We start from the raw sequence: 56,591 nt of genomic DNA, 5'->3' as shown, positions 1-56,591 counted from the left end.
GGCAGCGAGGATTTCTTCCGCGGCCTTGGAGTCGTTGTAGGCGGGACCGCCGACCAGGGAGAAACTGGTCAGAGAGACGACGGCGTCGATCTGCGGGCGGCCCTCGGCAACGAAGTACTTGTCGATGGCCGGGCGCGAATCGAGGCCGCTGGCAAAGGCCGGGACGACCTCCAGGCCGCGCGCCTCCAGGGCCTCGATGACGCCGTCGTAGTGGCGGGTGTCGCCGGCCAGCACATAGGAGCGCATGAGCAGCAGGCCGACCCGGCGCACCGACCGCCCCTTCTTCCGGGGAAGCGCCTCCAGCGACTCGGATACACGGCCGGAAACCCGCGGGTGATAGAGCCCGACCTCCGGATAGGCGACCGGCAGGCTGGCCTTGAAGCGCCCACGCAAGCTCGCACGCGCGCCCGAGACATAGCGGTTCGCCAGGAAGCGCACGAGGTTCACCACGTTGGCCTCGGAGCCGGCGAGCCAGTACTGCATGGTGAGGAAGTAGGCGCGCAGATCCTGAGCGGTCCCGGGAACGAACCGCAGGATCTGAGGGAGGCGGCGTACGATGGCGAGCTGCTGGGCGCCTGCAGAGGCCCCCTTCTTGGCGCGCCCGCGCAGACGCTTCAGCAACGACACCGCCCTGCCGCCGCTGCCGTCCATGGAGAGCTTGCCGAGACGCGTCAACCGGATGATCTCGCCGGCGGACATGCAGCCGATCATGGCATCGCAGGTCTCGCGCCTGGCCTGCAGCCACGGCAGCACGGCCTGAACGTGGTCCTCCATGAACAGCATGGTGCAGACAATGATGTCACCCTGTTCGATGTCGGCGCGGCAGCGCTCCAGCGCCTGCGGGTCACTCCACTCGGTCGCCGCGTGCAGGGTGAGGGTCAGGCCCGGCAGGCTGCGCTTCAGGCGCCGCGCGGCACGCTCCGTCGCGCTGGCCAGGTGATTGTCCAGCGTGACGATGACGACGCGCAGGGGCGCCGTTTCAGCGGCCGTAGTGGGCTTTGGCATCGTAGAGAGTCTCAAGGGTGATCAGTGCTTTGCCGCCGTCGCGGGCAAAGCGCTCGGTATTGCGGCGGACCTTGCCGCGGACGAAGAAAGGAACCTTGCCGAGTTCCCGCTCGGCCTCGTCGGCCCAACGGATCTCGCTGTCATTGGCCGGCACCGCGTTGCCGACCTCGCCGTGGCCATTGACTGCCGGCGTCGCCACGGGCTCGGCGGCGTGCCCGAGATGGGAAGGCCGGGCGTCGGCGCCGAATTCCGCATCCTCCCGGAACATGCCGATCAGGTGCTCCTCCAGGCCCATCATCAAGGGGTGGACCCAGGTGTCGAAGAGCACGTTGGCGCCCTCGAAGCCCATCTGCGGCGAGTAGCGTGCCGGGAAGTCCTGCACATGGACCGGCGCCGAGATCACCGCGCAGCCGATGCCCAGGCGTTTGGCGATGTGCCGCTCCATCTGGGTGCCCAACACCAGTTCGGGCTGCAGCTCGACGATGCGGGCTTCCACCTCCAGGTAGTCGTCGGTGATCAGCGGCTCCACCTCGTAGCGCTCGGCGGCACTGCGCAGATCGCGTGCGAACTCGCGGCTGTAGGTGCCGAGGCCGACCACCTTGAAGCCGAGTTCCTCGGTGGCGACCCGGGCCGCGGCGACGGCATGGGTCGCGTCGCCGAAGATGAAGACCCGCTTGCCGTTCAGATAGGTCGAGTCGATGGAGCGCGCGTGCCAGGGCAGGCGCGATGAAGCGGTGTCGGGATGTGAAGGTTCTCCGCCGAAACAGAGCGCCTCGACTTCCGCTATGAAGTCCTCTGTCGCCCCCACGCCGATGGGCACCGTGGTCACCCGCGGCTGCTTGAAGGTCCGTTCCAGCCAGCGCGCGGCGGTGTCGGCCACCTCCGGATAAAGCACCACGTTGAAGTCCGCTTCGCCGAGGCGCGCCAGATCGGCGGGTCTTGCGCCGAGCGGTGCGACGACCTTCACCGCTACGCCCAGCGAATCGAGCAGGCGCGTGATCTCCTGCACGTCGTCGCGGTGCCGGAACCCGAGCGCCGTCGGTCCCAGGATGTTGCAGCTGGGCTTCTGCCCGTCCGGGCGGTCCCGCCGCGGCGTTCCGGGCGCCGGGGCCTGCGGCCCGGCAAGACCGCGCACCAGCCGGTAGAAGGTCTCCGCCGCGCCCCAGTTCTCCTTGCGCTGGTAGGAGGGCAGCTCCAAGGGGACCACCGGCACCGGCAGGTTCAGGGCCTTGGCGAGGCCGCCGGGGTCGTCCTGGATCAACTCGGCGGTACAGGACGCGCCGACCAGCAGGGCCTCCGGCTTGAAGCGCTCGTAGGCTTCCTGCACGGCGGTCTTGAAGAGGTTCGCCGTGTCGCCGCCCAGATCGCGGGCCTGGAAGGTGGTGTAGGTCACCGGCGGGCGCCGGTCGCGCCGCTCGATCATGGTGAACAGCAGGTCGGCGTAGGTATCGCCCTGCGGCGCGTGGAGCACGTAGTGCAAGCCCTCCATCGCGGTGGCGATCCGCATGGCGCCGACATGCGGCGGGCCCTCGTATGTCCAGACCGTGAGCTGCATGGCCCTAGACCGCCAGTGCCTGGCGGCGCTGCAGGGGCCGCGCAAAGAGTTCGGCAAGATCGCCGGCCTGCTCGTAGCCGTGGACCGGCGTGAACAGCAGCTCGATGGACCACTTGGTGGTCAGGCCCTCAGCTTCCAGCGGATTGGCAAGTCCCAGTCCGCAAACCGTGATGTCGGGACGCGCCGCGAGGCAGCGATCGAGCTGGCGCTCTACGTCCTGGCCTTCGCTCAGCTTTGCCGTTTCCGGCAGAAGCGCGAGTTCGGCGGCCAGGTGTTGCCGATGCAGATAGGGCGTTCCCACCTCCAGCGGCGTCATCGCCAGCTCCCGCGCCAGGAAACGGGCGATGGGGATTTCGAGCTGCGAATCCGGAAAGAAGAAGACGCGCCGGCCGGCAAGGACTTCGCGGTAGCGTGCCACGGCACGGTCGGCCCGCTCGCGGCCCGCCGCCGTGACCCGGCGGAAACGCTCCGGCTCGACGCCCCAGGCATTGGCAGCCGCTTCCAACCAGGCCGTCGTCCCCTCCGCGCCAAGTGGAAAGGGCGCCGGGAGGTGGCGCGCACCGCGTTCCTCCAGCGCCCGGGCCGTGTCGGCGAGAAAGGGCTGGGCCAGCAGAAAGCGGGTGGTCGGGCCGACCGCCGGGAGGGTCTTCGCCATCCTGGGTGGGAAAAAGTCGACCGGCCCGACCCCGAGGTCGTCGAACAGCCGTCGGAGCTGATCTTCGACCACATCGGCCAGGGCACCGACCACGAGCAGTGATGCCTTGCCGTCTTCGGGCATCGCGGGCAGGCAGGGCACCAGCGACGCCAGGCAGGCATCCTCGCCCTGCGTGAAGGTGGTTTCGATCCCGCTGCCGGAGTAGTTCAGCACCCGCACCGCCGGCGCGTGCTTGTGGGACAGCCGCTGAGCCGCCCGGGAAAGATCGAGCTTGATCACCTCCGAGGGGCAGGATCCGACAAGAAAGAGCATGCGGATATCCGGCCGGCGGGACAGCAGGCGCTCGACGACCCGGTCCAGCTCGTCGTTGGCGTCGGCAAGGCCCGCGAGATCGCGTTCGTCGATGATGGCGGTTGCGAATCGGGGTTCGGCGAAGATCATCACACCGGCGGCGGACTGGATCAGATGCGCGCAGGTCCGCGACCCGACCACCAGAAAGAAGGCATCCTGGATCTTGCGGTGCAGCCAGATGATTCCGGTCAGCCCGCAGAAGACTTCCCGCTGGCCCCTTTCGCGCAGGATGGGCCGTTCATCCGCATCGGCCCCAACGCCGCAGCCGTCTGCGGCGACCGGCGAGACGGCTGCGGCGGGACTGTTCATTTTGCGAGGCTTACCAGGCCGAGGGTCTCGTCGCTGCGCTGCCGCTCGAGTCGCGCGGCGCGCAGCTTCAAGACGAACTGGGCGGCGTTGACGACGTAGGTGACATAAGCCGCCAGTGCCAGCAGCATCAGCTCATAGGGAGCCAGCAGCCCGGCCAAGAGGGCGACCAGGTAGGCGGTGTGAAGCCCCAGCACCAGCATGCTGACCACGTCTTCCCAGAAGAACGCCGGCGCGAAGAGATAGCGCCCGAAGACGTCGCGTTCCCACAGCGAGCCGGTGATCATGATCGTGTAGAGCACCAGGGTCTTGACCACGATCGATCCCGTGGCGAGGGCGTAGCCTTCACCGGTCGCCAGGTAGGCCATCACCAGATAGACGCTGACCAGGAAGACCGCGAACTGCAGTGGTGCCAAGATTCCCTGCACCAGAGTCCAGCGAGAGCTGTCCCGGCGCCGGCGCTGCTCGGCGGTGTAGAGGGCCTTGCGAGTCGGCGTCGTCTTCAATCTCTCGAAGGTGCTGGCGCCGGCATGGGCTTGCCAGGGACAGCAGTCGAACGCTCCGATACAGCGATCGAGCACTCCGGACGCAAAGATCATGTTGCCCTCCCACCTGAGCGGTGCTCCTGGGCGCGCCGGCCGTCAGCCGGTCTTGATGCTGCGGAAGGTAAGGTGCTTTGCCTTGTCTGGCCTGGCCGGGTGACTGCCTAGATCCAAGCTGTGGGAGCCGGTCCGTTGTAAGGCCCCCTTGATCCCGTCGAGCCGCTTTCGTGCCAGGGTTGGAAGGTCTGCACCGAACTCCTCCCCACGCGCCCTCTGTTTTGTTGCGAAGACTCTAGGACGGCTTCGTTCCGAGTGTCAAGTTTAATAGACGTAAATTAAAATGGACATTCGACAATTTCGAGGGCTGCGGCGCGGGCCCGGCAGACAGACTCCGGCAAGCCGAGTCGCTCACGGGAAGAGCCGTTGCATTGCCCTCAAGACCGGCGGTACAGCAGTGTTTTTTCCACAGCCTGTGGATGAATGGGGGGCGGCGGTTCTGATCGTGTCCCTGCGGCCAAGGCCAAGAGCCTGCGTGGCTGCGGCTTCGCCGGTCCAACAAAGAGCCAGACAACAAAAAGTGTTATGTCAACTTTTTCTCACGTGAAGATGGGTTGACAGGCGTGCTTGCAAAAAAGTTCAATGGTTCGCGCAGATGCCCAAAGCCAGAGTGCAAAGAAGGCGGACGCGAAGGGGACTATCAACTTCAAGGGGACGTTCTTTTCAGGGGATAAATCGATCAGGTAGGCAGATCTAGCTCCGGACCGGCGCTTGAAGACTGACGATAGCCGCCTTCGCCGAACAAGCAGCCTGCACGCTCGCCTCAAGGGAGGAAGGCAATGGCAAGCTTTAGGGACGAAGGCCAGGAGAAGGACTTTTTCGGGACCGAAGAGCAGGTCCGGAACTATAACCCGCCCCCGGCTGACTTCAGCCACGTCGCAGCGGTGGACGGGTCTGACGTACGCTTTGACCGTCTGGTCAAGACCATCGAGGGAGAGATCATCCCGCGGCTGGTCCTCGCCCACAAGACGACGCCCCCTGAATGCAACGGCGAGCAGGTGGAACAGGCCAAGCCTTGCGTCGACGACATCACCGAGCTGACGAGCCTGGTTCTGAAGAGCGACGCCACAATGGCGCAGCGCTACGTCGACCTCCTGCGCGAGCGCGGGGTCGCGCTCGAGAGCATCTTCCTGGATCTCCTGGCGCCAGCCGCCAAGCATCTGGGAGAGCTTTGGAAGCAGGACCTCTGTACCTTCACGGACGTCACCATCGGGCTGGGCCGCTTGCAGCAGATCCTGCGCAACCTGAGCTTTGCAACGCAGGGCGAGACGATCCCCTGGCAGCAGGGACGCCGTGCCCTCATTGCCCCCGCGCCCGGCGAACAGCATAACTTCGGCGCCCTGATGGTCGCAGAGTTCCTGCGCCGCGCGGGTTGGGACGTAATGGCCGAACCGGTCACCGAGAAGCGCCACGTCGCCGACCTGGTCCGCCAGGAGTGGTATGCGGTGCTCGGTCTTTCCTTGAGCTGCGATGACGGCCTCGAGGCGCTCGCAGCGGAGATTAACGAGGTGAGAAGGGTCTCGCGCAACGAGAGCCTTTCGGTCATCGTTGGCGGACGGGTGTTCGTCGAGCATCCCAAGTGCGTTACACAAGTCGGCGCGGATGCGATGGCCGTCGACGGCCATCATGCCGCCCTGCAGGCCGACAGTTTACACACTTTGGTGATGGCACATTGCTGATCCTGCCTTCACAGGTATCATCAGGCGATCGTGTCAAGTTTGATGGTGTAGGCAGTGAAGCAATTCGAAGCGCCACTCAAGAATCTGGGCAAGCTTGATCCCAAGGCCGCCGTCGGTCTGCTCGCGGCTTCGTCCGATGTGGCGCTGATTCTCGACGAAAAGGGCGTGGTGCGGGACATGGCCCTCGGCAGCGACGAGATCTCGGTCGACGACTGCGGCGCTTGGCTCGGCCAGCCCTGGGAGGAGACGGTGACCGTCGAGAGTCGGGAGAAGATCGAAGATCTTCTGCGCGACGCCGCGAAGGAAAAGTCGCCGCGGTCGCGCCAGGTCAACCATCCCTCGCCCAGCGGCAGCGACCTGCCGATTCTCTATTCGGCTTTGCGGGTCGGAGACAAGGGCAAGATCATTGCTCTCGGCCGCAATCTGCGCGAGTTCGCGGTGCTGCAGCAACGTCTCGTCGAGGCACAGCAGTCCGTGGAGCGGGAGTACGCCCGCCAGCGCAGCGCCGAGACGCGCTATCGGCTGCTGTTTCAGGTTTCCTCCGAACCTGTGCTGATCATCGAGGCCGCCAGCCAGCAGATCATCGAGGCCAACCCGGCCGCCGAGCGCTTTCTCAAGGCCTATGCCAACAAGGGCCGGCGCGCAAAGAAGACGGTGGGCTCGACCTTTCCGGATATTCTCAAGGGGCTTCAGAGCGAAGGCCGCCAGGCCATCGACAGCCTCTTGGCGACTCTTCGCTCTGCGGGGCGCAGTGACGACATCCAGGTCGGCACCGACGACGGCGAGCGCTTTCGCGTCAACGCATCCCTTTACCGCCATGAAAACACCTCCTACGTCCTGGTGCGCTTCGCGCCGCTGAGCAATGGCGGCAGCGGCGAGTCGGCGGCCCATTCGAGGCTCATGGAGGTGGTGGAGGCTTCGCCGGACGGTTTCGTCGTCACCTCCCTGGACGGCCGCGTCCTCACGGCAAACCGCGCCTTTCTGGAGCTCGCCCAGCTTGCTTCGGAAGAGCAGGCACGCGGTCAGCCCCTGGAACGCTGGCTCGGCCGCCCGGGCGTGGATTGGAGCGTCCTCAGGGCGAACCTGCGGGAGAACCAGTCGATTCGCCTCTTTGCTTCCTCGGTTCAGGGCGAGCAGGGCCTGGTGGCGCAGGTCGAGATCTCGGCTGTCGCTGTCACCGAGGGAGAGCTGCCCTGCTACGGCTTTATGATCCGCAATGTGGGCCAGCGTCTGAAAGCGAATAATCCAGGCGGAAAGCCGTTGCCGCGCTCGGTGGAGCAGCTCACGGGACTGGTCGGCCGCGTCTCCCTCAAGGAGATCGTGCGCGAGACGACGGACGTGATCGAGGAACTCTGCATCGAGGCCGCGCTGGAGCTGACCGGCGACAACCGGGCCTCCGCCGCCGAGATGCTGGGGGTCAGCCGCCAGTCGCTCTATGTCAAGCTGCGCCGCTTCGGGCTGGCGGACATCGCCCCGGAAGAGGAAACCTGACGGCCGCGGCGACCCTGCGGCCTCTGCGCCGCAGCGGCGCTTTATCGCTTCGAATTGCCCCCGCCAAACACGCCGAAAATTGTAAATCAAAATTGACAATCTGAAGTGTCAAGCATACCGTAACGGTATGTCGCGATTGGCTCTTTCCGAGACGGCGGCAGGCCGCCCGCAGCCAGCGGCCATGATCGAGCTGCTCAAGCCGATCACCTGGTTCGCGCCCATGTGGGCTTTCGGTTGCGGGGTGATCTCATCGGGCGTGCCACTGGAGGGAAAGTGGCCGGTGATCCTTGCCGGTGTCGTTCTCGCGGGCCCGCTGGTCTGCGGCACCAGCCAGATCGCCAACGACTGGTTCGACCGCCATGTCGACGCCATCAACGAGCCTGACCGCCCCATACCCTCGGGCCGCGTCCCCGGACGCATCCCTCTTTACTATGCGCTTGTCTGGACGGCCCTGTCCCTCGCGGTCGCCTCCCTGCTCGGTCCCTGGGTCTTGGGAGCCGCCGTCTTCGGGCTCGCCCTGGCCTGGGCCTATAGCGCGCCGCCGCTGCGCCTGAAGGAAGAAGGCTGGCGCGGCTGCGCCGCCGTTGCCCTCTGCTACGAGGGCCTTGCCTGGTTCACCGGCGCGGCGGTGATGGCGGCGGCCCTGCCGGACTGGCGCATCCTGGTGGTCGCCGCCCTCTACAGCCTCGGGGCTCACGGGATCATGACCCTTAACGACTTCAAGGCGGTCGAGGGGGATCGCCGCATGGGCATTCGCTCGCTGCCGGTCAGCCTCGGCGTGGCAACCGCAGCCAAGGTCGCCTGTCTGGTGATGGCCCTGCCGCAAGTCATGGTGATCGCCCTTCTCGCGGCATGGGGCCGGCCGGTCTTCGCCGCTGCCGTCTTCCTGCTGCTCGCCGCGCAGGCGCTGCTGATGGTCCGGCTGCTGAAGGACCCCAAGGCCCATGCCCCCTGGTACAACGCCACCGGCACGACGCTCTACGTCATCGGCATGATGGTGTCGGCCTTCGCGCTTGTGCCCCTGGTCGCGGTGCCGTCATGAGCGCAAGGCGACTCGGCTGGTTCGGCATCCTGCGCCTCGGTCTGGTGCAGACCGCGCTCGGCGCCATCGTCGTGCTCACCACCTCCACGCTCAACCGCGTGATGGTGGTCGAACTGATGCTGCCGGCAACGCTCCCCGGGATTCTCGTCGCTCTGCACTATGCCGTCCAGGTGCTGCGCCCGCGGCTGGGCTACGGCTCCGACGTCGGCGGGCGGCGCACGCCCTGGATCATCGGCGGCATGCTGGCCCTGGCCCTCGGTGCCGTGACGGCCGCCGCCGCGACGGCGCTGATGTCCACCCATGCGGGCCTGGGAATCGCCCTGGCGGTCGTCGCCTTCATGGTGATCGGCGGTGGCGTCGGGGCTGCCGGAACCTCTCTCCTGGTCCTGCTGGCCAAGCAGGTCGACAGCGACCGCCGCGGCCCTGCGGCCACCATCGTCTGGATGATGATGATCGCCGGCTTCGTGGTCACCGCGACCATCGCTGGCCACCTGCTGGAGCCTTTCTCCCTGCTGCGCCTGGTGGCGGTCAGCGCCGGCGTCGCGGGCGCGGCCTTCCTGCTGTCCCTGGTCGCGGTTGTCGGCATCGAAGGCCCGGCGCAGCCGCAAGCAGGCGAAGCGGAAACGCCGGCGGCCGAGATGCCGCCCTTTCGTGAGGCGATCCGCCAGGTCTGGGCGGAGTCCTCGGCGCGCCGCTTTGCGGTCTTCGTCTTTGTCTCGATGCTGGCCTACAGCGGCCAGGACCTGATCCTCGAACCCTTCGCCGGCACGGTCTTCGGCCTGACGCCCGGCGAATCCACCCGCCTCTCCGGCGTGCAGCACGCCGGCGTCTTCATCGGCATGCTGCTCGTCGCCGCGGCCTGCGGCCGGGCGGCGCGCGGACGCTTCGGTTCGCTAATGGGCTGGACGGTCGGCGGCTGCATCGCCTCCGGCGCAGTGCTCCTCGCCTTGTCCCTGGCCGGCCTTGTCGGCCATGGCTGGCCGCTGCGCGCGACGGTGTTCACCCTCGGGGTCGCCAACGGCGCCTTCGCGGTCGCGGCCATCGGATCGATGATGGCCCTCGTCAACAACGGCCGTGCCGCGCGGGAGGGCGTGCGCATGGGCCTCTGGGGGGCGGCGCAGGCGATCGCCTTCGGCCTTGGCGGTCTGCTCGGCACCCTTGCCGTGGACCTCATGCGCTGGGCATTCGCCGCGCCGACATCCGCCTACGCCGTGGTCTTCGCGGGCGAGGCAATGCTGTTCTTCCTTGCCGCCGTGCTGGCCTTGCGCGTTAAGGGGAAAGCGGTCACAGGACAACCGCTGGCGCCGGCCCGCGGCTACTCACCGGTTGGAGGAGACTAGGCCCATGCAGCCCAAGGAGACTTTCGATGCGGTCGTGATCGGCGGCGGTCCCGCAGGCGCCACCGCCGCGGCGGACCTGGCTCAACAGGGCCGGCAGGTGCTGCTGCTCGACAAGGCCGGGCGCATCAAACCCTGCGGCGGCGCAATACCGCCCCGTTTGATCCGCGACTTCGGCATTCCCGAATCGCTGATCGTGGCGCGGGCCCGCTCGGCGCGGATCGTCGCGCCCTCGGAACGCCAGGTCGACATGCCCATCGAGAGCGAAGGCTATGTCGGCATGGTGGACCGCTGCGACTTCGATCCCTGGCTGCGGCATCGCGCCGGCGCCCAGGGCGCCGACTGCCGCGAGGGAACCTTCCAGACGCTCACCCGCGACGGCGACGGCACGGCCGTCGTGCACTACACGCCCAAGGGCGCAGCAGAACCGGTCGCGGTCCGCACCCGCTGCGTCATCGGTGCCGACGGGGCCAACTCCGCGGTGGTGCGCGAGGCCTTTTCCGAAGCCGAGCGGATTCCCTTCGTTTTCGCCTACCATGAAATCGTCCGCTCGCCGCAGCCCGGAGAGTCGAACGGCGACAAGCCTGCCTTCGATGGGGAGCGCTGCGACGTCTACTACCAGGGGCGCTTCTCGCCGGACTTCTATAGCTGGGTGTTCCCCCACGGCGAGACCGCCAGCATCGGCACCGGCACGGCGGTGAAGGGCTTGTCCCTGCGCGGCGCCATCGGCGAGCTGCGCCGCGATACCGGCCTGGAGGGCCTGGAAACCCTGCGCTGCGAGGGCGCGCCGATCCCCTTGCGGCCGCGCAAGCGCTGGGACAACGGACGCGACACGCTGCTGGTCGGCGACGCCGCCGGCGTTGTGGCGCCTGCTTCCGGCGAAGGCATCTACTACGCCATGCTGAGCGGCCGCCTGGCGGCCGAAGCCGTCGGCGCTTTCCTGACCAGCGCCGATCCGCGTGCCCTGGCCCAGGCCCGGCGCCGCTTCATGCGCATCCACGGCCGGGTGTTCTGGATTCTCGGCATCATGCAGCGCTTCTGGTACGTGAACGATCAGCGCCGCGAGCGTTTCGTCAGCATTTGCGCCGACCGCGACGTACAGCGCCTGACCTGGGAATCCTATATGAACAAGGAGCTGGTGCGCCGCGATCCGCTGGCCCACCTGCGCATCTTCTTCAAGGATCTGGCCCATCTCTTCCGGCTGGTCTCACCATGATGCCGGCCCTCTGACGGCGGCGCCGAGATGACCGAGTTCTTCACCAGCGGACGTGTGGTCGACCTGGTGTTGGCCTTTGTCCTGATGGAAGCGGCCTTGCTCTATGTGCTCTATCGGCGGACCGGCCGGGGGCTCGCACCGGCCGTGCTGCTGCGCCTGCTGGTTCCCGGCGCCTGCCTGCTGCTGGCCTTGCGCGCGGCACTGACCGATGCCTCCTGGATGCTGGTGGCGCTCTGGCTGCTGCTGTCCCTGGTTGCGCACCTGGCCGATTTGAGGCAGCGCTGGTTCGGCTGAAGCGGCCGCCAAGAGCCGGCGCCGGCAAGCAGGAAACGCTCTACGCTCTCTGGTCCGCTTTAGGGGTTTGATCCTCGGCGCCTCTGTTCGCGCGCTCTTCGATCCAGTGGGTGAGAGCGTACACCAGTCCGAGAGCGAGGATCGCCGCGCCGAGCCCCATCAGCAGAATGCCCGAAGCCGTCTCGATCTCCAGGAGAATGAACTTTCTGACAACGGCGAGGATGCCGATGATCACCACCGTCCGGACCTGGAAGAGGCCATGGCGGCCCTTGGCCATCTGATGGACGGAGTTGGCCAGTTCAAGGGTGATGAGGGCGGCAATGACCCGGTCGAAGAGGGTCTGAAAGGTCGCAAAGTCGAGCTGCTGGTCGATGTTGATCGTGACCTGAAGGACCGACCAGATAAAGCTCCAGCTCGCCAGAACGATCACCGCGATCATCCCGACGAGCAGCACCGCGGCAATGACCCGTTCGAAGGTGCGGTATTGAATGGCCTTCATTCTGCCCCCGCGAGCGATCGATCACCCTTTGGGCACTGGCATCGTTCCGGAGCCCGGTCGCGGTGTCACCCAAGCAAACCGGTAAGCCGCCGGATCCCGCGGCGGGCCGGTGCGATCTCGAAGCGGCAGGACGGCGCGCCCGCGTGACAGCACTGCGGATGGTGGACCTCCACATCGGGCGTTACCAGCGCGCCGAACAGCGTCTTGAAGACGGCCACGTGCCAGACGCAGCCGGGTATGGCGATGGGGTTGTCCGCAATCTCGATGAGACTGGGCGAGCCGGCGCGGGTCTGGAGGGTCCCGGAGCCTGCGAAGGTCCAGGCATTGCTGGCGATGGCGCTGAGCAACAGCGGGGCCGCCAGCCGGCCCGGCAACGACCTCAGGGTCGCCCGGGCCAGGCCGGGAATCCGGTTCGCCAGCAGGTAGTCGGCGGTGCGGCGGCCGGCCTCCGCGGCAATCGCGGCAGCCGTTGCCGAAGGCAACAGGTGGTAGAGGCTCCTGAAGAGGCCTCTCACGGCATCCTCGTCCACCATTTCCGAGGGCGGGTTGGCCAGGAAATGCCCAAGCCCGGCATGGGCGAAGACGTCGCGCGCGGCGCGGTCCCCCAAGCGGTCTCGCAGCGCTTCGCCGAGCTGGATGACGGCGTTGGGGCCCACGGCCGGCGCGGATTCCGCGTGGATCGGCTCCATCGTCGAAGCGTTGTGCGCGAGAACCTCTGCCATGGCTGCCTCCTGTCAGGCGACCGATGCCGGCCGGGTCTCGGCCTCATCGGGCAACTGCTGATCGCCACCGCCGCAGGCCTTGGCGGCGATCACGGGATCGGCGGCGAGAGGATCGGCGCCCCGGGCCGCCCGCATTCTGGCCGCGCGTTCGGCCGCCGCCTCCCAGTCCGCGGTCTGTGCCGGCGCGATCCGGCGCGTCTTGTCGAAGTGGAAGTCGACGGACTTCTTCGACTGCGGCCCCCAGTAGTTGACCTTGCCGAGGTCGTAGAAGGTCCGCTGGAAGCCCGCCTTCAGGAAGGCCTTGAGGCAGCCCAGCAGGTAGCGCCGGCGAAAGCCGGTGCCGCGCCAGGGATAGTGGAAGAAGGCCTTGCGCATGTAGAAGCGGCGATAGTTGTTCATCACGCGGTCGAGCAGCTCGGCGCGGTCCATCGCCTCGGGCTTCATGATCGGCGTCACGAAGTTATATTTGGAGAAATCGAAGACCTCGACCTTGCCGCCCAGTTCCTGGAACAGGGAGGAGAAGGGCCAGGGCGTGTACATCGCCCAGTTGGCGAGGTCCGGGTCCCAATCCCGGGCCATCTGATAGGTTTCTTCCAGCGTCTCGGCGGTCTCGTTCTCCAGTCCGACGATGAACTGCGCTTCGATGAAGATGTCCGCCTGGCGCAGCAGTTCGATGGCGCGGCGGTTGTCCTCGATCTTGGTTTCCTTGTTGAAACGGTCGAGCCGCAATTGCGCGGCCGCCTCAGTGCCGAGGCTGACGTGCACCAGCCCGGCGCGGCGGTAGAGCGGCAGCAGCTCGGCATCGCGCAGAATGTCGGTGACACGGGTGTTGATGCCCCACTTCACCTTGTCCGGCAGGCCGCGGGCGATCAGCTCCTCGCAGAAGGCGATGAACTTCTTGCGGTTTATGGTCGGCTCCTCGTCGGCCAGGATGAAGAAGCCGACTTGGTGATCGCGCACCAGGGTTTCGATCTCGTCGACCACCTTCTTCGGATCGCGCACCCGGTAGTCGCGCCAGAACTTCCACTGGGAGCAGAACGAACAGGTGAAGGGGCAGCCGCGTGCCATGTTGGGGATGGCGACCCGCACGCCCAGGGGAACGTAGGTGTACTTGCTCCACTCCAGCAGCGACCAGTCCGGGTCGATGGCGTCCAGGTTCTTCACCGTCGGCGCCGCCTGGGTTGCGACGATGCGCTCGCCGTCGCGGAAGGCGAGCCCGGCAATCGACTGGCGTTCGGCCGGCCAGCGCCCCTCGTCGATGGCCGCGATCAGCGCGACGATAATCTCCTCGCCCTCGCCGCGCACGATGACGTCGATCCAGGGGGCTTCCGACAGCACCTGCTTGTACATGAAGGTGGCATGGATGCCGCCCAGCACGCGAACCGCACCCGGGCAGGCCTCCTTGGCGATCTCCAGCACCCGCTCGGCCTTGTAGATCGACGGGGTGATGGCGGTACAGCCGACCACGTCCGGCGCGAGATCGCGCAACCGCCGGCCGACCTCTTCATCGCTCAGATCGTTGGTCATCGCGTCGATGAAGTGGATGTCATCGTAACCGGCGGCCCGCAGGGAGCCGGCCAGATAGGCCGCCCAGGCCGGCGGCCAACTCCCGGCGATCTCGGCACCGCCGGAGTGGTAGTTCGGGTGAACGAGAACGACGCGCATCAAAGAGATCTCCGTCTATTGTCGTCCCTACCTTACAATTCATATTGTCAATGTAACTTGACGCAGGTCAAGGCCCTTTGTGAGGGCGAACCTGCAATGTCTGGGCTTTCTCAATGGCAAAAGCATCAAAGACGCCACAGCTGGACTTGGATCTCAGCAATGGCGCAAGGCCTCGATTGTCCACCGAGCCTTGGGCATGGAGAGGCGAAGCTTCCAAGAAAACGCACGATTTCTGCGCGCAGAGTCTTGTTGTTGTGGCGCCGGTTTGGAGCCACGGAGCTATAGACCTCTGATACCCCCTCCCCCCAATCACAAGTCGCTGGTAGGCCAGCGCTCTATCCAGGCGCCTAGTCGTGTGGCTGTCGGGTTCGATTTGATCGATCGATCTCGAAAAGAACGGAATCGAGGATATCTTTGCCAGCAACTGCCGTCGTGCGTAGTCCCGGATGAAGGGCCATGGTGTCCCAAGGACGAGGGTCTGGCCCGCGTAGCGGAGGGGCGTCAGCGGCTTTGTCATGGCTTCGAAGCGAGCGCGTCCGAGAGTCTGGACCAGCTTTCCTTCGCAGGCACGCCATCTGGTATCGACCGAGCGCTCGGTCATAGTTGTTATCACGTCGCTCGCGTCTTCGTCGCAGACCGTTCAGCTCCACAGCAGCATCGTTCCGCACCGCATTCCTTGGAAATCTCTCTCGGTAGCGGCCTTCCTACCATGGCCACTCTTCGATCTCGTGCCAATCGATGTCGGTGCTTGATTGCGAGCCCTGATTGGTTCCCTCCGAGCTTTACCCACTCGCGAGCAGCCTGACGGCCGCTATGTGGCCGGAGACTCGCGGAACCTCACAGCCCGCCGGATGCGGCGCTCTTCGGATTGAACGCCGGCCTCAGCGCGCCCGTCTTCTGCATTGCAAGGGCAGCCGATGGAGACCTAAAGATCTTGTGGGTTGCCATCCAGCAGCAGCAGGGCGTTTTCGTTCCATTCGTAGCCGGCGTCCTCGCCGACGAAGGTCAGCGCATCGCAAAGGGAAAGCGCGCCGTCCGGCGTTTCCCAGGTCGCGCAGAGCTGCCCGTCCTCGTTGACGCGCCACTGCCCGCGGGTTGCGCCGCTGGGCACGTTCAGGCCGCGCAGGCTCCCATCCTCGGCAACGAAGGCGTAGGCCTCCTGATCGGTCAGCTTGAAGGTGTTGCCGGAGATCGTCGCCGTGATCTGCTCGGCGCTCAGATTGCCCGGTTCGACGTCAGGTGTCGACGCACAGCCGCCGCCTTCGCTGATCGCGTAGATCGCGACCGGCGCCAGAACGATGACGTGAAGCCTGTCTCTTCTGAACAGCCGCATCGTCCCTCCTCTTTCCTACCACCGTAACGTGAATTTAGGTCGGCCCGGACAGCCTAGCAAGCAATGCTCTGCCGGACAATTCACGCCCTGGCTATCCCGTGAGCAGCCTCCGTCTGGTGAGATTGGTCCGAGGGCCTTCGGGCACGGAGCGCCAAGCCGGCCCCCGTGCCCTTGTCAGAGCGGATTGCGTCCGCCGGACCTAGCGCTCGAGAACGATCTCGACGCGGCGGTTGCGAGCTTCGGGGGTATCCACGGGAACCACGGGGTCGGCCTTGCCGTAGCCCTTGCCGAAGATCTTCTCCTTCTCGATGCCGCTCTCCACCAGGAAGTCGATCACCCGGTTGGCGCGCTGCTCGGAGAGCACGTCGTTGTAGGCGTCGGTTCCGGTCAGATCGGTGTAGCCGCTGACGTTGATCATCTGATAGTCGGTCTTCTGTGCCGCTGCGATCATGTCGGCCAGTGCGGTGCGCGCGTCGACGGTCAGGTCCGCCTTGTCGAAGTCAAACAGCACGGTGTAGGGCCCCGGCAAGGGCTCCGGGGCCGGCTCAGGCGCGGGCGGCGGTGGCGCGGCGGCCACCTTCGGCTGCTCCTCGAGGCTGGCGAGCGCCGTCATGAACTGGCTGCGGCAGGCAGCGATATCGTCCGGCTGACGGTTTTCCTCCTGCTCCTGCATCCAACAGTCGAACGCGATCTGGGCGGCCACCGCGTCCTGCGGCTTGCGCGCGCTCGCCCCGGAGGCCTGCGCCGCGACAAGGCGCTGACGGGCCGCCGTCAGCTCGCCCACCTTGTCGGCCGGCAGTTCGCGGCTGTCGATGGGCTCGGGGGCCACGCCGTCGCCCCGGGCGGCCTCCATGGCGCGCATCGCGAAGGTGTCGGAGTCGCTGTAGTCGCCCTCGTTGTACTCGTTCTCTGCGAGCGCCAGGTAGCCATCGTAGAGATCGCGGTCATAGGCGCTCCCCTGCGGCGCGGTCATTTGCGCCTGCTCCAGGCCCGTGCCGCTGCAAGCGCTCAATGCGAGCGCCCCAAGCAGCGCAACGGCGATTCGAATCTGTCCGGTCATCGTCCTATGCTCCCTTGCGATTGAAGGTTCGGGCGGGGCCACCGCGGGCCCTGCGCCGGCAATTCGCGCCCTGCGGAGGGCGCGGCAAAAAACCACAGCGAGATCACTAATCGAAATGATGAGCTCTAGGGTTGGATTTGATCCTGCCCAACGCCCGCCCCGGCGCCGGCAGACCATCGCGCCACCCCGATTTTCTCTTTAAGTTTCAGGTTACTTGTCTCTCAACCGTGGAGCCATTATTCGCTCAGGGCTGCACTCGGCAAGGGACAAAAAGGGCAACTGACGAAGTCATGGCTGTAGGCCTTTCATCTCATCATAGGGCGCGGAGGCCTCCGTTCCGGGCGAACGCCGGTCACCGGACTGTGTGCCGCCGCGCCACGGCAGAGGCCGTCCGGGATCGGCGGAGCACAGGTCAGATCCTTTCCGCCCTGCGCCGCAAAGGCCGCAAAGCCCTGCGCCAGGGTCCTGGCTGACCGGAGCAATCAGCATTCCTCCGCCGCGGTGGGGATGCTATGGGAGGGTCCTGCGCGGCCTCGGGCCGTGCGCCCTTTCCTGCCGCTGAAGCCATTGCGATCCTCATGGCGACCCTGCTGTCCTTCACCGCCCTCTTCTTCTCGATCTTTCTGGTGCAGATGGGCTCCGGCTCCCTGGGGCCGCTGGACGCGCTTTCCGGAGCGGTCCTGGGCTTCAGCACCGAGGAGATCGGCCTTCTGGGCTCCGCCCACTTTCTCGGCTTCTTCGCCGGCTGCTATGTGGCCCCGCGGCTGATCGGCGATATCGGGCATTCCCGCGCCTTCGCAGCCGCCGCGGCCATCGGCGCCATCGCCGCGCTGCTGCACCCGGTCCTGCAAAGCCCCTATGCCTGGGCCTTTCTCAGAGTCCTCACGGGCTTTGCCATCGCCAGCGCCTACACGGTGATCGAGAGCTGGCTGCACGCCAAGACCGACAACCAGAACCGCGGCCGGGTCTATGGCATGTTCCGCAACGTCGATCTCGTCGGCGCCGTCTGTGCCCAGGGTCTGATCGCCGTGCTCGAGCCGGGCAGCTACGTGGCCTACAACATCGTCGCCATGTTCTGCTGCATCTGCCTGCTGCCGCTGGCGCTGACCCAGCGCGCCGCGCCGAAAACGCCGGAGGCGCCGCGGCTGCACCCGCTGAAGGTTGCGCGCCTCTCGCCCTCCGCCGTTACCGGCATCATCGTGGCCGGCGCCACCAGCGCGGGCTTCCGCATGGTCGGGCCGATCTACGGGGTGGAGAACGATCTCAGCCAGATACAGATCGCCATCTTCCTGGCCGCCGGCATGCTGGGCGGGGTCGCGGCGCAGTATCCCATCGGCTGGATCGCCGACAAGACCGACCGGCGCCTGGTGCTGGTCTGCCTCTCGCTGCTCGCCGTCGCCACCTGCCTGGGCATCGCCACCATGATCACGCCGGGCGATGTGAATGCGATCTATCTGGGCGCCTTTCTCTTCGGCATCACCGCCTTTCCGATCTATTCGGTCTCGGCCGCCTACGCCAACGACTTCGCCGAGCCGGATTTCATGGTGGAACTGAACGCCGCCCTGATCTTCTTCTTCTCGGTGGGCGCCATCGTCAGCCCGACGGCCTCCGCCTGGCTGATCGCCCTGGCCGGGGCCAACGCCATGTTCCTCTTCATGGCCGGCGCGCACCTGCTGCTCATCGCCTTCACGCTCTACCGCATGACCCGTCGGCGCAGCGCCGAGCCGCAGGCGCCCTACCGCTACCTGCCGCGCACCTCGATGATCCTCGGGCGCATGTTCAAGGCCGGAAACGGCAACGGCGCCCGCGAGGAGAGCTGAGGGAAGCTGCTCCCTCGGGGTTTCAGTAGCCTCTGCTCTGTTTGAGAAGGCGTGCATGGAGTTGCGGATCTTTCAGGATCGCGCAGCCGACCCCATGCTGGTCACTCTCTACGCCGCGCCGGGCACCCTGACGACCTCCGCCCTGCCGCAAACCACGGCGGACTGGAACCAACTGGCCAAGCGCCGCGTGTTCCAGGTGCATACGCCCAATGCCATGGCCATCTTCTACGGCGCCATCGAGCAACTCTCGGGCAGTTGCTCCTGATTCCACCGCAGCGCACCACTCGGATGACGCGAAATTGCTGAACCCGCAGTAGGTAGTGCGTGCTAACCTTCGCGGGTGGGGCAAATTGGGGAGAGACCGCCGGTGAAGTGGAGCTTGGATCTCACCATCGCCGTCGTGCTAACGGTCCTGGTCTGGACCGGCTTTTACTTCGCCTTTCCCAGCGAACCGTTCTCGCCACTGGAAACCGTGTTCGTCCTCGCCGTGATCTACGGCCTGGTGACGCTCGCCCATCTGGCATGGAAACGCTGGGGACCGGCGAAGGCGCGCGGCAAATGACTCGGCAAAGACCTTCAGGCGACTGGAGCGACGGCAGGTCCACCCTGGCCCGCTCGCTGGTGTTGGTGTTGGTGCTGCTGTTTCTGGTTCCGACCCCTTCGGTGGGTCAATACGGCGACAACATGATCGAGATCGAACGTCCGCCGCCGGGAGAACCCCTTGTCATAGACGTGCCCGCCAATGCCGTTCTGGTACTACCGTTCGACCTCCACGAGGTCGTCGTATCCGTGGATCCTCCAGACGTCTTATTTGGCCTGGAGGACGGAGGGTTGATCGTACTGAAGGGTCTGTTTGCTCACCTTGGAACGGTGCGGATTGCGACACCGAGCAGCGAGACGCCGAAGCCCCTGAGTCTCGAAGACCTCATCGCGCCAGGAGCGGGCGATCCCGGGGAGCCGGGAGCGGGATCCGCTGTGCCCCCGGAACAAGTGCCTGTGGAAAGCGAGCCATCGGTCGGCCCGGACGAGCCTTTACCGCCACTGGCGGGTCTGCGCCACACCGGGCGCGACCTGCTGTTTGCGGGCGAGGCGGAGCGCGCCGGCCATCCGCTCTACAGCTACCTCCTGTTTGCCGGCGCCAGCGAAGGCAGCCGTGAGGAGCGGGAACGCTTCAAGAGCGCCATCGCGGCTTTCGTACGCCAGGTCCGCTCGGCCGAAGCGCTGGAGCGCAGCGGCGCCGCCCGCGAGAGCATCAACATCTTCTACGCCCCCATGCGGCCGATCTTCGAAGACACGAAGCCCGAGAGCATGCGCCTGCACTTCGCCCAGCGCAGCGAGGCCGAGCAGCTCTCCCTGCTGCTGGAGCTTTACGATCACGCCCGCGCCGAGGTGCTCATGGGCCACCTGCGTCTGAGCGGCAACGGCCCCTTCATCGTCTCCGTCCTCAGGCCCTTGAGCCGCGATCCGGTCCTTGGGAGCGAGGCCTTTCTCGTCCAGGACCTCTCCCGCGTGCCGCCGGAGCTGGTGGGCCTCTGGGTCGACGAGTTCAAGCGCCAGGTGGTCCAGGAAGCAACGGAAGAGCCGGAGCACCTGCGCCGGCTGGCGCTCAGCCTGCGCACCCAGATCGCCGTTTTGGCCGATGCCTTCGCCATCACCAAGTCGGCGGTCGCCGAGATGTTCGAAGCACCGGATGCGGCAGGGACCGGCAACAACTGAGATCCCGTCGTCCGAGTTGGAGAGACCAATGCCGCTCAGCGCGCTTCGCTGCCTCACACAAGGCATTCTCCTTTCCCTGATTCTCCTTTGGTCCGGCACCCAGGCCTCGCAGGCAGAGACCCTCGGGCGGCTCCTGGAGAGGGTCGAGAACGACCGCGGGAGCGCCGTGTTGTGCCCGCAGGCGGCCATCGAGGGGCTGCTGCCGAAGGACCACACCCCAGGGGGCTGCACCGGTGTCGTCAGCCGGTTCTACCTGGATGCGCTGCTGCAGCAGGAACGGCGGAGACTCATCGAGGACGCGATCGCGCAGCAGCGCAGCTTCATCGATCTGGTCCAGCGCATCGTCGAGGGGGGCGGCCTGACCAGCGGGGAGCTGCTCCTTGCGGAGATCGAACTGAAACGCCGGCAGCTCGAGGAAGCAGAGGTTTCGGCGGCGATCAGCCGGTCGGCTCTTTTCTTCGAGCCCATGCAAAGCGATCCGGAGCGCTTCGTCCTTCCCCGCATCCGCACGGAGGCCTGGCCGGAAAGCAGGGACGCAGCCCTGGCGGAGCTGGCATCGGCGAAGGACACACTTGAAGATGCGAGGGCCACCGCGCAGCGGCGTCTCAAGCGGGCCTGGGTCGACTACGAAACCGCCCGCCGCGAGAAAGCCCTCCTGCAGCCGATGGCGGCCTTTGCCCGGGATCTGGCCACGGCCTCGCAGCAGCAGTTCGATCTTGGGCGGGGGCAGGTGGCAACCCTGCAGAGCCGCTTCAGCGAGACCGTGGCCTTGCAGGCCGAGCTGCTGCGCGCCGACCATGACATGCTTGCCGCGCAGATCCGCATTCTGGAGATCCTCGGCCGCAGCAGCGCCATCGAGTAGCGCGGCACGGCCACGCCCGGCGAACCGGCGGCAGGCTCCCGCAACCCTGACGCTTGCCGGGGCCACTGCGGCGTGGCAGCTTGGCCGTGCAGCCCGCCGTTCTACCTCCTCGGACTCCTTGATGTCTTCTGCCTCCGCCACCCTGAAGGCCATCGCCTGGATGATGGGCGCCCTTCTCTCCTTTGCCGTGATGTCGGTCTCGGTGCGCGAGCTGACGGGGGAGTTGCATGCCTTTCAGATGCTGTTCATCCGCAGCGCCATCGGCATCCTGATCCTGCTGCCGATCCTGCAGCGCGCCGGCTGGGGACAGATCCGTTTCGACCATCTTGCCGGCCACGGCGGGCGCAACGTCATCCACTTCACCGGCCAGGTGTTGTGGATCTTCGGAATCGGGCTGCTGCCGCTGGCCACCGTTTCTTCGCTGGAGTTCACCTCGCCGCTGTGGGGCGGACTGCTCACCGTCCTGTTCCTGGGCGAGCGGATGAACCGCGGCCGCTGGGCAGCTTTCGGCCTCGGCTTCCTGGGGGTGCTGGTGATCGTCCGCCCGGGCGTGATCCCGATCAGCGAGGGCATCGTCATCATGCTGTTTTGCGCCTTCTTCTTCGGCGCCACCGGGGCGGCAACGAAATGGCTGACGCGCCGCGAAACGGCGCTCGCCATCGTCTTCTACATGGTGGTGATGCAAACCCTGATGGGTGTGGTCGCCTCGGCCTTCGTCTGGGCGCCGCTGGCCTGGCATCAGGCGCCCTGGCTGCTGCTCCTGGCGATCACCGGGCTGACCGCCCACTACTGCATGACGACGGCTTTGGCCACCGCCGATGCGACCTTCATCATGCCCATGGAGTTTCTGCGCCTGCCGCTGGTGGCGGTCATCGGGTTTCTGGCCTATGGCGAGGACTTCGAGGTCATGATCCTGCTCGGCGCGGCCATCATCTTCACCGGCACCTATATTTCGATCCGCCACGAGACCCGAAGCGTGGTGCGTTAGATAGTCGGTCGGCAAGGGCGTAGCGTCTGCCGGCCCGATTCCTGGGGAGCATGGGATGACCTACGAAACACTCGACTTCGATGTCCGGGGCGCCGTCGCCTGGATCACGCTCAACCGGCCGGACCGCTTCAACGCCATGAACCCGGCGATGATGCGCGAGCTTTTCGACGTCGCGAACCGCTGTTCCAGCAACCGGGAGATCCGTGCCGCGGTCCTGACCGGAAGCGGCGATCAGGCCTTCTGTGCCGGGGGCGACGTCTCGGAGTTCGCCGACAACCTCGAAAGCTTCGACCTTCTGGTCAAGGAGATGACCAGCTATCTCCACGCCGCCGCCTCGCGCTTTGCCTGGATGCGCGCGCCGCTGATCGGGGCGGTGAACGGCGTGGCCGCCGGCGCCGGCCTCGGCCTGGTGTCCTTCTGCGATCTGGTGGTCACCGCCGAGACGGCGAGCTTCACCTCCGCCTATACCCAGATCGGCCTCACCCCCGACGGCAGTTCCACCTATTTCCTCAGCCGCATTCTCGGACACCGGCGCGCCATGGAACTCTTCCTCACCAACCGCGTGCTCAGCGCCGCCGAAGCCCTGGACTGGGGCCTCGTGAACAAGGTCGTTGCTGCGCCGGACCTGCGCGGCGAAACCGAAGCCCTGGCGGCGCGGCTGGCGGAGGGGCCCACCGGCGCCTACGGCGGCGTCAAGAAGCTGTTGCAGACCGCCGCCACCGACGGCCTGGAAAGCCAGATGGAGCGGGAAAGCCGCTGGATCGCGGAGATGGGGATGAGCGCCGATGGCCGCGAGGGCATTCGCGCCTTCATGGAGAAGCGAAAGCCGCAATTCAGCGGCGGCTAACCCCGTCACGGTCCGTCGGATCGGGCCAGTTCACAAATCCGCCCCACTCCTCCGACCGGCTCGCGCAATATCCCTGATATCGAGAGGGCCTTTCTGCTTGACGGCCATGCGATTGCGAGTCATTTTCATTCGCATCTTCTCCCGCTCAGGACAGCCTGACCCGCCATGCCCGAATTCTCTTCTCATGACCTCCGCCGGGGCCCGTCGCAACGGCCCCGCATCGTCGCCAATCTCGCCTTCGCCGAGATCCTGATTGTCTGGTCGCTGCGCCAGATGCTGGCGCGGACGGACGACAAAGGCTTTCAGGAAAGCCGCATCGCCGAGTCCCTCTCCCGGGCCTTCGGCCTGGCGCGGGTCGAAGACGCACTGGCGGCCCTCACAGCCCTGGCCGGCGGCCTCAGTGGTGAGGGCCGACTCGCCGACAGGTTCGCCGCCGTCGATGACGACCGTGTGACCGCGACGGAGGAGGCCATCCTGGCCACCTTGGCCGCCTATCAGCATCGCGAAAGCGGGCGCGCAGGCCGTCTGATCGAGTGGCTGGTTCAGCGCCCGGCCCAGCCGCGGCTGGCGGCTACGGCGCGCGGACTCGCGGCCATCATGACGGAGGCCGGCCACCGTCTGCCCCACAACCGGGCCCAGGACCCGAGGTTGCAGCCGGCGCTTCTCCTGTCTCCGCAAAACGTTACCGCGGCGCAGCAGGCCGACCTGCCCCACGCCGCCGGGTCCGAGAGCCTGACGGCGCCGGAACGCCATCTGCTGCTCGGGCTGCGGCTCTGGGTCGAGGCTTTCAAGGACAACAAGGATGCCCTGGGCGCGCTGCGTCAGTACTTCGGATACGACGCGGGGACCGATGCCGGGCTCAGCCTCCACGCCATCCTGCGCAACACCACCCTGACGGCTCTGCGCCAGATCGACGTGCGGTGCCGGCGCTGCCCCGGGCTTTCGGCGGACGAGGCGCGGCTGCTCGACAGCATCGCGCGGCTGCAGCGGGAGACCGTCGAAGCACAGGAACTCGCCTTGGCAGCCTGGATGCCGCCGGGGGCGCTGCGCTTTTCGCTGGAGGCGGCCCGCGGCCTTGCCATGGCCCTCTCCTTTCAGGGCCAGATCCTGCCGCGGCGGCGCTGGGACTTCGCGGCGCTGGAAGCTGCCGTCGCACGGCGGACAGCGGATTCCGGGCCTGCCGACCTGCATCCCCAAGACGCACCGCACACGCAGAGCGCGGTGTCCCAGACCCTACACTGACCCCCTAATCTCTGGCACCCAGCGAGGTCGAAGAGCGGGATCTCGCAAGAAGGAGGAGCATTCTCATGCGCACATCAGGCGAGTCCGTCCCCGAGGTCACCTTCAAGCTGCGCGAAGGCGGCGAGTGGAAGGTGAAGTCCAGCGCGGACTACTTCAAGGGCCGTAGCGTGGTGGTCTTCGCGTTGCCCGGCGCCTTCACGCCGACCTGTTCCTCGACCCACCTGCCGGGCTACATGGCGCTCTCCAAGAACCTAAAGACCATGGGCGTCGACGAGATCCTCTGTCTCTCGGTGAACGACGCCTTCGTGATGAACGCCTGGGCCCGGGACCAGGGCGTCGACGACGAGGTCACCATGCTGCCCGACGGCAGCGGCCACTTCACCCGCGCGATGGGCATGCTGGTGGACAAGGACGATCTGGGCTTCGGCGAGCGCTCCTGGCGCTATTCGATGCTGGTGGTCGACGGCGTCATCCGCAAGATGTTCGTCGAGGACCGCAACCAACCCGGCGATCCCTTCGCCGTCAGCGATGCGGTCACCATGCTGGACTATGTAAGCGAACAGCCGCGGCAGAGCGCGAGCGCCTAGTGTAACGGCTGAGCTCACGGCATCGCTGCCGGGGTCGTCTTTGAGGCAGCTCAATGTAAACAAGACCCGGGGACGGTAGGGTTCCGGCATCGCCGCGATCAACGAAGGGCTGTCTTCACCGATGACCGCCGCCCCCTGCCTGGCGTCGCCGCCGCGGCCTCCCGAGCCGGACCAGGATGCCGTCGTCCGCTTCCTGAGCGACCCGGCCAGCTATGACCCGAAGCCCGCGGAGGTCCAGCGCATCGAGACCCACGGCGCCCTTGTGTTTCTGGCCGGCGAGCGGGCCTACAAGATCAAGCGCGCCGTCCGCTACCCCTACATGGATTTCTCGACCCTGGAGAAACGGCGGCGGGCCTGTCAGCGGGAGCTGGCGCTGAATGCCAGGACCGCTCCAACGCTTTACCGCGAGGTGGTTCCCGTCACCCGCGATGGCGAAGGTAACCTGACGCTCGACGGACCGGGTGAACCGGTGGAGTGGGTGCTGGTCATGGCGCGCTTCGCACAGGACCGGCTGCTCAGCGCGCTCGCCACGGCCGGCGGCCTGACCGCGAAGATCGTCGACGACTTGGCCGACGCCATCGCCGCGTTCCACGACCATGCGCCGCCGGCCTTCGAAGGCCTGCACGCCGCCGAGCTTTGGGGCGCCAGGTCCATCGAGTGGGTGGTGGTGGAAAACAACGAGGAACTCGCGGCCCGCGGCGATCTCTTCGCACCGCAGGAGGCGGCCCGCCTCGCGGCCATTTCGCTCGATCACCTGAAACGCCACGCCGCTCTGTTGGACGCGCGCGCCCGGGCCGGTCTGCAGCGCCTCTGCCATGGCGATCTGCATCTGCGCAATGTCGTGCTGCTCGACGGGCGGCCACGGCTGTTCGATGCCATCGAGTTCAACGATGCCATCGCCTGCATCGATGTGTTCTACGATCTCGCCTTCCTGCTGATGGACCTGGAGCACCGCGGGCTGCGAAGTTTCTCCAACCAGGTGCTCAACCGGTACCTTCACCGGCGCGGCGATCTGCGGGCCCTGCCCCTGCTGCCGCTGTTCCTCTCCGCCCGTGCGACGGTGCGCGCCAAGGTCGCCGCCAGCCTGGAAGCCCTGGAGCACAACCCGCAAGCCCGGCAGGAACGGCGCAACGAGGCCGTCAGCTATTTCACCGAGGCGCTAGGGTTTCTGGAACCGGCACCGCCGCGGCTCGTCGCCGTGGGCGGCCTCTCGGGCAGCGGCAAGTCCTCGCTCGCCCGCCGCCTCGCTCCACACCTGGGCGCCGCACCGGGTGCCGTCCACCTGCGCAGCGACCTGCTGCGCAAGGCCATGGCCGGGGTCGAGGACCAGCAACGTCTGCCTGCCGAGGCCTACAGCCGGACAGCCAGCGACGCCGTCTATGCCCGCATGATGGAACAGGCCGCCCAGGTCCTGAACGCCGGCCACTCGGTCGTCCTCGACGCGGTCTTTGCCCGGCCCGAGGAACGCGCCACGGTCGCAGAGCTGGCGAAGACGCAGGGAGTCGATTTCACCGGCCTCTGGCTGTGGGCCGAAGCGGATGTTCTGAAGCAGCGGGTAACCGCCCGGCGGCACGACGCCTCCGACGCGACGGCGGCGGTGGTGGAACAGCAGCTCGGCTATGACCTCGGCCGCGTCGATTGGACCCAAGTGGATGCCCGCGGCCCCCGCGAGGCCGTCGCCAAGGACGCGCTCTCCCTTCTCGGCCTTCGGTCCTAGTTCGACTTCCGTCGAACCGGTTCCGGCCCGCGCGCCGCTGCAGATCCAGAAAAATCTGAACCGATGCAAACTCGGGTGCGACCCAGAGTCAGTCTCCGCGGGCGCAGGAATGAACCGCCCGCAAGACCGTTGTCGAAACAAGACGACGAACCGCAACGCCACAGGGGCTTCGGAGGCTCTGACGAAATGACGCACACACAAGCCACCGCAAGCAGCGCCGTCACCATCCGCCGCGATCTCGCGGACCTGGCGCTGGAACTGATCGACCGGGTCGGCGTCGACGGCGCCATCCGCTACTGCAACTCCATGAGCTGGGGCGGCGTTCTGGCCCAGATCGAGGCCTTTCGCGTCCAACGGCTGCGCGATGGCTAGCACCGGATTGGTATGTCTCGCACCCTCATGAAACCAGGAGGCGATGGACAATCGCAGAGCGCGAGCTTGCCGCCCGATTGCACCGCGCAGGCCGCCAAAACCCCGGAATTGAGCGGCGTTTACGCCATTTCCTAAAGGCTTGTTAAGGCCTTCCTTCCAGACTCCGGCCCTGCTGAAACGCTGCGTTCTCCTTCTCCTCACCCGAAGGGGGAGCGCGGCCGATTGCCGTGTGAGGAGCAGAGGATGGCAGGACGCTACAGCCCGGAGGGGCCCCTTGCGGACACACCTGAGGATACGGCCAGCGAGCCGGAAGGCCGCTATGTCGCGGTGATCCGTTCGCCCGCAGCGGGTCAGGAGGTTGCCGTCCAGGTCGGCGAGGCGAGCGCCATCGACCTGCGGTTCGACCCGGCAGCGGTGCAGGTCGCCGAGGCCCAGGACGATCTCGTCCTGAAGTTTCCCGATGGCGGACAACTGGCGCTCCAGAACTTCACCGGCGAGGAAGGGCGCGCGCCCACCATCATTCTGCCCGACGGACGCAAGGTCGAAGGCGAAGCACTGCTGCAACAGCTCGATCAGGCGATCCTGCAGCAGGCTCTGGAAACGGAAGCCGGCCCCGCAGGCAACGGTGGCGGTGGCGGCGTTTCCGTTTATCAGAGCAACCTGGGCGAGCTCATTGCCGGCCTTCAGTCCGACGACGCCAGCGACAGCGGCGTCACGACGCCAGCGAGCAGCGGTTTTGCGGCCCCGGACGACGACGATCCGGTCCTTCCGACCGAGACAGATACAGAGACGACGCCGGCCCCCGCTGCTCTCGCGGCCACCTTCGTTCCCCCGGCCAACCCGGTGGGACCCGGTGCCAAGGTCGCACTCTTCTCGCGCAAGGCCGACGAGGTCGATCTGAATGCCATCGACGTCGGCGGCTATCTTGAGGGCACGCAGTACGACGCCGGGAACGGCCACGACACTGTCGTCCTGGCGCAGGATGCCCGCCAGGCCCTGGAAGCGGGCTTCGACGCGGGCACCCTCTTCGACGCCGGCAAAGGCAACGACCACGTCACCGGCGGCAATCTCGCGGATCTGATCAACGGCGCCCAGGGTCGCGACACCCTCCTCGGCGGCGCCGGCGACGACAGTCTTTTCGGCGCTCAGGGCAACGACAGTCTGGTCGGTGGCGCAGACGACGATCTGCTGAACGGCGCCGGCGGGCGCGACACCCTGGACGGCGGCCTCGGCGGCGACCTGCTGGACGGCGGCGGCAGCCACGACCTGTTGCTCGCGGGGGCCGGCGACGACACGGTCCTCGGCGGCGGCGGACGCGACACCCTGGCCGGCGGTCTGGGGGACGACGTGATCAGCGGCGGCAACGGCCGCGACGTTTTCTCCTTCTCTCTCGCCGAGAACCAGGGCGATGACCTGATCCTCGATTTCAAGACCGGCAATAACGGCGACCGCCTGGAGATCGCCGACCTCGTCGACGAAAACGATGACGGCAAGATCGATGTCGACGATCTGGACGACGGCGCACACAGCGTTACCGGCACGGCCGATGCCGTGGTCATCACCTTCGACAACGGCGCCCGGGTCACGCTGGACGGCATCGACGGCAGCGGCGTCGACTCCTTCGACGACCTGCTCGACATCAAGGTGAATCTCGACATCGTTTAAGACCGTCTTCGGTCCTCGGGTCGCTGCGCCGCACTTTTTTGCCGCCCCCGGCAAAAGGGGCTAACTCTGATGCCCGTCTTGTCCGCCGGCGGCCGTGGCGGCAGTCTGTCTTTGCGCCGAGCGATCGATGACACCATCGAACTCCCCCATTCGGCGCATGCAATTTTGCCTGACACTCCCTGTTTCGACACACTTCCCCGGCGCCTGGCGCCGGGGATTTTTTTGTACCGGGGATCTTTTCAAAGCGCCCGCTATCCCTTCGGACTAGCCCACCATAGTGCGCACGCCTGACGGCCTTGCCGGTTAGACTTCGGGTTCGGAGTCCTGCGCCACCAGCATGGCCAATCAGGCTCCCCCTCACACCGCAAACCGGAGTCCAGACATGGTTCGCAAGCCCCGATCCCGGCGCCCTGCGGCAACCCGTTCGCGCAAGGCCGAGACCCCCGCCGCCCCGCTCACCGAGGCCCAGCTGAAACGTAAGGTCAAGGCGCGCCCGGCGCTGAAAAAGCCGAAGGCCGTGACGCTGCGGTTCGACAGGATGCTGGCCGGCGCTCCGAAGGTCCGGCACAAAACGACCAAGCGGCCCAAGTCGCTCATCGCCCGCCCCCACGCCAAGGCGAAGTCGGGCAGCGGCTTGGACCTGCAGATCGAAGTCGCCGGCGCCGAGCTTGGCACCCGGGTGTTCCGCCCGGACATCAGCGGCACCCGCGTGCCCCTGCCCCGGATGACCGCCAAGATGCGCCGGGACGCGCGGATGGGCCTGCCGGACCTCGACGGCCACCTGCCCGACCATCTGCCGCTGCAGCCGGTGCCGCCGCAGCTCGACAGGGCGCTGCGGGTGCGGCCCTTCGTTAACGCGTTCAGTCGCAGCAAGACCCAGCGGAGGGCGACCACGGTCTTCTGGCCGGAAGATCGCTACACCTTCTCCGACACCGCCTTTCCCTGGTGCACCGTCGGCCGCGTCGACACCGCCGGCGGCTGGGCCAGCGGGGTGCTGATCGGGCCGCGCCACATGCTGACCTGCAGCCATGCCATGGTCTGGGGCAGCGGCAATTCCGCCGGCTGGGTACGCTTCCGCCCCTCCTTCTTCGACGGCAATGCCCCCTTCGGCGAGGCCTGGGCGACCCGATGGTACGCCTTCCGCAAGGTCTTCGGCCCCAACATAGACGCCACGGAAGCCCGCGAGGACTATGTGGTCCTGGTGCTCGACCGGCGCATCGGCGATACCTGCGGCTGGATGGGTTCGCGTACTTATTCGGAGTCCTGGGACGGCGGCACCTTCTGGCGCCATATCGGCTATCCCGGCGACATGGCCGGCGGCCAGCGGCCCTCCTACGAGCGCGACATCGCCCTCGACGGCCGTAACAATTCGACCCACCGACAGGTCTGGCACCGCGGCGACATCTGGCCGGGCCAATCCGGCGGGCCCTTCTTCGCCTGGTGGAGCGGCGAGAACTGGCCGCGGGTCGTCTGCGTCCAGTCCTGGGAGAACAACCAGCGCAACGGCGCCTCCGGCGGCAGTCGCCTGGTCGACCTGATCATCCGCGCCCGCAACGATTTTCCTTAAGCCGCCGATCCGGGTTGCAGCCCGCCGGCAACTGACCGAAGATTCCGACGGTCGTCGACTGTCGACGCTCGGACCTGTTTCCGACCGCAACGGGATAAGAATGCGGGAAAGCTTGAGAGCCCTCGTGATGGCGGCCTTCGCCGCCGCGTTTGCTGCAACGGCCTATCAGGAGGCCGCAGCAACCCCCTGCGCCGCGGACAACCGCAGCCGCGTTGCGGCAAACGACGAGTGCTTGGTGATCAGCACTTACGGCGAACCTGCGGAGCGCACCGCGCTGATCCTCTTCATCCACGGCGACGGCTATCGCGGCGGGCCCTCCGACTACCTCTATCCGATCGCCGAAGAGCTCGGGACGAAGGGTGTTGTTGCCGTCGGCCTGATCCGGCCGGGGTACTATGACTCGAAAGACAATCGCTCGACGGGCAACAGCTATCGCAGAGGGGACAACTACCGCCCCGATGTCATCGCGACCGTGGCGGCTGCCGTCAAGGTTCTGAAAGAGCACACCCGGGCCGACTATGTCGTCTTGGCCGGTCATTCCGGCGGAGCGGCAATCTCCGGCGTCATCATCGGCAAGCACCCGGACCTGGTTGACGCCGCCGTGCTCGCTGCCTGTCCCTGCAACGTGCCCGAATGGCGGATCAAGAGACGCGGCCGGAACAGCTGGCGCCAAAGTCTCTCACCGCACAGCTTCGTGGACGGCGTCGATGAGACGACCACGGTGGTCGCCGTCACCGGCGGGAACGACCGCAATACGGAACCTGTCTTGGCCAGAGACTACGTGGCGGACCTCAAGACCAGGGGAATCGACGCCAGCTTCCTGGAAGTGCCCGGGGCCGGCCACAACGGCGTGGTGAGAACCCCCGAATTCCTGGCCGCCATCGCCGAGGTGCTCGCCAGGCGTCCCTGAGTTGCTTACCGCAGCAGGAAGCCTTCGCCCAGGGGGTCGTCGGGTTCCAGGGTGAAGCGGGCTTCGCCGCTGTAGTGGGCCTTGCCGGAAACCTCGACGATCACCGCGCGATGGCGGCCGGCCGTCGTCTCCTCCACCGCCGTGGCGGCGAATCGGGCGCCGGTGATGCTCTCAAAACTGCGAGTCTGGCCGAGGGCGAGCTGGCCGCGGGTCCACTGCAGGGCCACGCGCGCGGTGACGCCGGAGCCGGTGGGGCTGCGGTCCACCTGGCGGCCAGCGAAGATGCAGAGGTTGCGCGTCTCTGCCGCCTCGAAGGCATCGCGCCCGTCGGTGAAGATGGTGCCGTAGAGAAAGGCGAGGTCCGGGTCGTCCGGATGCGAAAGAGGAATCTGGGCGGCCGCCGCCTCGGTGATGGCCTCACCGGCATCGGTCAGGGCGCGCACCGAAGCGGCTTCGAGGTCGAGGCCGATGCTCTGGGCCGGGAGCACGGCGTAGAAGGCGCCGCCGTAGCCGATGTCGAGCTGCAGCGGGCCCCAGTCGCGGGTATCCACCATGGCGTCCCGCGCAAAGGCGAAGGCGGGGACGGAGCGAAAGCGCACCGCCCCGGCGCGGCCATTCTCAACGGTCACTGAAGTGCGCACCAGGCCACAGGGGCACTGGATGTTGACCGGGGTTTCCGGCTCCCGCGCGGCGACCCGCCCGGTATCGACAGCCCAGCGGCCGAGGGCGATCACCGCATGCCCACACATGGTCGAATAGCCCTCGTTGTGTAAAAAAAGCACGGCGAGATCGGCCTCCGGATGATCCGGTTCCACCAGTACCGCGCCGTACATCTCCGCATGGCCGCGCGGCTCGAACATCAAGAGCCGGCGCAGGGCGTCGTGGTGATCCCGCGCCGCGCGGCGCTTCTCCAACAACGTGCTGCCCGGTAGGTCCGGATAGCCGGCTGTGACGATCCGCACCGGCTCCCCGCCGGTGTGCATCTCGACGGTGGAAATCGAGAGACTGTCTATGGCTAGAGGCTTCCCGTCCACGGCGTCTTGCGCTCCACTGCGATGGGTTGGTCATAGAAATCGACGCGGCGACTCTCCTCGCCGGGCAGGGGCGCGGGGTGGCAGTCGACTTCGGCCAGGGTGCGGTAGCAGGGGCGTTCCGCATAGCGAAGCTGCGGGAGGGGCTCGGCCGCGCAGGCCGCCAGCAGGGGGATCAGCGTCAGGCCGAGCAGCCCGCACCGGACAGAGGGGAATCTCAGTTGCACGATGTCACCTTCCTTGTTACCCCCCATTGCTCTTTTCGTCGTTGGACCCAGCTTAGCCTCTGCACCTCCGCTCACAAAGCCGCAAAGGACGCACCCCCATGGTCGACCGCCTGTTAACCAACATCATGGTTGGAGACCTTCAGGCCAGCCGCGATTTCTACATCGGCCTGCTGGACCTGAAACTGCATTTCGAGAGCGACTGGTATGTGATCCTGACGGATCGTGAGGCCCGGCGCTTCGAGCTTGGCCTGATCGACCGCGGCAGCGACCTGATCCCGGCGGCGCAGCAAGGCAGGCCGGCGGGTGCCTATCTGACCTTCGTGGTGCCCGACGCCGATGCCGTCTATCAGCGCGCCCTCGACCGGAACTGCGAGATCCTTCAGGCGCCGCGGGACGAGTTCTACGGCCAGCGGCGCTTCCTGACCCTCGACCCCGACGGCCTGATGATCGACATCTCCGCCCCGACCGCGCCACCCCCACAGGAGGACTGAGGACCATGCCGGATCGCCAGGCAAACACGCTCGAGCGGGCGACCCCGGTCCTGAAGACCGGCGACTATCCGCGGGCCCGCCGCTTCTACATGGAGACTCTGGGCTTCACGCTGCTGGAGGAAGGCGGCGACCCAGCCCGCTTCGGCATCTTCGAGCGGGGCGGGGCCGTCGTCTTCGTCGATAGCTGGCATGGGCCGCCGGCCGCGGCGACCGGCTGGGACGCCTACTTCCACAGCCCCGATGTCGATGCGCTCTGTGAAGAGCTGACCGCGGCCGGCGCCAACATCACCCGGCCGCTGGAGAACGCGATCTACGGCATGCGCGAGTTCGAGGTCACCGACCCCGACGGCAACGTGCTCTGCTTCGGCACCGACATGGACGTAATCTCCCAGGGCTGAGGTTCGCGGCTAGACTCCGGCGAAGGGCGCTAGGGCGGCGATCTCCAGCATCTTTGGCCCCGCCCCGTCACCGAGGTCCTGCTGGGGCAGGCCGAGCTGCAGGTTCGCCGGGACCGCGATCTTGATCATCTTCGGCGGCGCCAGGTCGAGCCGCGCCATCATTTCCACATAGGCCGCCTTCGAGTCGACCTGGAGGCGCGGGTTGTGGGCCTTCTGCTCGCCGATGCTGCTGACCCAGCGGCCTTTGTAGTCGTGGCCCGGATAGACCAGGGTTTCATCCGGCATGGTGAGAATGCGCCCGAAGAGCGAATCGTACTGGGCTGCCGCATCGCCGCCCTGAAAATCGGTTCGGCCCGTCGCCCCGATCAGGAGCGTATCGCCGGTGAAGACGCGGTCCTGCATGACCAGACAGTAGGAGTCCGGCGTGTGGCCGGGGGTGTGAATCGCCCTCAGCACCAGGCCGTCGACCTTGATGAGCTCGCCGTCGTAGAGCCGGATGTCCACCAGCTCGCAGCGCGTGTTCGTGCCCATAGCGGCGATGCAGCCGGTCTTGTTGCGCAGTGCGCCGAGGCCGGTGATGTGATCGGCATGCAGATGGGTATCCACCGCCTGAACCAGCTTCAGGTCCAGGCTGGCCAGCAGCCCGAGATAGTGCGGCACCTGTTCCAGAACCGGGTCGATCAGAATCGCCTCACCGCCGCGCCGGGCGGCGATCAGATAGCTGTAGGTGCAGAACTGGGGATCGAAAAGCTGGCGAAAGATCATTCCTGACGTCCAATCGAAGACGGATCCAACCAAAGCGCGGTAGAACCGGGCGGCCGAGAACGGCCGCCCGGTCCGCAGGCGGTCAGCCGCCGGCCTTGCCGGTGATCTTCGGCAGCTCTTCGGCCGCACCCCACTCGGCCCAGGAGCGGTCGTAGCTCCGGACCCGGGGATAGCCGAGCAGCCGCAGGGTGAAGTAGGAGTGGGCGGCCGCCTTGCCGTTCTGGCAGTGCACGGCGATGTTCTTGTCCGGCGTGACGCCGTGGCTGGCGAAGTGCCAGCGCAACTCGGCAGCCGACTTCAGGGTGCCGTCCTCCGCCAGGTTCTGCTTCCAGGGGATGGACTTGGCCCAGGGAATGTGGCCGTCGTTGTAGAGATTGGACGGACGCACATCGATGACCACCACCGAGTCGTCGTCCCGGCGGTCGAGCAACCAGTCCGCCGTGGCCAAGCGGCGCGGGGTCGGCGTGTAGGCGAAGGTCTTCTTGCGCACCTTCGGGACCCGGGTGGAGACCTTGCGGCCTTCGGCCTGCCACTTCGGGATACCGCCGTTCAGCACGCTCACCTCGCGATGGCCGAAGTACTCCGCCATCCAGAACAGCCGGGCGGCGTGGAAACCGCCCTTGTCATCGTAGAAGACCAGCGGCGTGTCCTTGTCGATGCCCTGCTCGCCCAGCATCGCGGCCAGGGTCTCATGCGGCAGCAGGTCGCCCGGGACATGGCTGTCGGGGTCGATCACGTCGTCGGCACCGAGGTGCACGGCCCCCGGAATGTGGCCCTTGTCGTAGGCCTCCCTGGGGCGCACGTCGACGATGTTGACCGGGCCCGTTTCCATCATCACCCAAAGGGTCTCGGTGTCGGTCAGCAGGTCCGGGTTGGCATAGCCCTGCTCGGCAGCATGGCTTGCGCAGGCGGTGAGTCCTGCCAGAGCCAGCGGCGCCAGCAGACGTCCGAATTTCAGACTGAGGTTCATCATCATCCTTTCCTTCTCATAATCTCTCTGCAGCGACCTCCCACGCCGCCGTCGCGTTTGGTGACGGCGGCCCATCGCCGCCGCCGTGCCTGCCCTTTTCCGGAAACCTTGCCGGCCACGCGGCCCGCAGCCGGGTGTCGCATGCTCTAAGCCTGGGGTTTGCGGGCCCGGGCGTAGATCACGTTGGTGTCGAGTGCGGTGACGCCGCTGTCCCGCAGCCAGGAGACCCCGGCGGCACGCACGCTCTCCGCATCCCCCGGAGACATCTGGTCCACGGTCCAGCAGAGGCCGGAGCCCAGGACCACGGTCCACCAGTCCTCCGGCGACGCCAGCACCTGCCGGTCCTGGACCTCCTCGACCACCGCATCCTTGATGCCAGCGGCCTGCAGCATCTGCCGCATGGTCGCGACCTCCGCAATGCGGTCCCAGGGATTGAAGGCGCGCTTCAGATCGGGCCGCCGCCGTTCGACCTCGTCCCAGAAATGGGTGACACAGGGCTCCAGAAAACCCTTGCTCCAGGACGTGATCGCAAGCTGGCCGCCCGGGCGCACCATGCGCCAGAGTTCGCCGACCAGGCGCTCCATCTCGGGGACGAAAAAAACCGCGAAGACACAAACCACCGCATCGAAGTGCATGTCCGGGAAGCCGAGGCCGGTCATGTCGCCGCGGCGGAAGTCGACGTTGGTGAGACCCCGTTCCGCGGCACGCGCCCGGCCCTGGCTCAACATCTTCTCCGCCAGGTCGACGGCGATCACCTTGCCGCGCGGACCAACCCTTTCGGCCGCCGGGATCGCCGAGGCGCCGGTCCCGCAGCCAACGTCAAGAACGGCACTGCCGGGCTCGAGCTTTAAGCGTTCGATCGTGCCTTCGCCGTGGCGCGACCAGAAGGCGTTGGAACCGGATTCGAAAAGCTCTGCTGCCAGATTGTACGTCGCCTCGGCCTTCGCTTTGGCGGCTTCAAGTTCGCTTCGCATATCGATTAGCTCAATTGAGGCCGTTCAATGCGGCTGTGCGACGATCCGCAGATAGGGACGCGGTGCCCGCCAGCCGTCGGGGAACTTCTTGCGCGCTTCCGCGTCGGCCAGGGCCGGCACGATGATCACGTCCTCGCCCTGCTGCCAGTTGACCGGCGTCGCCACCGAGTGGTTGGCGGTGAGCTGCAGGGAGTCGATCACGCGCAGGATCTCATCGAAGTTGCGCCCGGTGCTCATGGGATAGACCACCATCAGCTTGATCTTCTTGTCCGGGCCGATCACGAAGACGGTGCGCACGGTCGCATTGTCGAGCGCGGTACGGCCGTTGGCGCTGTCGCCGGCGCTGGCCGGCAGCATGCCGTAGAGCTTAGCCACCTCCAGGTCGGAGTCGCCGATGATCGGGAAGTTCGGGGCGTAGCCCTGGGTCTCTTCGATGTCCGCGGCCCAGCGCGCATGATCCTCGATGGGGTCGACGCTGAGGCCCACCACCTTCACGTTGCGCCTGTCGAACTCCGGCTTCAGCTTGGCCATGTAGCCCAGCTCCGTGGTGCAGACCGGGGTGAAGTCCTTGGGGTGGGAAAACAGGACGGCCCAGCCGTCGCCGATCCAGTCGTGGAAGCTGATTGGGCCGTCGGTGGTCTCGGCCTGAAAATCCGGGGCGGTCTCGCCAAGTTGCAACGCCATGGTTCTACCTCTTTCGTGAAAGTTTCTGCGTCGGGAAGACGGCGGGCGCCGTCGACGGGTGGGGTCCTAATCCCTCCGCCGGCGCCGAGACCTGAAGAAAACAAAATGAAAATGTGAAAGTTCCCCAATGCGCCGTTCCGGCCGGTGCCCGAGGGCCTGGTCGCCCCACCCTTAGCCCTGCGATCCCTCACGCAGATGTGATCCAGGGGCGGCGATTGGCTGCAGCGAGAAATGCAACTGAAACACTGGGTGATCATGATCCGCGCCCACTTCAGGACTTCGGGGATAGGCCATTGGGAGAGTGCGTGGCATACAATGAGGATCCGCCCGGACGGCAGGGGCCGCCCGGCGTTTTGCTGATCGGGGCATTCCGAATCGACCCGGCGACCCGGCAGGTCAGCCGGGGCGATCAGACCCGGCGCGTCTCGCCCAAGGCGCTTCGCGTGCTGATGGTGCTGGCGCAGGCCGCCGGGGCGGTGGTGTCGCGGGACGACCTGCTCGATCAGGTCTGGCCCGAGGTCACCGTGGGCGAGGAGGTTCTGACCCAGGCCATCGCCGAGTTGCGCCGTGCCTTTCAGGACAAGGCGCGGAACCCTCAGTACATCGAAACGGTGCACAAGGCCGGCTATCGCCTGCTCACCCCGGTGCAACGGCCGGAGGATCCCGGCGCTGTGGCCGTCGACGCGGTGGCCTCATCGGACGAGCCGACGGCCAAGGGCGAGTCAGCCCCGGAGGAGGCGGTCTTCGTGCTCGGCCGCGAGCACAAGCAGGTGACTGTTCTGGACTGTGCGCTGAGCGGCGCCGCGGCTCTCGCGGCAACCATCGACGCGGAGACCATGGCCGATACCGTCGAGCGGCTGCAGCAGACAGCCGGCGAAATCGTCGAGCGCTTCGAGGGCACCGTGGCGCAGTGGCAGGGCGACGGCCTGATCGCCCTCTTCGGCGCCCCCCGCGCCTTGGAAGATCATGCCCGCCGCGCCGTCAGCGCGGCCATGGAGCTGATGCGCCACTTCCAGGGCGAAGGCACGGCAGGCGACGCGCCGGCCGCCCTGCAGCCCGATGCCCTGCGGCTCAGTATCGGCATCCACACCGGCCCGGCGGTCGTCGGGCTGCGGCAGGCCGGCTCCCGCGAGATCTTCACTGCCATCGGCGTAACCACCGAAACCGCCAAACGCCTGCGCAGCATCGCGCCACCGGGCGCCGTGCTGACGAGCCCGGAAACCTACGAGATCGTCGGCTCCGAGATCATCGCCAGCCTCTTCGCCCCCGACGGCAGCGACACCAGGGCCTTTCAGGCCCACGCCTTCGCCCACCGCCTCTCCGGCGTGCCGCGGCGGGCACAGCCCTTCCTCAGCAGCTTCGTCGGCCGTGCCAGAGAGCTGGAGATGCTGCGCGCGCGTGTCGACGGTCTGGCAGCCAGTGGCGGCCAGGTGGTCAACATCGTCGGCGAACCGGGCATCGGCAAGTCGCGCCTCGCAACGGAACTGGAAGCGAGCCTTGCCGGCTCCGAGGTCCGGGTTCTGCGCGCCCACTGCCTGCCCCACGGGCGTGGCAGCCCCTACCTGCCGCTCGCCCGCTTGCTACGGGAGTTCTGCGCCGCGGGCAAACCGGTCAGCGACGAGGCGCTTGGTGCGCTTCTGGGCGAGCGGCTCTCCGAGGCGGGCCTGGACGAGCCGGAAACCGGCGCGCTGCTGCTCCAGCTTCTGGGCCTCACCTTCGACGCAGAGGCGCTGCGCCACCTGTCGGCAGAGGAGAAGCGGCAACGCACCTTTGCCTGCCTGCACAGCCTTGTGGCGCAGGCGGCCCGGCACCGCCCCCTGGTCCTGCTGATCGAGGATCTTCACTGGATCGACGCCACCTCGCAGGCCTGGCTGGCGGAGCAGGTCATGCGGCTGACCGGCCGGCCGATCCTGCTGCTGGTCACCCACAGGCCCGGCTACCAGGCACCTTGGCAGGGCCGCTCCTCGGTGACCCAGATCGCCATGCCGGCGCTCGCCCCCTCCGACAGCCGGGCGCTGATCCGTTCGGTGCCGAAAAAGATGGCGCTTTCCCCCGAAGCCCTGGAAGGCATCATCGCCCGGGCCCAGGGCAATCCCTTTTTCCTGGAAGAGCTCGCCTTCAGTCATGGGACCGCCGGCGAAGAGGCCGACATCCCGGACAGCGTGCAGGCGGTCATCGCCGCGCGCATCGACCGGCTACCTCCCGCGGACAAGCGCCTGTTGCAGATCGCCGCGGTGATCGGCGCGCGCATCCCGCTGGAGCTGCTGGCCAGGGTCGATGGGCTGGATGGTTCCCTGCGGCACGAGAGCCTGCAGCGCCTGCAGGAAGCGGAGCTGCTGTACGAGCGCCGCGGCGCGCCGCAGCACATCTTTGCCTTTAAGCACGCCCTGACCCAGGAGGTGGCCTATATGGGTCTGGTGGCCAAATCCCGGCGCGCCATCCATCAGGAGATCGCCGAGGCCCTGGAGGACCACTTTAGCGAGCTGGTTGCCGCACGGCCGGAGATTCTGGCGCGGCATCTGACGGCCGCCGGCCAGCGCCGCCGCGCCGTGAAGCAATGGCTGGCCGCCGGACGTAAGGCGGCGGCGCGTGCGACCGGCGTTGAGGCTGCCGCTCACTTCCAGGAAGCCCTGGATCTCATCGCGGAAGAACCGGAGGAGAGCGCGCTGGCCAAGACCAAGCTGACCATTCTGATCGAGCTCGGCGTCGTGCTTCAGGCCTTGAAGGGCGCCGGGGCCGCGGAGGTCGGCGAGATCTATCGTCAGGCCCGGGCCCTCAGCGACCGCATTGCCCAGGCTCGCGAAGGCTTCGTCGCGCTCTGGGGGCTCTGGCGCTACAAGGTCCTGAACGCGGCCTTCGAGGAGTCGGGCGGTCTGGCCGAGGAGATGCTTGGTCTGGCACAGCGGAAGTCCGATGCCGAGTTCGACCTTCAGGCGCGCCATGCCATCTGGACGACGGCCCGCTTCACCGGGTCCCTGGCCGAAGCCATCGAGCACGCCGAAGCCGGCATCGCGCTGGCGGAACCGCGGTTCCAGACCGCTCCGCACTATGCCTTCGGCGGCCACGATCCCATCTGCTGCGCCCGCGGGACCCGCGCCATCGTGCTGGGACTGCAGGGCCGGACGGAGTCGGCGCGGCGCGAGATGGACAGCGCCATCGCGCTTGCCGAGAGCATCGGCCACCGGCCGAGCTTGGCCGGCGTCTATCTGAATGCCGCCGATCTCTACCTGGCCAGCCGCGACTGCGAGGCCTTGGGCGCGGTGGCCCGGAAGCTGCTATGTCTGGGCGAGGAACTCGGCTTTGCCATGCACATCAACATCGCCCGCTTCTCGCTCGCCTGGTGCCGCTTTCGGCACGGCGGGGAAAGCGCCGCGTTGAACGAGATGCGGCAGGTGCTGGACCGGACCAGACGTGCCGGCGGAACCGGACGGGAACCCTATCACTACGCCTTGTTTGCCGACTGCCTCGGCCGGGCCGGGCGGTACAACGAGGCGCGCTGTGTCATCAATGAAGTCTTCGAGGAGATCACCCAAAGGCGCCAGGGCCACTGGGCCAAGAGCGAGGCGCACCGCATGCTCGGAGAGATCCTCCTGGGAGCGGCCGCCGGACAGGACGAACTCGCCGAGCACCACTTTCAACAGGCCCGCCACATCGCCTGGGAACAGGGCGCCCTTTCCCTGGAGCTCCGCGCGGCCTGCAGCCTTGCAAAGCTCTGGCAGAGCCAGGGCCGGGTGGATCAGGCCGAAGACCTGCTGCAAGCGGTCTGCGGGCGCTTCACCGAAAGCCGTGGCAACGCCGATCTGAGCGACGCCCGAACGCTCTTACTCCCGATGATGCAGGAAGCGCCCTAACCGCGCGCGGTGAAGATCGCGACCCGCCCGCGCAGCCGAAGCGCCACCTCGGAGAACTGGTCCGACAGGGCAGCGCGCAGGCCGGCCTCGTCATCCTCGGCATTGCCGAAAATGCCTTTCGATTCGTAGAGCGCCATCACCTTGCGGCCCAAGGCGTTGTGTGGGACCCCGCGGCCCAGAATGGTGGCGCCGAAGAGGACGCCGCCCGGGGCAAGATAGGGTTTCAGATGCCGGAAGGCCGCCGCCTTCCGCGCCATCGGGCCGGGCAGACAATGCAGCAGATAGGTGATGCTGATGGACTGAAAGGGTGGCGCATCGATGGCGATGGGCTCCAGCACGTTGGCGCAGTAGCTTTGCGGCGCATAGCGGGCGACCCGCCGCGCCGCCGCCTCCAGGCAGGTCGGGTTGAGGTCGAGCAACCCAAGGCGGGGCTTGGCGACCGGGAAGCGGCAGCGGTCCAGAAAGAAGCCCGTCGCGACACCGACGTCCAGATGATTGCCGCTCACGTTGTCGTCGTAGAGCGCCAGCAACTCACGGGTCGGGCAGCCCCAGAGCGAGCGGTTGGACAGCCAGAGCACAAGAAAGTCGTAGATCTTCAGGCTGGCCGGCGTGTAGACCGCCGTTCCCGCCCAGGCCTGCTCGGCCGGCGTCGTCCGCTCATCGGCGGGCTGCCCTGCCGACAGGGAGGGCCCGGTCATTCCGCCGTGCTCACCACGACGCGCCCACGCACCTGGCCTTTCAGGATATCGCTGCCGAGCCCCGGCAGGTCGGCGAGCTTGGCTTCGTTGATCATGCCGTCGAGCTTGTCCAGCGGCAGGTCGGCGACAATGCGGTTCCAGGCCGCCTTGCGCCGCGGAAGCGGACACATCACCGAGTCGATTCCCAGCAGATTGACCCCGCGCAGCAGGAAGGGCAGCACCGTGGTCTCCAGCGTGCTGCCCCCGGCCAGCCCCACGGCGGCCACCGATCCGCCATAAGCGATCTGCGGCAGCACGCAGGCCAGGGTCGACCCGCCCACAGAATCGATGCAGGCCTGCCAGCGCTCTTTGTCCAGCGGGCGGCCCGACGGCTCCGCAATCTCGGCGCGGTCAATGAGGGTCGTGGCGCCGAGGTCCTTCAGATAGCCGTGGGTCTCCGCGCGACCGGTGGAGGCCGCCACCTGATAGCCAAGTTTGTGCAGGACGGCGACGGCGACCGAGCCGACGCCACCCGCCGCACCGGTCACCAGAACCTCACCCTTGGCGGGGTCGAGGCCGTGGTCCTCCAGGGCCATCACCGCCAGCATGGCGGTGAAGCCCGCCGTGCCCACCGCCATGGCCCGCCGGCTCGAAAGGCCTTCGGGCAGGTGCACCAGCCAGTCGCCCTTCACCCGCGCCTTCTGGGCATGACCGCCCCAATGCATCTCCCCCACACGCCAGCCGGTCAGGGCGACCTGATCGCCGGGCTGGTAGTCGGGGTGGCTGCTGACCTCCACGGTTCCCGCAAAGTCGATGCCGGGCACATGGGGATAGCTCCGCACCAGACGGCCGATCCCATTCAGGACCATGCCGTCCTTGTAGTTCAGCGTCGTATAGTCGACCAGGACGGTCACATCGCCTTCGGGAAGCTGGTCTTCCTCAAGCTCGGTGAGGCTGGCCGAGACCTTGCCGTCGGTCTCTTCCAGCAGGATTGCCTTGAACACGCCTTTTCCTTTCTTATCCGTTCCGCCGGTCTGGGGTGATCCCTAGGCCGGCAGCCATTCCTGCAGCACCAACTCCAGGGTGATGCAGATGGGGTTTTCGTCGCGGCGGAAGCGACCGCCGTAGACCTGTGCCGCACTGTCGGCGATGGTGCCGCGCAGCTCGGCCAGAGGCAAACCGTCGGCATCGCTGCGCACTTCGCCGCCCAGGGTGAGGATCTCGATGCCGGGCCCGGAGACCGAGACAGTCTGCCCGCCGGCTTCCAGGACCGCATCCACCAGGCTGCCGACGGCCGAGCGCACGACGGCATGGCGCAGCCCGTGCTCGCGGCAGGCCGCCTCGATCCCGCCCACCAGATCCTCGTTGGGCCGCAGGCGGATGACGGCGATGCGGCCGAGACGGCCGTCTTCCAGGCTTGCCGATTCGGTCGTCGTCATGCTCACAGCCTTCGCGGTTGGAACAGGGGGTAGTTGGTCTCGCTGTCGAAGGCCGCGGCAAAGGCGGCCTCGCGCAGCGGCGTCACCAAGGCGGCCGCACCGCCGGCAGCCAGCAGGCAGTCCCCCGGCGGCAGATGACCGCCATGCAGGCGCCCGGCGGCGTCGACCATCACGGCATGGCAGTGCAGCAGGGTGTCGCCGTCGGGACCGGGGCCGAGGATGCCGTTGCCGCCCAGGAGGGTGACCGGGCCCTCGAGCCAGGTGGGGGCACCATAGGTCGCCACCCGTTCGCCCGAACGGTCTGGCTGTCCGGTGAGATAGGCCATGCGCGCGATGTCGGCGGAGAGGACCTGAACGGCAGCGTGGCTAACCGACCGCGCCGCCAGGGCCGCCACCAGGCCAAGCAGCAAGTCCTGCCCGGCCGCCAAGGTGACCCGCAGATCCGGGGTCGGCGCCGCCCACTCCAGCAGGCGGCGCGGCTGCAAGGGGGCACCCGGCTGCACCAGGGTCCTCATTGGGCCGCCTCCCCCTCCTGCAGGTCGCCGCGGGCGTAGAGCTGCTCGCGGATCAGGTGCTTGGGCACCTTGCCATAGCCCGACTTCGGCAGTTCGTCCCAGAAAAACAGCCGCCGCGGCTGCTTGTAACGGGCCAGCTTGTCCTTCAGAAAGCCCAGCAACTCATCCTCTTCCGCCGGCAGGCCCGCCTCGCGCACCACCACGGCGACGCCGCTTTCGCCCCAGTCCGGGTCCGGCACGCCGAGCACGGCGACCTCGGCCACCGCCGGATGGGTCAGCAGCACCTCTTCGGCCTCGCGCGGATAGACGTTGGCGCCGCCGGAGATGTACATGTCGGAGGCCCGCCCGGTGATGTAGAGGAAGCCTTCGTCGTCGACGCGCCCCAGATCGCCGGTGTGGAACCAGCCGTCTTTCAGGGCACTGGCATTGGCCTCGGGGTTGTTGTGATAGCCGGCGAAGACCGCGGGTCCGCGTACGCAGATCTCGCCCTGCTCGCCGCTGGCGAGGCGCCGGCCCTCCGGGTCCTTGATGGCGACCTCCATGCCGGTGCGCGGATAACCGCAGGAGCCCAGCGGCATCGCCGTATCGTCCAGGCTGTGCAGCTCGCGCGGCAGGATGGTGATGTTGCCGGTCACCTCCCCCAGTCCGTAGTACTGCACGATCACCTTGCCGAGCCGCTCCAGCGCCTCCTTCTGGTCGGCCCGGTACATCGGTGCCCCGGCATAGATCACGTAGCGCAGGGAAGAATGGTCGTAGCGGTCCACCGCCGGGCTGCGCACCAGCCGCGTCAGGATGGTGGGCACGGTGAACATGTTGGAGACGCGATGCTCCTCCACCAGGCGCCAGGCCTCCTCCTCATCGAAGCGCTCCGCCGCCGTCAGCACCGAGCGGGCGCCGCGCGCCACCTGGGAGAGGGCATGGACGCCGGCGCCATGACTGAGCGGCGCGACGACGAGCGAGGCGTCCTCGGGGCCGGTGCCCGGCATGAGATCGGCCAGATGGTTGTTCACCACGAAGGTCAACTGGCCGTGGGTCAGCACCGCCGCCTTGGGCCGCCCGGTAGTGCCGGAGGTGTAGAAGAACCAGCAGGGATCGCCGTAGTCGACCTCGGCCTCGGCTTCCTTCGCCCGTGCGCCTTCGGCCACCAGATCCTCGAAGGCGGCCTCCCCCTCCCGGGGTTCTCCGACCGCCACCACCAGACCCAGCTCTTCGGAGGCCGTGCGCGCCGCATCGGCGTGGGCGGGAAAGCAGTCGTCATAGATCAGCGCCCTGGCACCTGAGGAGGACGCGAGATAGGCGACCTCCAGCGGCGTCAGACGGTAGTTGGTCGGCACCCAGATGCCGCCCAGCTTGAAGGCGGCCCAGAGGCTCTCGAACATCTGGTTGGAGTTGCGGGTCTGCACCAGGATGGGATCGCCCTTGCCGAGCCCGCGCCGCCGCAGCGCCGCGACCAGTGCGTCCACCCGGGCGTTGGTCTCAGCCCAGCTCCAGCGCTGCCCGCCCCAGACCAGGGCCGTCCGGTCCGGCAGGCGCCGGGCCGTGTCGGACAGCAGCCGCCCGAGGTTCATGACATTGCCCATGGGGCCGGACCCCTACCGCAGAGGTTCGAGGATCGAAACGTAGTTGGCGACCGCCGCGCCGCCCATGTTGAAGATGCCGCCCAGCCTGGCGTCCTTCACCTGCATGTCGCCGGCGCTGCCGGTCAACTGCATGGCGCTCATGACATGCATGGAAACGCCGGTGGCGCCGATGGGGTGGCCCTTGGACTTCAGCCCGCCGGAGGGATTGACCGGCAGCTTGCCGTCCTTGGCCGTCCAGCCTTCTTCGATGGCCCGCGCACCCTGGCCGCGCTTGGTGAGGCCCATGGCCTCGTATTCCAGCAGTTCGGCGATGGTGAAGCAGTCGTGGGTTTCGACGAAGCTCAGGTCGTCGAGCTTGAGCGCCGCGGCCTCCAGCGCCTGGTTCCAGGCCTGCTCGCAGCCCTCGAAGAGGGTGATGTCGCGCTTGCTCATGGGCAGGAAGTCGTTGACCTGCTGCGCCGCGCGGAAGACCACCGCCTTGTTCATGGCCAACGCCGTCTCCACGTCGGTGAGCACCAGGGCCGCCGCGCCGTCGGAGACCAGCGAACAGTCGGTGCGCTTGAGGGGCCCGGCGACGAGGGGGTTTTTGTCCGAGACCTCGCGGCAGAAGTCGTAGCCCAGGTCCTTGCGCATCTGGGCCAGGGGGTTGGCGACGCCGTTCTCGTGGTTCTTTGCCGCGATCCGGGCCAGGGCGTCGCTCTGGTCGCCGTGTCTCTGAAAATACTGCTGGGCGATGAGGCCGAAGACCCCGGCGAAGCCGCCCTCGATCTGCCCGTCCTCCTTCAGGTAGGAGGCCTTCAGCAGCAGATCGCCGATCTCCCTGCCGGAGACCGCGGTCATCTTCTCCACCCCGACCACCAGCACGAAACGCGCCGACTTCGCGGCGACGGACTTCAGCCCCTGGTGGATGGCCGCCGAGCCGGTGGCACAGGCGTTCTCCACTCTGGTCGCCGGCTTGAAGCGGAAGCGGTCGTCGAACTGCAGCACCAGGGAGGACGGGAAAGCCTGCTGCGAGAAGCCCTCGTTGAAGTGGCCGACGACGATCTCGTCGACCTCGTCGGGCCCGATCCCGGCGTCCTCGAGAGCCTGGGTCGCCACCTTGCCGATGAGCGACTCGACGTCCTCGCCCTCGTGTTTGCCGAAGGGGGTGTGGCTCCATCCGACGATACAGGCGGTCATGGCAGGTCTCCCGTGTTTTGCCGCGGCGCACACTAACAGAGCCGCCCCCGTGCGTACAGGCGCAGGAACCCCCGAAAACCGCGGATTCTGTGGTTTTCCTGGGGTTGAGGACTTGCCTGACAAGATCGGCGCCGGGCCCACGAGCGGCTGGCCGGCTACCGCGCAGAATTGGCCGCCCAGGGGCTGGACGCCGGTCCGGCCCCCACCTCCGTGCGCATCACATGCCACTGCATCGGCCAACAGGCGGGCAGGATGTCTCTGCACAGGCGACCCCAGGATCAGCACGGCAGCGCCTTGACTTGAAATGTAATGTTATATCATTATCGATTGGTCCCGTTGACGCGGGGGTATCAGGCATATTCTGGAGGCCCAAAATGATCCGACGTCTTTGCGCGGCCGTTTTTGTTTCTGTTTTGTTCTTCGCCACCCCAGGCCTCGCCCAAGACAAGTCGAGGGTCACCATTGCGGCGCCCTGGGAGGTCACAAGCTTCGACCCCGCCGTTTCCGGTTTCGCAATCCAAAAACTCGAAATCATGGAAAATCTGGTGGACGCGGATGAAACCGGCGCCCTTCGGCCCGGTCTCGCGACCTCTTGGTCCGCTTCGGAGGACGGGCTGACATGGACGTTTCAGCTGCGCGATGGCGTGCGCTTTCACGACGGCACGGTGTTTGATTCTGCCGCCGCGGCGCAGGCATTGACGCGCGCCTGGCAACAGCCCGGCGTGCTGGCCAAGGCGCCGGTTTCCGGCGTGTCGGCCAACGGTCACGCCGTCGTCTTCACGCTTGAAAGGCCCTTTGCAGCCCTGCCCGCGCTCTTGGCCCATGCGACGACAATCATCCAGGCTCCCAGCGCGCTCGACGCAGACGGCCAACCCGCCGCCCTGATCGGCACAGGGCCTTTCAAGGTCGAGCGTTTCACGCCGCCGCAGAGCATCGATCTCCTGCGCAACGACTCCTACTGGGGTGTCGCGCCCAAACTCGCAAAGGCCAGCTACCTCGCGGCAGGCCGCGCCGAGACCCGTGCCCTGCTGGCAGAAAGCGGCGACGCGGACATGGTCTTCACCCTCGACCCCTCGGGCTTTGCGCGCCTGGGGGATGTGGACAGCGTGAAAACCGTCGCGGTGCCGATCCCGCGTGTCGTCACCCTGAAAGTCAACGCCGGGCATCGGTTTTTCAGCGATCCCCGCGCGCGCCAGGCTTTGAGCCTTGCAATCAATCGCGACGGAATTGCCGCCGCCATCACCCGCTTCCCCGAAGCCGCGGCGGGCCAACTGTTCCCGCCGGCGCTGAGCGGCTGGCACGATCCCGCGCTGCCGCGCCTGGGCTTTGATATGGAGGCCGCGAAGGGGCTGCTGGCCGAACTCGGCTGGACGGCCGGCGACGACGGCATCCTGGTGAAGGACGGCGAACGCTTCTCCATCCTGCTGCGCACCTTCCCCGACCGGCCGGAGCTTCCGCTGATTGCCGCGGCGCTTCAGGACCAGTGGCGTCAGATCGGCGTGGAACTGGAAGTGAGCGTCGCCAACTACTCGGAGATTCCAGCCGGCCATCAGGACGGCACGTTGCACGTCGCTCTCTACGCGCGGAACTACTCGCTGACGCCGGATCCAATCGGCACGGTCCTGCAAGACTTCGGCAGCGGTGGCGGTGACTGGGGCGCCATGGGATGGGAAAACGCAGAGGTCGCTGACGCCCTGACCGCCATTGCCGCAACGGGCGATCAGACACTCCGGTCCAAGAACATCGCCAGGGTGGCGCGTATCCTGCACGACGAACTCCCGGTGATCCCGATCGTCTGGTACCAGCACACCGTTGCCATCGCCTCCGGATTGCAAGGGGTGATCATCGATCCGCTGCAGCGTAGTTACGGTCTGAGCAAGATCTCCTGGTCGGAATGACCGCTGCCCGGCCCTTCCTTGCAGCCCTTGCCCAGCGAGGGCTGCAAGCCCTTATTGTCGCCGTGATCGTGGGCATCGTGAGCTTCGCCATGATGCAGGCACTGCCCGGCGATGCGGCTTACCGGATCGCAGCCGGGCGTTATGGCTATGACATGATGGACGCCGCTGCCGCAGAGGCGGTTCGGCTCGAGCTGGGGCTCGACCGGCACTGGAGCGTGCAGCTCTTTGCGTGGCTCGGGGCCTTGGCGCAGTTCGATCTCGGCCGGTCTCTTGTCTATGGCTCGCCAGTGGTCGACGAGATCGCGGTGCAACTTGGCTATTCGCTGCTTCTTGCCGCCGGTGCCGTCATCACCTCGCTGCTTATTGCAGTGCCCGTCGGGGTCGCGGCGGGGATGAAGCCCGGTGGCGTGGTGGACCGGGTGACCCTGGCGCTTTCGGTTTTCGTGCGGGCGATTCCCGCCTTCGCGCTTGGCGTCGTTTTGGTCTTGGCCTTTGCCGTTCAGCTCAAGCTTTTCCCCGTGGCCGGCTTTCGTGGACCTGAACACCTGGTCCTGCCGTCATTAACGCTCGGTCTGGGCCTTGCTGCCGTTTCAAACCGGGTGGTGCGCGATGCGGTGGTCGACGCGATGGCAGCAGAGTGGCAGCTTTTCGCGCGGACAAAGGGGCTTTCGGCGCGCTTTACCGTTCTGCGGCATGTCTTGCGCAATGCGTCACTGCCCGTCGTCACCTATGTCGGCGTGCAGATGGCTTACCTGATCGAAGGCGTCGTCATTGTCGAGACCGTCTTTGCCTGGCCCGGCATTGGCCACGCCCTGGTCCACGCGATCTTCGCCCGCGATATCGCCATGGTCCAGGGCACCGCCCTCACACTCGGTCTGATCTATGTGGCGCTGAATCTCGCCATCGATCTCGCGTGCCGTGGCATCGATCCCAGGACGCGCTCCGCATGACGGATTTCACGCAGATCGACGCCATGCCCCCAGCCCGCCGTTCCTGGCCGCGGATCAGGCCCGCTCGGGGGCTTGGTTTCACGCTCCTCGCGCTTCTGGCTCTGTGTGCCGTTGCTGGGCCCGACCTTGTAGGACAGGATCCGGCCAAACAGTCGCTGCTGGAAGCGCGGCAACCGCCAAGCGCCGACAATCTGCTGGGTACCGACCACCTGGGCCGAGACATGGCGGCCCGGTTGCTATCGGGCGCGCAGCTTTCGCTCTCGCTTGCCGTTCTGTCGGTACTGACAGCCGGGCTGCCGGGGACACTCCTTGGGATCGTGGCCGCTTGGTACGGGGGCTGGACCGACCGGGTGTTGACCAGCTTCGCCGACGCGGTCCTTGCCCTTCCCGGGCTCTTGTTGGTGTTGATGCTTGCGGCGATCTCACCGGGGTCATGGTGGGCCCTCTACGCGGGCATCTCATTGACCCTTTGGGTGGAGTACTTCCGTTACACCCGCCAACGCGCGCGCATCGTGATGGCGGAGCCGGCAGTCGAAGCGTCGCGCCTGTTGGGATTGACGCCAGGGCTCATCATTCGCCGCCACCTCGTGCCGGAAATCGGTCCCGGCCTGTTGACGATCGCAGCCTTCGGTGCGGCGACCGCAGTCACGGCCGTTGCCGCGCTTGGGTTCGTCAGCGTGGGCGTGCGCCCGCCCACGGCTGAATGGGGCGTCATGATGACCGAGCTGCTGCCTTATTGGCGCGAGGCACCGTTCCTGATTCTGCAACCCGTTGCCTGCCTGGTGATCACGGTCCTTGCTCTCCACCTCAGCGTCGGCGGGATGCGCCGACCATGACCCTAAGTGACGCGCCCAGCATCGCTGTGGATGCACTGTCGGTCTTTTTCGGGGCAACCAGGCTGCTGGGTCCAGTGAGTTTCCGGGTCGCCGCAGGTGAGACGCTGGTCATCATGGGCGAAACCGGCGCAGGCAAAAGCCTGACCGCGCAGGCTATCCTCGGTACGTTGCCCAAGGAACTGCGGGCCGAGGGCAAAGTTACGATCAATGGTCGGCAGGTCGATACCCTCTCCCCGACCGACCGCTCTGCACTTTGGGGGCGCGACATCGCGACGCTTCCGCAAGAACCATGGCTCGCGCTTGATCCCTTGATGCAGGCGGGGCGGCAGGTGGCCGAGGCACACCGCTATGTCGCCGGTTTGCCTCCAGAAGGCGCACGAAATGCATGCGTCCGCGATTTTGAGACCCTGGGCCTAGTGGGCGCCGAACGCCGCTTGCCCGGTGCGCTGTCCGGAGGCATGGCTCAACGCGTTGCTTTTGCCGCCGCGACGGCAGGCCGCGCCCCGATCCTGCTGGCCGATGAGCCGACCAAGGGATTGGATGCGGAGCGCCATGCTCGTGTGGTTGGCTTACTCACCCAGGTGCCCAAGGACGGCGGAGCGCTTTTGGTGATCACCCACGAAGCCGCGGTCGCGCGCGCCCTCGGTGGAAACATCATCGTGTTGCGCGATGGCCGCGTGATCGAGCAGGGGCAAACCGATCAGATCTTGGCGAAACCGCAAGAGCCCTACACTCAAGACCTTTTGGCGGCAGACCCGCAAGCCTGGCCAAGATCAGGGACCGCACCAGACGGCGCTGTCGTCCTCACCGCCGAGGGCCTTGCAGTCACCCGGGGCGACCGGGTGTTGATCGAAGGCTTCGATTTGTCCCTGCGGGCGGGCGAGCGCGTCGCAGTCACGGGCCCCAGCGGCGTCGGAAAGACAACCCTTCTCGACACGCTTGCAGGGTTGATCGCCCCTGCGCGCGGAAACGTTCAACGGGCCAAGAGCCTGGGGCGGCACGCGGTGCAGAAACTCTACCAAGATCCACCCGCCGCTTTTCCGCCTCATGTTCCCTTGGAGCAAAGCCTGCGGGACGTCGCCCGGCTGCACGGCGTCACTTGGGACCGCGTCACGGAGTATCTGATTGCCTTGAACCTGTTACCCGACCTGCTAGAGCGGCGTCCGGACGCCGTATCGGGCGGAGAGCTGCAGCGGATTTCGGTTGCCCGCGCACTCACCGTGGGGCCGGTTGTTCTGCTTGCTGATGAGCCGACCAGCCGACTGGATCCAATCACACAGCGTCAGACGCTCGAGCTACTGGCCGGAATCACGGAGGCCAAAGGCATCTCCATTGTCCTGGTTACCCATCATGCAGCCATTGCCGAGAACTGGGCGCACCAATCAATCGAACTGAAGTCGGCCACATGAACAAGCTTCACGGCCCCGCGTTTCAGCGGGGCTGTGTTGCCGATTTTCTCATTCGTGCCAACGTCCCAAATGTCCGTTTGGGCGCTGCTCACATGACCAGCCGCGAAATCCCGGTTGGGGTCAAAAGCCCACCTCCGCAACAATGCTCTCGATCCCGCAGATCCGGAAATCTGCCGCGAAATCTCAGCCCGCTTCGGTCTGCGGCATCGTCTCCAAAAACCGCACCGGTTTCCCCGCCGGCTCGCCGGGCAGCTCGCCGTCGCGCATCACGATGCTGCCGCGGACGATGGTGGCCATGGGCCAGCCGGTGACGGTCATGCCTTCGAAGGGCGACCAGCCGCACTTGGAGGCCAGCCAGTCGCCGGTGATCTCGCGCCGGGCCTTCAGGTCCACCAGGGTGAAGTCGGCGTCGTAGCCGACGGCGATGCGGCCCTTGCCGGCGATGTTGTAGATGCGCTGGGCGCCGGCGGAGGTGAGGTCAACCAGCCGCGCCAACGTCAGGCGCCCGGCGTTCATGTGATCGAGCAGCAGCGGCAGCAGGGTCTGCACGCCCGGCATGCCCGCGGGGGTGCGCGGGTAGTCGCCGGCCTTCTCCTCGCGGGTGTGGGGCGCATGGTCGGAACCCACGACGTCGACAATGCCCCGGCGCAGCCCCTCCCAGAGGCCGTCGCGGTGGTGTTCGGCGCGGATCGGCGGGTTCATCTGGGCGAGGGTGCCGAGGCGTTCGTAGCAGTCCGGCGCCGCCAGGGTCAGGTGCTGGGGCGTCACCTCCACCGTGGCGATGTCCTTGTTGGCGGCGAGGATCGGCATCTCGTCGGCGGTGGTGATGTGCAGCACGTGGACCCGGCGCCCGGCCTCGCGCGCCGCCTTCAGAAGGCGCCGGGTGGAGCGCAGCGCGCTCTCCTCGTCGCGCCAGACCGGATGCTGATCGACCGAGGCGCCGTCGCGCACCAGCTCGAAGCGTTCGCGCAGCCGCGGCTCGTCCTCGGAGTGGACGGCGGCGCGGCGGGTGCCGTGGCGCAGCACGGTCCGCAGCGTCTCGTCGTCGGGCACCAACAGCGAGCCGGTGGAGGAGCCCATGAAGATCTTCACCCCGCAGCAACCGGGCAGGCGTTCCAACGCGCCCAGGCGCTCGGCGTTCTCAGCGGCAGCGCCGATGAAAAAGGCGTGGTCGGACCAGGCCCGGCCTTTGGCGCGCGCCAGCTTGTCGTTCAGCGCCGCTTCGTCGATGGTGGCCGGGTTGGTGTTGGGCATCTCGAAGACCGCCGTCACGCCGCCCAGCACGGCGGCGCGGGTGCCGCTTTCCAGGTTCTCCTTGGCGTCCAGGCCGGGCTCGCGGAAGTGCACCTGGGTGTCGATCACGCCGGGCAGCACCGTCAGGCCCGTAGCGTCGAACACCTCACCCGCCTGCCCTTCCGCAAAGGCGCCGATATCGGCGATGCGGCCGTCCTTCACGGCGACATCGGCCTCCACCAATCCTGCCGGCGTGAACACCTGACCGCCCTTGATAACGAGATCCCAGTCGTTGGCCATGGCAGATACCCCCTTTCAGTTAGCGTGACAGCGGCAAGCCGGTTCCGCGCGGTGCTTCGTCGGACCCGGCCATGAGTGAATCGAAAAGCGTGAGATAGCGGCGCACGGCCACCGCCTCGGTGAAGCCCTCCTCGTAGCGGCGGCGGCCGTTCTGAACCAGCCGTTCGGCGGTCTGCGGATCGCCGATGAGCTGCTGAATGGCTGCAGCCATGGCCGCCGCATCGTCGATGGGCACCAGCAGGCCGTCGTCGCCGTCCCTGACCAGCCAGGACGGGCCCTGGCTGGCGGCGGCGATCATCGGCACTCCCGCCATCCAGCCCTCCAGCACCACGCTGCCCAGGGGCTCATGGCGCGAGGGAACGATGTAGACGTCGGCGGCGGCGAAGTAGGGCGCGGTGTCGTGCTGCCAGCCGAGGAAGCGGACCCGTCCGGCGATGCCCAGGCGTTCGGCCTGCTGCTCCAGGCGCCCGCGCAAAGGACCGTCACCGGCCAGCCAGAGATAGGCCGCCGGCACCTTCGCGACGGCTTCCAGCAGGATGTCGAAGGCCTTGTTCTCGTGCAGCCGGCCCAGGGCGAAGACGAGCGGCGCCTCCGGTGGCGTTTCCAGCGCCACGCGGTCCTGCGGGGGCGCCCGGTGATCCTCCACAAAGTTCGGGATCACATGGACCCGCGAGTCGGCAAAGCCGTGTTTGACGCAGTGGGCCTTGATATCAGGCGTGATGCAGACCATATGGTCGCAGCGCCGGTAGTACTTGAGGTCGTAATAGCCGCCAAGGCGGGCGAGGTGCAGGAAGTCCCCTTTCGGCATGGCGGCCGAGGCGCGGCTCATGTAGGTCAGTGCGATGTCCGGCCCGAAGTCGGCGATCTCCCGGCGCAGGACCTTTCCCGTCTCACGGTCGAACAGGCCGCCGAAGCGCGCCGTCACCGGTTCGATCCCGCCGGCCCGCAAGACCTCCAGGCTCTTGGGATGGGGGCGGATCACCACCCGCTGCTCGACGCCCGCCCGCCGCAAGGCCAGGCAGAGCCGCAGGAAGTGCATCTCCGCGCCGCCTTCCGGCGCGCCTGCCAGGGCCTGCAGCACCCGCGGCATGGGGATGATCGTCTCCTTCGGCTAGAGGACAGCCGCGGGGACATCCGCGGCTGCAGGCATCGGCGTCTATGCGGGCGCCGCGTCGGCAGACCGCCGCAGCAGCAGGCGTTTTCGGAAGACCAGCAGATAAAAAAGGATGAAGAGGGCGAAGTAAAGCTCTTGGATCTCGCTGGCGCGCTGGAACAACGTGACCTCCCAGAGCCCCTGATCCTGCAACCGCTCCCAGAGCTTGGAGCCGATGGCGATGACCGCCACCGGAAAGCAGACCAGCGGCGGCAGGAAGACGGCAAAGCGGCCCTCGCGCAGCCGCGGCCAGCGCAGCGCCATAAGCGGGATGATGAGGCCACCGACGATGACGCCGACTTCCAGCAGCGCCCGGGGTTTCTGGTCGAGCCAGGAGGAGGTGTTGTGCAGGTTGGTCTCGCCCTGGTCGTTGACCGCCTGCCAGGCCTCCGGCGTCAGCCAGCCCACGTAGTGCTGCCCCCAGCTCGCCTCCTCCCCGCCGATGTAGAGACTGCCCAGCGCAGCCAGGGCGATCCAGACGAAGACCAGCCGGTCGGCCCGGGCCTCCGCCATGGCGAGGATGCGCAGGCTGAGGCCGACGCTGATCAGCGGGATCAGCACGTGGCTGGTCTCGAGCAGCCCGACCTCGCTGCCGATATAGCGTTCGTAGAACATGATGTCCCAATGGCCGACTACAAGAAGGGCAAGCGCGATCGCCAAAGGCAGCCAGAGAAAAAGCCACGGCGGCAGCGACTCGGCCGTGCGGCCGTCCATGGTCTGCGGCGCCCCGAACGCGCGTTCCTCGCCTTTGCTTGCTTGTGACATTGCACCCTGAGGGAGAATGGCGGACACAACTTGCCCAGAGAATGCGGGCACTTGTCAGCGTCTAAACCAAGAATATACGGGAGCCGTGCGTGGACATTCAATGCGCCAATGGTGCCTCAATTGATCCAAACGCTATTAGACCTTCGGGATTCCAAGCGAAAGAAGCTAGGAATGCTCCAATTGCCTCGAAGTGGGAAGCGGAGAAAAAACGACTCGCATTAGACGTAATGCGTTCATAAGTATCAGCTGATAACCACTATATCGAGAGGATTGCTATGAGTCGTGGAAAGGCCAGCGGAATACACCTAACGAAGAGCGACGCGCGTGTTGTTTTGGGCATGGTTGCCAGAGGGGACCGAGATCACGATATCGCCGCGTGGTTCGGAGTGAATCAAGGCCGAATAGCAGAGGTCAAGAATGGCGACTATGGGACGGTGAACGCAGCTTCCACCGAGACTCTTCCACCTAAGGGGCCGCCGGGTGTGAAGGGACGCCGCCTAAGACGATCAATCGGCAAAGCATTGGAGATAATCGAGTCCAAAGGTGTCTCTGGACTTTCCGAAGCTGCTGAGGTTCTGAAGAAGGCCGAAGGTAGATACGACGCAGATGAGGCATAGCTAGAGCAATACTCTCTCCGAGGACGTCGTCGGTTGGTAATCAGATCCGCGTTCCAACTCTCTGCGGCAAGGTGGTATCCACATAAGCTGCGGCACGACGTCTTCGCGGCCCTTGGTCCAGACCAACCAAGCATATCCGGTCGCCGTTGTCGCCCTTCGATCCAGTCGACCTCTTACCATTGGGACACGCTCGGTGAACTGGGCAAGTTTCGTGGGTGGAGTGTGCTCGAACAGATTACGATAACGTCCAATGCTCTCTATGAACACAGTTCTGGCCAAGACAGCAACACCTTCCCTTGCGATCTCCAGAGCCCGAATCACAAACTTCTCGCTAAGCCGAAATGGGGGATTTGTGATCACCCAATCAAAGCTTCTGGGCTCAAATGGAAACGTTAGGAAGTCTCGACGATCGCCGTACCCATAGTCAAAGGCATCAGAGCAAGACACTTCGTTGAAGTACTCATTGAGCGCGCGCGCCATGTACCCGGCGCCGCATGCTGGTTCAAGACATGTTTTGCTCGAAATTGGCTCGCCAATCTCTAACACGTACTCGACCAGGGCACGAGTTGCCCAAGGCGGAGTTGGAAAGTCATCGGGGCTGTCGCGTGGCTCACTCCGCTGGGCCATCACAGCATGAGTTTTGTTCTGCATGAAGCCAGTATAGTAATCAGTCTATTAAAAAATATAATAGAATCAACAATTTAGTAAAGAGCAAAAAATATTGAATCATTTGAATCACTTAGTTGGTTTGCGAGAGCATGTGATCACTTGGTGAGTCCCCAGCAACGTCAAATACCCTGTCACAAATCAACACAGATGCGCGTGCTTCAATTCAAGCCGGCCTACTTCTGATCTCCCCGTTGTTGATGAGACTATGGTGATGCGATTGTGCCAGAGGGCAGCGTGCCAGGGTCTTTCAATCCGCCGCTGCGCGGGCTAGTGAGAGTCATGTCCGCGATGCCTCCCGAACAGATTCTGGTCATCAAGCTCTCCGCCCTCGGCGACTTCGTGCTGTCTATCGCGTCCTTTCAGGCGATCCGCACGCATCATCCGGCGGCGGAGATCACCCTGCTGACCACAGCGCCCTACCGCGCCCTGGCGGAGGCCAGCGGCTGTTTCCAGCGTGTCTGGACCGACAGCCGGCCAGGCAGGTGGCAGCCCCTGGCGTGGCTCGCGCTGCGGCGCCGATTGAACGGCGGCGGTTTCTCGCGCGTCTACGACCTGCAGCGCTCCGACCGCAGCGGCGGCTACTTCCGGCTGCTGGGGCGCCCGAAGCCGGAGTGGATCGGCATCGCCGCCGGCGCCTCCCACCGCTATGTCCAGCCGGCCGACCGGACCATGCACATCTGCGACCGCGAGGCCGATCAACTGGCGCTGGGCGGGATTGCCCGGCCGGGCCTGCCGGACCTGTCGTTTCTGACGGCAGACCTCGCAGCCTTCGACCTGCCGCCAGCTTATGCCTTGCTGGTCCCCGGCGGCTCGGCCCACCGCCCGGGCAAACGCTGGCCGGCGGCGCACTATGCCGTCCTCGCCCGGCACCTGCTGGA

At 66.6% G+C, this 56,591-nt stretch carries 52 protein-coding genes (1 of these 52 running past the window's edge); 28 read left to right on the top strand and 24 right to left on the bottom strand.

All coding sequences use genetic code 11. The features are described 5' to 3' along the window. The 4 genes in view from Q0996_RS16725 to bchF are tightly spaced (at most 4 nt apart) and all read right to left on the bottom strand, a layout consistent with a single transcriptional unit that may run on beyond the window. Positions 1-1,005 carry the 5' end (the start) of a magnesium chelatase subunit H gene (locus Q0996_RS16725; RefSeq protein WP_299622231.1) on the bottom strand. Its footprint begins 2,712 nt before the window's first position, so 1,005 of the gene's 3,717 nt are visible here — the first part of the coding sequence; it begins with the start codon at positions 1,003-1,005; the stop codon falls past the left edge of the window. Continuing rightward, a complete protein-coding gene (gene bchB / locus Q0996_RS16720) occupies positions 980-2,560 on the bottom strand; it encodes a ferredoxin:protochlorophyllide reductase (ATP-dependent) subunit B (RefSeq protein ID WP_299622228.1) in 1,581 nt (526 codons plus the stop codon). The genes Q0996_RS16725 and bchB overlap by 26 nt, the downstream gene beginning before the upstream one ends. A gap of 4 nt (positions 2,561-2,564) precedes the next feature. Beyond that, positions 2,565-3,875, bottom strand: coding sequence for a ferredoxin:protochlorophyllide reductase (ATP-dependent) subunit N (locus tag Q0996_RS16715; RefSeq protein WP_299622225.1), 1,311 nt, complete (start codon positions 3,873-3,875; stop codon positions 2,565-2,567). Beyond that, on the bottom strand, positions 3,872-4,471 hold the full coding sequence (gene bchF / locus Q0996_RS16710; RefSeq protein WP_299622222.1) for a 2-vinyl bacteriochlorophyllide hydratase: 600 nt from the start codon (positions 4,469-4,471) through the stop codon (positions 3,872-3,874). The genes Q0996_RS16715 and bchF overlap by 4 nt, the downstream gene beginning before the upstream one ends. Positions 4,472-5,250: 779 nt before the next feature. On the opposite strand from bchF, the gene Q0996_RS16705 reads away from it, so the two are divergent. From Q0996_RS16705 to Q0996_RS16680, 6 genes are all read left to right on the top strand, one after another. Beyond that, entirely contained in the window at positions 5,251-6,150 is a 900-nt protein-coding gene (locus Q0996_RS16705; RefSeq protein ID WP_299622220.1) for a B12-binding domain-containing protein, read from the top strand. Between the two features lie 54 nt (positions 6,151-6,204). Next, complete coding sequence (gene ppsR / locus Q0996_RS16700) at positions 6,205-7,641, top strand: transcriptional regulator PpsR (protein WP_299622217.1); 1,437 nt, start codon at positions 6,205-6,207, stop codon at positions 7,639-7,641. Positions 7,642-7,768: 127 nt separating this feature from the next. Next, a complete protein-coding gene (gene chlG / locus Q0996_RS16695; protein WP_299622215.1) occupies positions 7,769-8,683 on the top strand; it encodes a chlorophyll synthase ChlG in 915 nt (304 codons plus the stop codon). Then, positions 8,680-10,023 (top strand): BCD family MFS transporter, encoded by a 1,344-nt coding sequence (locus Q0996_RS16690; protein WP_299622213.1) that lies wholly within the window; start codon positions 8,680-8,682, stop codon positions 10,021-10,023. Before chlG ends, Q0996_RS16690 begins: the two co-directional genes overlap by 4 nt. Before the next feature lie 4 nt (positions 10,024-10,027). Further along, positions 10,028-11,236, top strand: a complete 1,209-nt coding sequence (locus Q0996_RS16685; RefSeq protein WP_299622210.1) for a geranylgeranyl diphosphate reductase — start codon at positions 10,028-10,030, stop codon at positions 11,234-11,236. A 27-nt stretch (positions 11,237-11,263) separates the two neighbouring features. Next, positions 11,264-11,530 (top strand): hypothetical protein, encoded by a 267-nt coding sequence (locus Q0996_RS16680; protein WP_299622208.1) that lies wholly within the window; start codon positions 11,264-11,266, stop codon positions 11,528-11,530. 40 nt (positions 11,531-11,570) lie between these two features. On the opposite strand, the gene Q0996_RS16675 is transcribed toward Q0996_RS16680, so the two are convergent. The 5 genes from Q0996_RS16675 to Q0996_RS16655 all read right to left on the bottom strand — a co-directional run bounded on the left by Q0996_RS16675 (position 11,571) and on the right by Q0996_RS16655 (position 16,809). Continuing rightward, positions 11,571-12,029: a phosphate-starvation-inducible PsiE family protein gene (locus Q0996_RS16675; RefSeq protein ID WP_299622205.1), complete on the bottom strand. Its 459-nt coding sequence runs from the start codon at positions 12,027-12,029 to the stop codon at positions 11,571-11,573. 65 nt (positions 12,030-12,094) lie between these two features. Then, positions 12,095-12,751: a bacteriochlorophyll 4-vinyl reductase gene (bchJ, locus tag Q0996_RS16670; protein WP_299622202.1), complete on the bottom strand. Its 657-nt coding sequence runs from the start codon at positions 12,749-12,751 to the stop codon at positions 12,095-12,097. Positions 12,752-12,763: 12 nt separating this feature from the next. Next, a complete protein-coding gene (bchE, locus tag Q0996_RS16665; RefSeq protein WP_299622199.1) occupies positions 12,764-14,416 on the bottom strand; it encodes a magnesium-protoporphyrin IX monomethyl ester anaerobic oxidative cyclase in 1,653 nt (550 codons plus the stop codon). Between the two features lie 925 nt (positions 14,417-15,341). After that, positions 15,342-15,749, bottom strand: a complete 408-nt coding sequence (locus Q0996_RS16660; protein WP_299622196.1) for a hypothetical protein — start codon at positions 15,747-15,749, stop codon at positions 15,342-15,344. Between the two features lie 199 nt (positions 15,750-15,948). Then, positions 15,949-16,809 (bottom strand): OmpA family protein, encoded by an 861-nt coding sequence (locus tag Q0996_RS16655; RefSeq protein WP_299622193.1) that lies wholly within the window; start codon positions 16,807-16,809, stop codon positions 15,949-15,951. A gap of 512 nt (positions 16,810-17,321) precedes the next feature. On the opposite strand from Q0996_RS16655, the gene Q0996_RS16650 reads away from it, so the two are divergent. The 14 genes from Q0996_RS16650 to Q0996_RS16585 all read left to right on the top strand — a co-directional run bounded on the left by Q0996_RS16650 (position 17,322) and on the right by Q0996_RS16585 (position 31,102). After that, the gene (locus Q0996_RS16650) at positions 17,322-18,629 is read left to right on the top strand and encodes an MFS transporter (protein WP_299622191.1); all 1,308 of its coding nucleotides are present in this window, start codon (positions 17,322-17,324) and stop codon (positions 18,627-18,629) included. A gap of 55 nt (positions 18,630-18,684) precedes the next feature. Next, entirely contained in the window at positions 18,685-18,894 is a 210-nt protein-coding gene (locus tag Q0996_RS16645) for a hypothetical protein (RefSeq protein ID WP_299622189.1), read from the top strand. A gap of 102 nt (positions 18,895-18,996) precedes the next feature. After that, positions 18,997-19,191, top strand: coding sequence for a hypothetical protein (locus tag Q0996_RS16640; RefSeq protein WP_299622186.1), 195 nt, complete (start codon positions 18,997-18,999; stop codon positions 19,189-19,191). Further along, complete coding sequence (locus tag Q0996_RS16635) at positions 19,188-20,345, top strand: hypothetical protein (RefSeq protein ID WP_299622184.1); 1,158 nt, start codon at positions 19,188-19,190, stop codon at positions 20,343-20,345. Before Q0996_RS16640 ends, Q0996_RS16635 begins: the two co-directional genes overlap by 4 nt. A 28-nt stretch (positions 20,346-20,373) precedes the next feature. After that, positions 20,374-21,207: a TolC family protein gene (locus Q0996_RS16630; RefSeq protein WP_299622181.1), complete on the top strand. Its 834-nt coding sequence runs from the start codon at positions 20,374-20,376 to the stop codon at positions 21,205-21,207. A 121-nt stretch (positions 21,208-21,328) separates the two neighbouring features. Further along, entirely contained in the window at positions 21,329-22,195 is an 867-nt protein-coding gene (locus Q0996_RS16625; RefSeq protein ID WP_299622179.1) for a DMT family transporter, read from the top strand. A 55-nt stretch (positions 22,196-22,250) separates the two neighbouring features. After that, positions 22,251-23,042, top strand: a complete 792-nt coding sequence (locus Q0996_RS16620) for an enoyl-CoA hydratase/isomerase family protein (RefSeq protein WP_299622176.1) — start codon at positions 22,251-22,253, stop codon at positions 23,040-23,042. A 165-nt stretch (positions 23,043-23,207) separates the two neighbouring features. Beyond that, on the top strand, positions 23,208-24,284 hold the full coding sequence (locus Q0996_RS16615) for a hypothetical protein (RefSeq protein ID WP_299622173.1): 1,077 nt from the start codon (positions 23,208-23,210) through the stop codon (positions 24,282-24,284). A gap of 65 nt (positions 24,285-24,349) precedes the next feature. Then, positions 24,350-24,871, top strand: a complete 522-nt coding sequence (locus Q0996_RS16610) for a peroxiredoxin (protein WP_299622170.1) — start codon at positions 24,350-24,352, stop codon at positions 24,869-24,871. A 121-nt stretch (positions 24,872-24,992) separates the two neighbouring features. Next, positions 24,993-26,588 (top strand): bifunctional aminoglycoside phosphotransferase/ATP-binding protein, encoded by a 1,596-nt coding sequence (locus tag Q0996_RS16605; RefSeq protein WP_299622168.1) that lies wholly within the window; start codon positions 24,993-24,995, stop codon positions 26,586-26,588. 186 nt (positions 26,589-26,774) lie between these two features. Further along, positions 26,775-26,960: a hypothetical protein gene (locus Q0996_RS16600; RefSeq protein ID WP_299622165.1), complete on the top strand. Its 186-nt coding sequence runs from the start codon at positions 26,775-26,777 to the stop codon at positions 26,958-26,960. Positions 26,961-27,203: 243 nt separating this feature from the next. Further along, complete coding sequence (locus tag Q0996_RS16595) at positions 27,204-28,625, top strand: calcium-binding protein (RefSeq protein WP_299622162.1); 1,422 nt, start codon at positions 27,204-27,206, stop codon at positions 28,623-28,625. A gap of 382 nt (positions 28,626-29,007) precedes the next feature. Next, positions 29,008-30,192 carry a serine protease gene (locus Q0996_RS16590; protein ID WP_299622159.1) on the top strand — a complete coding sequence of 395 codons (1,185 nt, stop codon included), beginning with the start codon at positions 29,008-29,010 and terminating at the stop codon, positions 30,190-30,192. A 112-nt stretch (positions 30,193-30,304) separates the two neighbouring features. Beyond that, complete coding sequence (locus tag Q0996_RS16585) at positions 30,305-31,102, top strand: S9 family peptidase (RefSeq protein ID WP_299622156.1); 798 nt, start codon at positions 30,305-30,307, stop codon at positions 31,100-31,102. 5 nt (positions 31,103-31,107) lie between these two features. Here Q0996_RS16585 and Q0996_RS16580 read toward each other — a convergent pair whose 3' ends face one another. Both Q0996_RS16580 and Q0996_RS16575 read right to left on the bottom strand, forming a co-directional pair. Continuing rightward, positions 31,108-32,136, bottom strand: coding sequence for a proline racemase family protein (locus Q0996_RS16580; RefSeq protein ID WP_322096736.1), 1,029 nt, complete (start codon positions 32,134-32,136; stop codon positions 31,108-31,110). Continuing rightward, a complete protein-coding gene (locus Q0996_RS16575; RefSeq protein ID WP_299622153.1) occupies positions 32,118-32,360 on the bottom strand; it encodes a hypothetical protein in 243 nt (80 codons plus the stop codon). Before Q0996_RS16575 ends, Q0996_RS16580 begins: the two co-directional genes overlap by 19 nt. Positions 32,361-32,458: 98 nt before the next feature. Between Q0996_RS16575 and Q0996_RS16570 the strand changes: the two genes are divergently transcribed. Both Q0996_RS16570 and Q0996_RS16565 read left to right on the top strand, forming a co-directional pair. Continuing rightward, the gene (locus Q0996_RS16570; RefSeq protein ID WP_299622151.1) at positions 32,459-32,851 is read left to right on the top strand and encodes a VOC family protein; all 393 of its coding nucleotides are present in this window, start codon (positions 32,459-32,461) and stop codon (positions 32,849-32,851) included. 5 nt (positions 32,852-32,856) lie between these two features. After that, a complete protein-coding gene (locus Q0996_RS16565; RefSeq protein ID WP_299622149.1) occupies positions 32,857-33,249 on the top strand; it encodes a glyoxalase superfamily protein in 393 nt (130 codons plus the stop codon). A 9-nt stretch (positions 33,250-33,258) separates the two neighbouring features. On the opposite strand, the gene Q0996_RS16560 is transcribed toward Q0996_RS16565, so the two are convergent. The 4 genes from Q0996_RS16560 to Q0996_RS16545 form a co-directional block, all read right to left on the bottom strand. After that, positions 33,259-34,014 (bottom strand): MBL fold metallo-hydrolase, encoded by a 756-nt coding sequence (locus Q0996_RS16560; RefSeq protein WP_322096735.1) that lies wholly within the window; start codon positions 34,012-34,014, stop codon positions 33,259-33,261. An 82-nt stretch (positions 34,015-34,096) separates the two neighbouring features. Then, positions 34,097-34,984, bottom strand: a complete 888-nt coding sequence (locus Q0996_RS16555) for a sulfurtransferase (protein WP_299622147.1) — start codon at positions 34,982-34,984, stop codon at positions 34,097-34,099. A gap of 146 nt (positions 34,985-35,130) precedes the next feature. Beyond that, a complete protein-coding gene (locus tag Q0996_RS16550; protein WP_299622145.1) occupies positions 35,131-35,958 on the bottom strand; it encodes a class I SAM-dependent methyltransferase in 828 nt (275 codons plus the stop codon). Positions 35,959-35,982: 24 nt separating this feature from the next. After that, the gene (locus tag Q0996_RS16545) at positions 35,983-36,642 is read right to left on the bottom strand and encodes a peroxiredoxin (RefSeq protein WP_299622143.1); all 660 of its coding nucleotides are present in this window, start codon (positions 36,640-36,642) and stop codon (positions 35,983-35,985) included. 305 nt (positions 36,643-36,947) lie between these two features. Between Q0996_RS16545 and Q0996_RS16540 the strand changes: the two genes are divergently transcribed. Then, complete coding sequence (locus Q0996_RS16540; RefSeq protein ID WP_299622141.1) at positions 36,948-40,493, top strand: AAA family ATPase; 3,546 nt, start codon at positions 36,948-36,950, stop codon at positions 40,491-40,493. Here Q0996_RS16540 and Q0996_RS16535 read toward each other — a convergent pair. From Q0996_RS16535 to Q0996_RS16510, 6 genes are read right to left on the bottom strand one after another with little or no spacing between them, the layout of a single operon-like run. Next, entirely contained in the window at positions 40,490-41,191 is a 702-nt protein-coding gene (locus tag Q0996_RS16535; RefSeq protein WP_299622139.1) for a methyltransferase, read from the bottom strand. The two genes, Q0996_RS16540 and Q0996_RS16535, sit on opposite strands and share 4 nt — an antisense overlap. Beyond that, complete coding sequence (locus Q0996_RS16530) at positions 41,188-42,174, bottom strand: MDR family oxidoreductase (protein ID WP_299622137.1); 987 nt, start codon at positions 42,172-42,174, stop codon at positions 41,188-41,190. The genes Q0996_RS16535 and Q0996_RS16530 overlap by 4 nt, the downstream gene beginning before the upstream one ends. Before the next feature lie 42 nt (positions 42,175-42,216). Next, entirely contained in the window at positions 42,217-42,609 is a 393-nt protein-coding gene (locus Q0996_RS16525; protein WP_299622136.1) for a DUF296 domain-containing protein, read from the bottom strand. A gap of 2 nt (positions 42,610-42,611) precedes the next feature. Then, on the bottom strand, positions 42,612-43,124 hold the full coding sequence (locus Q0996_RS16520) for a DUF296 domain-containing protein (RefSeq protein ID WP_299622134.1): 513 nt from the start codon (positions 43,122-43,124) through the stop codon (positions 42,612-42,614). Then, on the bottom strand, positions 43,121-44,704 hold the full coding sequence (locus Q0996_RS16515; protein WP_299622132.1) for an acyl-CoA synthetase: 1,584 nt from the start codon (positions 44,702-44,704) through the stop codon (positions 43,121-43,123). The genes Q0996_RS16520 and Q0996_RS16515 overlap by 4 nt, the downstream gene beginning before the upstream one ends. 12 nt (positions 44,705-44,716) lie before the next feature. Beyond that, positions 44,717-45,883, bottom strand: coding sequence for an acetyl-CoA acetyltransferase (locus Q0996_RS16510; protein ID WP_299622130.1), 1,167 nt, complete (start codon positions 45,881-45,883; stop codon positions 44,717-44,719). Between the two features lie 374 nt (positions 45,884-46,257). Between Q0996_RS16510 and Q0996_RS16505 the strand changes: the two genes are divergently transcribed. From Q0996_RS16505 to Q0996_RS16490, 4 genes are read left to right on the top strand one after another with little or no spacing between them, the layout of a single operon-like run. Further along, entirely contained in the window at positions 46,258-47,781 is a 1,524-nt protein-coding gene (locus tag Q0996_RS16505; protein ID WP_299622127.1) for an ABC transporter substrate-binding protein, read from the top strand. Then, positions 47,778-48,731 (top strand): ABC transporter permease, encoded by a 954-nt coding sequence (locus tag Q0996_RS16500; protein WP_299622125.1) that lies wholly within the window; start codon positions 47,778-47,780, stop codon positions 48,729-48,731. Before Q0996_RS16505 ends, Q0996_RS16500 begins: the two co-directional genes overlap by 4 nt. Then, complete coding sequence (locus tag Q0996_RS16495) at positions 48,728-49,567, top strand: ABC transporter permease (RefSeq protein WP_299622122.1); 840 nt, start codon at positions 48,728-48,730, stop codon at positions 49,565-49,567. Before Q0996_RS16500 ends, Q0996_RS16495 begins: the two co-directional genes overlap by 4 nt. Further along, a complete protein-coding gene (locus Q0996_RS16490; protein ID WP_299622119.1) occupies positions 49,564-50,976 on the top strand; it encodes an ABC transporter ATP-binding protein in 1,413 nt (470 codons plus the stop codon). The genes Q0996_RS16495 and Q0996_RS16490 overlap by 4 nt, the downstream gene beginning before the upstream one ends. Positions 50,977-51,159: 183 nt before the next feature. Here Q0996_RS16490 and Q0996_RS16485 read toward each other — a convergent pair whose 3' ends face one another. The 3 genes from Q0996_RS16485 to Q0996_RS16475 all read right to left on the bottom strand — a co-directional run bounded on the left by Q0996_RS16485 (position 51,160) and on the right by Q0996_RS16475 (position 54,427). Beyond that, on the bottom strand, positions 51,160-52,509 hold the full coding sequence (locus tag Q0996_RS16485; RefSeq protein ID WP_299622116.1) for a dihydroorotase: 1,350 nt from the start codon (positions 52,507-52,509) through the stop codon (positions 51,160-51,162). A gap of 19 nt (positions 52,510-52,528) precedes the next feature. Beyond that, a complete protein-coding gene (locus Q0996_RS16480) occupies positions 52,529-53,599 on the bottom strand; it encodes a glycosyltransferase (RefSeq protein WP_299622113.1) in 1,071 nt (356 codons plus the stop codon). Positions 53,600-53,665: 66 nt separating this feature from the next. Further along, complete coding sequence (locus tag Q0996_RS16475; RefSeq protein ID WP_299622110.1) at positions 53,666-54,427, bottom strand: hypothetical protein; 762 nt, start codon at positions 54,425-54,427, stop codon at positions 53,666-53,668. Between the two features lie 1,574 nt (positions 54,428-56,001). On the opposite strand from Q0996_RS16475, the gene Q0996_RS16470 reads away from it, so the two are divergent. Beyond that, positions 56,002-56,591: glycosyltransferase family 9 protein (locus tag Q0996_RS16470; protein ID WP_299622107.1), on the top strand; the 590-nt coding region annotated here is incomplete at its 3' end.

Origin of the sequence: Pelagibius sp., assembly GCF_028289705.1 — a bacterium.
In the GTDB taxonomy this organism is placed as follows: Bacteria; Pseudomonadota; Alphaproteobacteria; order Kiloniellales; family Kiloniellaceae; genus Pelagibius.
Note: the sequence above shows the minus strand (reverse complement) of the source record. Positions and strands in the feature narration are given on the sequence as shown.

Coding starts and splice junctions, on each gene's coding strand:
- bchB (WP_299622228.1), bottom strand. CDS start 2,560: ATGCAGCTCACGGTCTGGACATACGAGGGCCCGCCGCATGTCGGCGCC.
- Q0996_RS16715 (WP_299622225.1), bottom strand. CDS start 3,875: ATGAACAGTCCCGCCGCAGCCGTCTCGCCGGTCGCCGCAGACGGCTGC.
- bchF (WP_299622222.1), bottom strand. CDS start 4,471: ATGATCTTTGCGTCCGGAGTGCTCGATCGCTGTATCGGAGCGTTCGAC.
- Q0996_RS16705 (WP_299622220.1), top strand. CDS start 5,251: ATGGCAAGCTTTAGGGACGAAGGCCAGGAGAAGGACTTTTTCGGGACC.
- chlG (WP_299622215.1), top strand. CDS start 7,769: ATGTCGCGATTGGCTCTTTCCGAGACGGCGGCAGGCCGCCCGCAGCCA.
- Q0996_RS16690 (WP_299622213.1), top strand. CDS start 8,680: ATGAGCGCAAGGCGACTCGGCTGGTTCGGCATCCTGCGCCTCGGTCTG.
- Q0996_RS16685 (WP_299622210.1), top strand. CDS start 10,028: ATGCAGCCCAAGGAGACTTTCGATGCGGTCGTGATCGGCGGCGGTCCC.
- Q0996_RS16680 (WP_299622208.1), top strand. CDS start 11,264: ATGACCGAGTTCTTCACCAGCGGACGTGTGGTCGACCTGGTGTTGGCC.
- Q0996_RS16675 (WP_299622205.1), bottom strand. CDS start 12,029: ATGAAGGCCATTCAATACCGCACCTTCGAACGGGTCATTGCCGCGGTG.
- bchJ (WP_299622202.1), bottom strand. CDS start 12,751: ATGGCAGAGGTTCTCGCGCACAACGCTTCGACGATGGAGCCGATCCAC.
- bchE (WP_299622199.1), bottom strand. CDS start 14,416: ATGCGCGTCGTTCTCGTTCACCCGAACTACCACTCCGGCGGTGCCGAG.
- Q0996_RS16660 (WP_299622196.1), bottom strand. CDS start 15,749: ATGCGGCTGTTCAGAAGAGACAGGCTTCACGTCATCGTTCTGGCGCCG.
- Q0996_RS16655 (WP_299622193.1), bottom strand. CDS start 16,809: ATGACCGGACAGATTCGAATCGCCGTTGCGCTGCTTGGGGCGCTCGCA.
- Q0996_RS16650 (WP_299622191.1), top strand. CDS start 17,322: ATGGGAGGGTCCTGCGCGGCCTCGGGCCGTGCGCCCTTTCCTGCCGCT.
- Q0996_RS16645 (WP_299622189.1), top strand. CDS start 18,685: ATGGAGTTGCGGATCTTTCAGGATCGCGCAGCCGACCCCATGCTGGTC.
- Q0996_RS16635 (WP_299622184.1), top strand. CDS start 19,188: ATGACTCGGCAAAGACCTTCAGGCGACTGGAGCGACGGCAGGTCCACC.
- Q0996_RS16630 (WP_299622181.1), top strand. CDS start 20,374: ATGCCGCTCAGCGCGCTTCGCTGCCTCACACAAGGCATTCTCCTTTCC.
- Q0996_RS16625 (WP_299622179.1), top strand. CDS start 21,329: ATGTCTTCTGCCTCCGCCACCCTGAAGGCCATCGCCTGGATGATGGGC.
- Q0996_RS16620 (WP_299622176.1), top strand. CDS start 22,251: ATGACCTACGAAACACTCGACTTCGATGTCCGGGGCGCCGTCGCCTGG.
- Q0996_RS16615 (WP_299622173.1), top strand. CDS start 23,208: ATGCCCGAATTCTCTTCTCATGACCTCCGCCGGGGCCCGTCGCAACGG.
- Q0996_RS16610 (WP_299622170.1), top strand. CDS start 24,350: ATGCGCACATCAGGCGAGTCCGTCCCCGAGGTCACCTTCAAGCTGCGC.
- Q0996_RS16605 (WP_299622168.1), top strand. CDS start 24,993: ATGACCGCCGCCCCCTGCCTGGCGTCGCCGCCGCGGCCTCCCGAGCCG.
- Q0996_RS16600 (WP_299622165.1), top strand. CDS start 26,775: ATGACGCACACACAAGCCACCGCAAGCAGCGCCGTCACCATCCGCCGC.
- Q0996_RS16595 (WP_299622162.1), top strand. CDS start 27,204: ATGGCAGGACGCTACAGCCCGGAGGGGCCCCTTGCGGACACACCTGAG.
- Q0996_RS16590 (WP_299622159.1), top strand. CDS start 29,008: ATGGTTCGCAAGCCCCGATCCCGGCGCCCTGCGGCAACCCGTTCGCGC.
- Q0996_RS16570 (WP_299622151.1), top strand. CDS start 32,459: ATGGTCGACCGCCTGTTAACCAACATCATGGTTGGAGACCTTCAGGCC.
- Q0996_RS16565 (WP_299622149.1), top strand. CDS start 32,857: ATGCCGGATCGCCAGGCAAACACGCTCGAGCGGGCGACCCCGGTCCTG.
- Q0996_RS16560 (WP_322096735.1), bottom strand. CDS start 34,014: ATGATCTTTCGCCAGCTTTTCGATCCCCAGTTCTGCACCTACAGCTAT.
- Q0996_RS16555 (WP_299622147.1), bottom strand. CDS start 34,984: ATGAACCTCAGTCTGAAATTCGGACGTCTGCTGGCGCCGCTGGCTCTG.
- Q0996_RS16550 (WP_299622145.1), bottom strand. CDS start 35,958: ATGCGAAGCGAACTTGAAGCCGCCAAAGCGAAGGCCGAGGCGACGTAC.
- Q0996_RS16545 (WP_299622143.1), bottom strand. CDS start 36,642: ATGGCGTTGCAACTTGGCGAGACCGCCCCGGATTTTCAGGCCGAGACC.
- Q0996_RS16535 (WP_299622139.1), bottom strand. CDS start 41,191: ATGACCGGGCCCTCCCTGTCGGCAGGGCAGCCCGCCGATGAGCGGACG.
- Q0996_RS16525 (WP_299622136.1), bottom strand. CDS start 42,609: ATGACGACGACCGAATCGGCAAGCCTGGAAGACGGCCGTCTCGGCCGC.
- Q0996_RS16520 (WP_299622134.1), bottom strand. CDS start 43,124: ATGAGGACCCTGGTGCAGCCGGGTGCCCCCTTGCAGCCGCGCCGCCTG.
- Q0996_RS16515 (WP_299622132.1), bottom strand. CDS start 44,704: ATGGGCAATGTCATGAACCTCGGGCGGCTGCTGTCCGACACGGCCCGG.
- Q0996_RS16510 (WP_299622130.1), bottom strand. CDS start 45,883: ATGACCGCCTGTATCGTCGGATGGAGCCACACCCCCTTCGGCAAACAC.
- Q0996_RS16505 (WP_299622127.1), top strand. CDS start 46,258: ATGATCCGACGTCTTTGCGCGGCCGTTTTTGTTTCTGTTTTGTTCTTC.
- Q0996_RS16500 (WP_299622125.1), top strand. CDS start 47,778: ATGACCGCTGCCCGGCCCTTCCTTGCAGCCCTTGCCCAGCGAGGGCTG.
- Q0996_RS16495 (WP_299622122.1), top strand. CDS start 48,728: ATGACGGATTTCACGCAGATCGACGCCATGCCCCCAGCCCGCCGTTCC.
- Q0996_RS16490 (WP_299622119.1), top strand. CDS start 49,564: ATGACCCTAAGTGACGCGCCCAGCATCGCTGTGGATGCACTGTCGGTC.
- Q0996_RS16485 (WP_299622116.1), bottom strand. CDS start 52,509: ATGGCCAACGACTGGGATCTCGTTATCAAGGGCGGTCAGGTGTTCACG.
- Q0996_RS16480 (WP_299622113.1), bottom strand. CDS start 53,599: ATGCCGCGGGTGCTGCAGGCCCTGGCAGGCGCGCCGGAAGGCGGCGCG.
- Q0996_RS16475 (WP_299622110.1), bottom strand. CDS start 54,427: ATGTCACAAGCAAGCAAAGGCGAGGAACGCGCGTTCGGGGCGCCGCAG.